Genomic DNA, 56462 nt, shown 5'->3' on the forward strand with positions numbered 1-56462 from the left:
CCTATTTCTTCCATGGCAGCCTGGAGGACAACCTGCTCTACGGCGTCAAGCATGCGCCCGTTGAGCCCGCCGCCTACAAGGGCGCGGCCTCCGACCAGCGCAAATGGGACGTGCTGGAAGCGCAGCGCTCCGGCAATCCGGATTTCGACCTCAAGGGCAACTGGATCGACCTGGAGACGCTGCATGCCAATGGCTCGGCCGGGCTGTTCGGCTCGATGATGGCGGTGCTCGATATCGTGGAACTGTCCGACGACGTGCTGCAGCTCGCGCTGCACTCGACGCTGCCGGCCGATGCCGAGGTGGCACCCGCCGTCGCCGCCGAGATCGTCGCCTTGCGCCGGGACCTGCGCGAAGAGCTCAACCGCCGCGACATGAACAACCTCGTCATCCCCTTCGAGGAGGACGCCTACAACACAGAGGCGCCGGTCGCCGAAAACCTGTTCTTCGGCATGATGCCGGACCCGAAGGCCTCGACCCGGGCGATCGTCAAGACGTCGTATTTCCGCAATATCATGCGCGAAAGCGGGCTCGGCGACGCGCTGTTCAAGATGGGCCAGGGCATTGCCGAAAGCACGGTCGAACTCTTCAAGGACTTGCCGCCCGACCATCCGTTCTTCGAGCAGCTGACCTATATGCGGGGCGACGAGATCCCGACCTATCAACACCTGCTCCAGCGCCTGCGACACAATGCCACGCCGAGCGACGAGGACCGCATCGCGCTCATCCGCCTCTCGTTCTTCTATGTCGAGCCGCGGCACCGCTTCGGCGTGCTCGACGAGGCGCTGATGCGCAAGATCGTAGAAGTGCGCCACCAGTTCCATGCAAACCTGCCGCCGGAACTTCAGGGCTATATTGAACGTTACGACCCGAATGCTTATCTGACGTCAGGAACGCTGGTCGACAATATCGTCTTCGGCAAGCTTAACCATCGTTATAGCGATGCTGTTCCGAAGTTGAGGGAGATCGGCGGAGACCTGCTCAGGAAAAGGCCCGAGCTTTACCGCGCGCTGATGGCGCTGGGGCTCGAGTCGAATGTCGGGGCAGGCGGACGGCGGTTGAACAACTTGCAGCGGCTGAAGCTCAGCCTGGCACGCGCACTCATCCGCCGGTCGGATTATTACATCTTCAACCGGCCGCTCTCGGGGTTGGACCACCACCTCCAGGAGCACATCGTGGAGGCAGCACTTGCGTTCCTGGCCAAGAGCGGTGATAATCCGGCTGTTGTCTGGGTTTTGTCAAATACCCCGCTTGCAAAACACTTTAAAAGAGTGCTTGCTTTTGATGGCGGAACATTGGTGGAAGACGGAGCCTACGACACGATTGTCGAAAGCGGTACGGTATACAAGCAACTGATAGCATGACTGGTGAGAATTGATCGAGTAGCCGAAATCGAGGCGGTTGACTATTATGATCCTGAACGACGAAGTACAGATGCTACGACGGGTTCCGCTCTTCTCGGGGATTGATGCGGCAAAGCTCAAGCTGCTCGCATTTGCCTCCAACCGCGTCTGCTACCGTGAAGGCCAAGAACTCTTCCATCAGGGCGACGAAGGCGATGCTGCCTATGTCGTGCTGTCGGGCGTCGTCGACGTTTACAAGGCAGGCCCTTCCGGAGACGAGAAAATTGCCTCCGCCGGCTGCTGTTCGGTCGTTGGCGAAATCGCCATCCTCTGCGGCACGGCGCGCAATGCCACGGTGAAGGCCTCAACGGCCGTCGAGGCCCTGCGCATCAGCAAGGACTGCTTCCTGAAGGTCCTCTCGACCTGCCCGCGCAGCATGGCCGAAACCATGCGTGTGGTCGGCCAGCGGCTTGCCCACAGCCACTGAAGGCGTCTTCAGCGCTTCCTCTACCGACGACAACCTGTCCGGTGTCGCCCGCTTTTCGGCGGGCGTTTGCGTTTCCAGTAGTCTTGCCGATCGACTGCATTCGTTCGCGAATCCGCCTGTTTGCGTGGCGAAGAAATGCCGGTGAAATGCGGCGGAAACAAGGGGATAAGGTTAACGCCAGCTCATATTTCCGTGAGCAGATCGTCAACGCCGAACCAGCCGCAATCGGCTGTCCCAGCGGTCGCCTCGAAGACCAGCGCCATCACATCCCACGCTGCTTGATCATGCACCAGATGATGGGTGAGGAGCCCGATCGGCCCCTCCTGCGCCTGTGAGACCCGCACCAGATCGGCGATCACCGCCTCCACTTCCCGCCCGCCGCGCGTGCCGCGCCAGTCGATGATGTCGACATGGGTGTTCAGCATCTGAAGCGGCGCCGGCTTTTCCGGGCCGAAGACCGAGAGCGCCCGAAAGCCGATGCCCGGCAGGCCGGCGACGACGGACGGGGCGATGCGGTTCCACGGCGGCACGAGCATCGGCGCGAATCGGCCGGCATGCAGGGCGGACAGTTTTCCAAACCCCTCGCCCAGTTCGCGAAGAACCTCTTGCGCCGGCCGATGGTCGCCCAGTTCCTGGTTCTTCTCGTGCGCTCCCGCATAACTTTTGTGCGCCCAGCCATGCACCGCCACTGAGACGCGGCTTTCGCCCGCAAGGCGATCGGCCAGCGCCTGCCCGGTGAACGCCGGAATGGTGGCGAGCAGCACCGGCACGTCATGCGCGGCCGTCAGCGTTAGCAGCCGGTCGAGCGGGGCAGTCGGCTCGATGGCATCGTCGTCGCGCAGCCACAGGCGCAACGGCTTGCCGCTATCGGCCCGGCGGGCGATTTCGTCCAGCAGGGGTTTTGCGATTGCGGGCAGCGTCATCTCTTCTCTCCGAGGGATTGGCGCAGGATGGCATCGAGCGCCGTTGCGGCGGCCGGCAGGGAATGCTCCGCGACAACACGGGCGCGCGCATTTTTCGCCATGCGGCTGCGCTCCGCCGCATCGCCAAGCAGGGCCGCAATCGCCGCCGCATAGGCGGCGGCATCGCCCGGTTCGGTCAACAGGCCCGTTTCGCCGTGTTCGACGACCTCCGGCACCCCCGCCGTCGCGAAGGCGACGACCGGCAGCCCCGCGGCCTGCGCCTCCAGATAGGCAAGTCCATAGGCCTCGCCGCAGCCCGGCCAGACATAGAGCGCGCCCTTCGACAGGATATCCGCCACCTCCGCGCGCTCCCTCTGCCCCAGCCAGTCGATCCGCCCTTCCCCAAACCCGGCAAAGAGCGCTTGCACCTCCGCGCGCAAAGGCCCATCGCCCACCACGGAAAGGTGCCAGGGCACGTCTGCGATCCGGCTCAGGCCTTCCGCGAGCGCGCGAAAACTCGCCAGCTTGTCGCCAGCGCGCATCATGGCGACCGTGACGAGGTGGTGAGGCTCCGGCTGCGCTGCCTGCGCGGTGAAAAGCCCCTCGTCGATGAAGGGTTTCAAGGCGGCGATCGCCGCATCCGGGGCGGCATCCGTAAGGCCCGCGCGGTCGCGGGCGGTGAGGCCGATATTGACGGCCGCGCCGCGCACCGTTTGCAGTACGCCGGCCTGCATCTCGCGCCAGATGCCGAGGTTGCGGCGCGGGGAATAGGAGGCCTCGGCCGTCACATAGGCGAGCCCGAACGTCTGGCAGACCGCGGGTCCGATCAGGTCCGGCGCCTTGTAATAGGGATGGTAGCAGAACCACAGGTCCGGCGCGCCCTGCCCCCGCCATAGCGCCGAAAGCCGGGCGATCTCCGCCTCGGCCTCCGCCTTGAGCCGCGCATAACCGGCCTCGTGGGCACTATCGCCGAGGAAGGCGCGCAGCCCGGAGGCGAGCGTCACCTCATGTCGGGCGCGCTTCAGGCATTCGACGATCTGGCGCGCCATCAGCCGGTCCCCCGAGGGAACCGCATGTTCCGGCGACTTCAGCGGGGCGTAGAATGCGATCTTCATGGACTCGTTGCGCTGGTTTCGGCGGTGGATGGGCGAGACTTGACAGGCCGGCCAAACTCTCCCATCTGAACACGCCGGTCTTGTATATGTGCGCGGAGTGCCGATGCCAACAGCCTTGCCTTCCCACGAGACGCTGCTTGCGCGCATCCAATCCCGCGAGGCGCGCATCGGCATCATCGGCCTCGGTTATGTCGGCCTGCCGCTCGCCATCACCGTCGCGCGCGCCGGTTTTTCCGTGCTCGGCTTCGATATCGACCCCGGCAAGATCGTCGCGATCGACGCCGGAAGAAGCTATATCGAGGCCGTTTCCAGCGAGATCCTCGCCGAGGAACACCGCGCCGGCCGCTTTGCCGCCACGAGCGATTTCGGCCGGCTCGGCGATTGCGACGTCATCGCCATCTGCGTGCCGACGCCGCTCACCCGCCACCGCGATCCCGACATGAGTTTCGTCGAAAAAACCTGCCGCGACATCGCGCGCACGCTGCGCCCCGGCCAGCTCATCGTGCTGGAATCGACCACCTATCCCGGTACCACCGACGGCCTCGTGCGCCGCACGCTGGAGGCCGGCGGGCTGAAATCGGGCCATGATTTCTTCCTGGGCTTCTCGCCGGAGCGCGAGGACCCCGGCAACCGACAGTTCCAGACCTCGACCATCCCGAAGGTCGTCGCCGGCGATGGCGCGGAGGCGCAGGCGCTGGTCGTTGCCTTCTACGGCGCGGTGGTGAAGACCGTCGTGCCGGTCTCCTCCACCGCCACGGCGGAGGCAGTGAAGCTCACGGAAAACGTCTTCCGCGCCGTCAACATCGCGCTGGTGAACGAGCTCAAGGTGATCTACGAGGCCATGGGCGTCGACATCTGGGAGGTGATCGACGCGGCAAGCTCTAAACCCTTTGGCTACATGCCCTTCTATCCCGGCCCCGGCCTCGGCGGCCATTGCATCCCGATCGATCCCTTCTACCTCACCTGGGCATCGCGCGCCTATGAACTGCCGACCCGTTTCATAGAGCTTGCCGGCGAGATCAACTCCGCCATGCCGCGCCATGTGGTGGAAAAGCTCGCCGAAGCGCTCGACCGGCGGCAGGGCAAGGCGCTGAGCCGCTCGAAGGTGCTGGTGATCGGCCTCGCCTACAAGAAGAACGTGCCGGATATCCGAGAAAGCCCCTCGCTGAAGCTGATCGAGCTGATCGAGGAGCGCGGCGGTTCGGCGAGCTACTATGACCCGCATGTGCCGGAAATCCCGCCGACCCGCGAATATGGCGCCTTCAAGGGCCGGCCCTCGGTCGCCTGGAGCGAGGCGGAAATCCGCGCCTTCGACGCCGTGCTGATCGCCACCGACCATGACGGTGTGGACTATGCGGCACTCGCCGACTGGAGCACGCTCATCGTCGACACCCGCAACGTCTTCGCCCGGCGCGGCATTGCCGCCGACACGATCATCAAGGCCTGACATCCATGAGCCGTCTGGAAAGTTTTATCCGCCGCATGTCCGCCCAGCGCGACGTCATCGATCATGTGCGCGATAGCCTGCCGCTGCCCGCCACCGGCGCCATCCTGGAAATCGGCCTCGGCAACGGCCGCACTTTCGATCACCTGCGCGAAAAATTCCCCGGCCGGCGCATCGTCGCCTTCGACCGCGCCTTTGGCGCGCATACATCCTCCGCGCCGCCGGCCGAAGACCTGGTGCTCGGCGAGATCGCCGAGACGGCGAAGGCCTTTGCCGGCACGGGCGCGGCCCTCGTCCATGCCGATATCGGCACCGGCTACGAGGACAAGGACGCCATCACGCTGACCTGGCTGCCCGGCATCGTCGCGCAGGCGCTCGGCACGGGCGGCATCGCCGTCAGCGGCCTCCCGCTCGATCATGCGGCCCTCGAACCGCTGCCGCTGCCCGCAACGGTCGATAACGACCGCTACTTCCTCTACCGCAGAAGGCCGTAACGCCATGCCGGCCGTCGCCGTCATCGCGGATGCCCATTTCCACGACATCGAGGGCGACTACGATTTCGCCGGCATTACGCTCGCCGGCCGCAAGCTGACGGTGCGCAACTGGGCCGATACCGCCGGCTCGACCCGCGTGTTCAACGAGAGTTTCGCCGCCCTGCCCGCCGCGCTCGACCGCATCGTCGCGCGCGGCATCCGCCATGTCGTGCTGCTCGGCGATTATAGCGACGACGGCCAGCGCGAGACGGTGGCAAGCCTCGTGCGGCTGCTGGAAAACTACCGCGCCCGCCACGGCCTCGCCTTCTATGCCACGCCCGGCAACCACGACGTCTTCGGCCCGCTCGGCAAGCATCGCGACACCCGCTATGTCGATGCCACGGGCGGCACGACGCTGGTGACCAGCGATGCCGAAAAGGCCGCCGACGATCCCGGCAACCCGGTCGTCACGCCAAAAATGTATTGCGAGGGTATTCCGGCAGGCCTCATGCCGATGCGCGATTTCGGCTATTTCCGCCGCCCGGAATATCTCCATTGGGAAACGCCCTTCGGCGAGAGCGACGACACGGCCGCGCGCGAACACGACCTCTTTTCCGCCGACGGAAAGACCATGCGCCGGCTGATGGACGCCTCCTATCTGGCCGAGCCGGAGGCGGGCCTCTGGCTGCTGATGATCGACGCCAATGTCTTCGAGCCGCGCAATGGCGGGCGCGATATCTCCCGGAAAAAGGCCTTCATCGACAGTTCGGACGCCGGCTGGAACGCGCTTTTGCGGGTCAAACCCTATCTCATCGACTGGATCGCCGACGTCGCGGCGCGCGCCGAGCGTGAGGGCAAGCAGCTGCTCGCCTTCTCGCATTATCCGGCGGTCGATCCGTTCGAGGACGATGCGCAAACCGAGCGCCGGCTGTTCGGCGAGACCAACGTGGCGAAACGCACGCCGCGTCCCCTTGTGGCGGAGACGCTCGACAAGGCCGGCCTGCGGCTGCATTTCAGCGGCCACCTGCATGTCGAGGCCCGTACCCGCCTCGCTGGCCTCACCAATATCGCCGTGCCCTCGCTCGTCGCCTTCCCGGCCGGCTTCGTCGTCGTGCATGCGGAAGGTGAGGCACCGATGGTGGAGAGCGTGTCGCTCGCCGAAGAGCCGCTCGATGCCGATCTCCTCGCGCTCTACCGCGCCGAACACGCCCGCGCCGGCATCGCGCCGGACCCGGCGATGGCAGCGCCAGACTACGGCACCTTCCTCCACCGCCATATGCGCCCGCTGGTGCTGGAGCGCTTCCTGCCGAAGGAATGGCCGCCGGAAATGGCGGCGCAGGCGCGGCGCATGACGCTGTGGGATCTCGGCCTGCTGATGGCAGGCACGGCGCTGGAGGCGAAGGCGGCGGAATCCGGTGTTGATGCCCCCTGGATGCAGGCTCGCCCGCTGCTGGATCTCGTGGTCGACTGGTACTCCCTGCGGCAGTCGCCAGCCCAGGCGCCCACCTACATTCCGCCCGAAAACCTGCACGCCTACCGCTTTCTCGCCAAGGCCTATGGCGACAGGCAGGCCGACCCGCACACCCCGCGCGGCTTCTTCGCGCTCTTCCTCGGCGTGCTTGCGACCAGTCTGGAGCGTATGGTGCAAAGCCTGCCGGCTTGACGCGCCCGCGGTTGGCATATACAAACTGCATATACATGGGAGCCGACGCCATGCCCATCCGATCACCCTCGTCAAAGCCCAAAGAGGCCAAGTTGTTTCGCAACAACCGCAGCCAGGCGGTGCGGATTCCCGTGGAATTCGAGTTGCCGGGGGATCGCGTGTTGATTCGTCGCGAGGGCATGAAGCTCATCATCGAGCCCGTCACCGGGCCGGCCAACATCGTGGAACTGCTGGCCCAGTGGAAGAAGGAAGCGCCGCTCGGGCCGGAGGACCAATTCCCGGATATCGAGGATATGCCCGCAAAGCCCGAGAATATCTTTTGAGCGGCTATATGCTCGACACCAACATCATCAGCGACATCATCCGCAACCCGTTCGGGCCGGCGGCGCGGCGCATCGAGGAGGTCGGGCCTCGGGACATCTGCACCAGCATCGTCGTCGCGGCCGAACTGCGCTACGGTTGCGCGAAGAAGGGTTCGGCCAGGCTGCTCGAAAAGGTCGAGGGCGTGCTCGGGACGATTCCGGTTCTGCCGCTAGATGTGCCGGTCGATGCAGGATATGGCGCCATTCGTGCGGAACTGGAGATGGCCGGGCAGATTATCGGTCTCAACGATTTGCTGATCGCCGCCCACGCCCAGGCGCTCAATCTGACATTGGTGACGGACAACACACGCGAATTCAGCCGCATCCGGGGCCTGGATGTGGAAAACTGGCTGGCAAGATAGCCGGCACCGTGCCCCGCCTTCCTATTGCAGCGCGTCCATGAGGGCCGGGACGCGCTCCTCGAAATATTTCGAGAAAGTGGCGATGCGGGGTGGCAGGGCCTGGTAGGGCGGGTAGTAGAGGGTCAGCCAGAGGTCGGGCGGCGACCATTGCGGGAAGACGTGCACCAGCCGGCCGGTTGCCAGGTGCTCGGCGATGTGAAAATGCGGCAGCAGCGCCACGCCCGCCCCTTCCGCCGCCATGTCGGCGAGCAGGTCGCCATTGTTGGCGCTGAAGGCGCGGCCGGCGGAGATTTCCACGCTGGCGCTGCCGTCCGTCAACAGCCAGGCCTCGCGCCGGCTCTCGCCGTTATAGGCGAGGCATGCATCGGGCGTCAGTTCACCCGGATGCGCCATGCCCGCGAACCGGCTGCCGGGGGCGGCGACCAGCACGCGGCGGATCAGGCAGACCTTGCGCCAGATGGTGAACTTGTCGGAGGGGGCGGCCGAGATGCGGATGGCGAGGTCGAAATCCTGGTCGAGGATGTTGACGAAACCGTCGGCCAACGAAATCTCGAAATTGATCTTCGGGTAGAGCGTGCGAAAACCCGAGAGCACGCCTGGCAGCGCGGTCTTGCCGAACCAGGTCGGCGCGCTGATCCGAAGCCGCCCCTGGTCCGCCTTGTTGGCGTTGATCACGTCCTTGCGCGCCGTCTCCAGCGCCTGCATGGCCGGTTGGACCTGGGCGGCGAAGATCGCGCCGTCCGTCGTCAGCGACACCTGCCGCGTCGTGCGCACGAAAAGCTGGATGCCGAGGTCTTCTTCGAGTGCCGCAATCGCCCGCGTGATCGCGGCGGGCGCCATGTCGAGTTCGCGCGCCACCTGGGCGAAGTTGCGCTTTTCGGCGGCGAGGAGGAAGATGCGCAGGGCCTTGGTGTCGTTCATCTCGATTATTCCATAAATCGCAATTCAATCGGAATTATTATTGTAATTCCGCGGGGCAATCAACTCCGGTAGCTTCATCTCCATAGACAGCGGCGCCACGGCGCACCAACCCGAGAGAGGAGAACACCATGTCCGGCAAACTCGAAGTCCTGACCCCGAAGAACAGCCAGCTCATCTTCATCGACCAGCAGCCGCAGATGGCCTTCGGCGTGCAGTCGATCGACCGCCAGACGCTGACGAACAATGTCGTCGGCCTTGCCAAGGCGGGCAGGATCTTCGACATTCCGACCACCATCACCACGGTCGAGACCGGCTCGTTCTCCGGCCACACCTATCCCGAATTGCTCGCCGTCTTCCCGGAAAACGACATTCTCGAACGCACCTCGATGAACTCCTGGGATGACCAGAACGTGCGCGACGCGCTGGCGAAGAACGCTGCGAACGGCCGCAAGAAGATCGTCGTCTCCGGCCTCTGGACGGAAGTCTGCAACACCACCTTCGCGCTGTCGGCCATGCATGACACCGACTACGAGATCTACATGGTGGCGGATGCCTCCGGCGGCACGTCGGTCGACGCCCACAAATATGCCATGGACCGCATGGTGCAGGCCGGCGTCGTGCCGGTGACCTGGCAGCAGGTGCTGCTGGAATGGCAGCGCGACTGGGCGCACAAGGAGACCTACGACGCCGTCACCGCGCTGGTGAAGGAACATTCCGGCGCCTATGGCATGGGCATCGATTATGCCGTGACCATGGTCCATAAGGGTGAGGAGCGCGTGCACCACGGCAAGCGCATCGGCCCGAACCCGGCGAAATAAGCCTCCCGAATGCAACGAAGCGACCGGTTCCGCGAGGGGCCGGTCGCTGCGTTTTCGGAGACCGCTTTAGCCGCGACCTAATCAGCGCTGAAGCAAACGCTCATGTCGAGCATTTCCGGCGTGCTTTACACCTGTGGTCATGCATCAGCCGCGCGGGCTGAACACCCTGGTAAAGCGAAGAGGACGCCGGCATGTCAGTGGAAAAAGTGGATACGCTCGTCATCGGCGCCGGCCAGGCCGGGGTGGCGATGAGCGAGCATCTCAGCAAACGCGGCGTCCCCCATCTCGTGCTTGAGAAGAACCGCATCGCCGAAAGCTGGCGCACCGCGCGCTGGGATTCGCTGGTGGCGAACGGCCCCGTCTGGCACGACCGTTTTCCCGGCATGAGTTTCGACGACTACCAGCCGGATGAATTCGCCCCGAAGGAAAAGGTCGCCGACTATTTCGTCGCCTATGCCGAACAGATCAAGGCGCCGATCCGCTGTGGCGTCGAGGTGAAATCGGTCGTCAAGGACGGCGACGTTTTTCGCGTGGAGACCTCCGAGGGTGCAATCGAGGCGCGGAACGTCGTCGCCGCCACCGGCGCCTTCCAGCGGCCGATCATCCCCACCGTCGTGCCGGCGGAAACGGGCATCGTGCAGATCCATTCGCATGCCTATCGCAACCCCGCGCAGCTTCCCGAGGGCGCGGTGCTGGTGGTTGGCGCCGGTTCTTCCGGCACGCAGATCGCCGACGAACTGCTGCGCTCCGGCAAGTCCGTCTATCTCTCCATCGGCCCGCATGACCGGCCGCCGCGGCGCTATCGCGGCAAGGATTTCGTCTGGTGGCTGGGCGCGCTCGGCATCTGGGACCTGAAGGTGCCCGCCCCCAACACCGAACATGTGACGATCGCCGTTTCCGGCGCCTATGGCGGCAACACCGTCGATTTCCGCCGCCTTGCCGCGCGCGGCATGACGCTGCTCGGCCGGGCGGAGACATTCGAGGACGGCAAGCTGCATTTTGCCCCCGACCTTGCAAAGAACATCGCGCTCGGCGACGCCAATTATCTCTCGCTACTCGACCAGGCCGACGCCTATGCCAAACAGCAGGGCCTCGACCTGCCGGAAGAGCCGGACGCCCGCAGGATGGAGCCGGACCCCGCTTGCGTGACCGAGCCGATCCTGACGCTCGATCTCAAGGCCGCCGGCATCACCGCGATCATCTGGGCGACCGGCTATGCGCAGGATTTCGGCTGGGCGAAACTCGACGCCTTCGACGAGAAGGGTCGGCCGGTGCACGAACGCGGCGTTTCCCGGGTGCCGGGCCTCTATTTCGTCGGCCTGCCCTGGCTGTCGCGCCGCGCCTCCTCCTTCATCTGGGGCTGCTGGCACGATGCGGATTATCTCGCGGGCTACATCGCCGAAGGGCAATCGAGCCGCTCCAGCAAGAGCGCCTGACGGCCCTCCCTATCGAGCTGCGTTCCGGGCCGCCGGGGCGCGGCGTGCCGCAAGCAGGAAGCGAGTTGACCATGATCCGCAACCCAGATCCACGCGAGGTCCCTGCCTTTCCATCCTCCTGCAGCGATGCCGCCCTTTCCCCGCGCATGAATCTGTTCCTTAATTGGCGGCTCAACAAGGATACGGACATGGTTTTGCGCTTCACGCTTCGGCAACTGGAATATCTCGTCGCGGTCGGGGAGTACGGCTCGGTCACGGAAGCCGCCGAGCGGGTGAACGTGTCCGCGCCCTCCGTCTCCGCCGCGATCTCCCAGCTCGAACGGGAATTCGGCATCACGCTCTTCGTGCGCCGCCATGCGCATGGTCTGTCGCTGACGCAGGCCGGGCGCATCTTCGTGGAGCAGGCCCGCCAGATTCTCGGCGAGGCGGCGAAACTCAACGCGCTCTCCAACGAGCTGACCGGGCAGATCCGCGGGCCGCTGCATGTCGCCTGCCTCGTCACCTTCGCGCAGGCCGTCATTCCCTCGCTGCGCCGCGCCTTTTCCGATATTTATCCGGATGTCGATTTCTTCCAGTACGAGCGCGACCATGCCCGCATCCTCGAAGGCCTGCGCATGGCGCGCTTTGACATCGCGCTCTCCTACGATCTCGACATTCCCGCCGACATGGAGTTTCACGAACTCGCCGTGCTGCCGCCCTATGCCGTGCTGCACGAGGAGCATCCGCTGGCAGGACGCGCTGACGTGACGGTGGAGGATCTGGCCCCCCACCCGATGATCCTGCTCGACCTGCCCTATAGCTCGGCCTATTTCCTCTCGCTCTTCCGCGAGGCGGGGCTGACGCCGCATATCGTCGAGCGCACGCGCGACATGTCGGTGATGCGGGCGATGGTCGCCAACCGTTTCGGCTATTCCATCGCCAATATAAGGCCCGTCTCCACCTATGCGCTGGATGGCGGCAAACTCTCCTTCGTCTCGCTCAACGGCAACCTGCGGCCCATGCGCATGGGCATCATCGCCATGCGCGGCGCAAGCCCGCCGCTGACCGTGCGGCGCTTCATCGATTTCTGCGGCGAAAAGATCCTCGGCATGGGCATGGACCTGCCGGTTTCCGCCGGCGACACCCCGGAACAGAAAGGCATTTCATGACCACGACCGATTGGCGCAGCCGCGCCGCGAGCCTCAAATTTCGCAACGGCCTCTATATCGACGGCGGCTTTCGGGATGCCGCGAAGGGCGGGCGCTTCGAGACCGTGAACCCGGCGAACGCGCAGGTGCTGACCGCCGTCGCGCGCGGCACGGCCGAGGATATCGACGCCGCCGTCGCCTCGGCACGACGCGCCTTCAACGATGGCCGCTGGTCGGGAAAATCGCCGGCCGAGCGCAAGGAGGTGCTGCTGCGGCTTGCCGCCCTCATCCGCGAGAACGTGCCGGAACTGGCGCTGCTCGACACGCTCGACATGGGCAAGCCGATCAGCGACAGCACGACGATCGATGCGCCCGGCTCCGCCCATTTCTTCCAGTGGCATGCCGAAGCGATCGACAAGCTCTATGACGAGATCGCGCCGACCGGGCGCGGCGACCTTGCGCTGATCCGCCGCGTGCCGCTCGGCGTCATCGGCGCCGTTGTGCCGTGGAATTTCCCGCTCGACATGGCGACCTGGAAGCTGGCGCCGGCGCTCGCCACCGGCGATTCCGTCGTGCTGAAGCCGGCCGAACAGTCGCCGCTTTCCGCCCTAATGCTGGCGGAACTGGCCTCCGAGGCGGGCCTGCCGGATGGCGTGCTGAACGTCGTGCCCGGTTTCGGCGAGGATGCCGGCCGCGCGCTCGGCCTGCACCCGGATGTCGATGCGCTGGTCTTCACCGGCTCGACCAAGGTCGGAAAACTCTTCATGACCTATGCGGGGGCGAGCAACATGAAGCAGGTCTGGCTGGAGACCGGCGGCAAATCGCCGAACCTGATCTTCGCCGATGCCGATCTCGACAAGGCGGCCGAGATGGCGGCCTTCGGCATCCTGTTCAATTCGGGCGAGGTCTGCTCCGCGAACTCCCGCCTGCTGGTGCACCGCTCCGTGCAGGAGGAATTCACGCAAAAGCTGATCGCCGCCACCGCCGCCTGGCCGCTCGGCGACCCGCTGGACCCGGCAACCCGCATGGGGCCGCTGGTGGAAAAGACCCATGCCGACCGCGTCGCCGGCTATATCGACATCGGCCGCACGGAAGCCCGCCTTGCCCATGGCGGCGAGCGCGAGACGCGCGACGGCTCGGACTGCTATATCCAGCCGACCATCTTTAACGACGTGCCCGCCGACGCCCGCATCGCGCGGGAGGAAATCTTCGGCCCCGTGCTCGCCATCACGCCCTTCGACCAGGACGAGGAGGCACTGCGCATCGCCAATGACAGCGAATACGGCCTCGCCGCCTCCGTCTGGACGAAGGACCTGTCGCGGGCGCTCTCCGTGTCCGACCGGCTGAATGCCGGCACGGTCTCGGTCAACACCGTCGATGCCCTCTCCGCCATGACGCCGTTCGGCGGCATGAAACAGTCCGGTTTCGGCCGCGACCTCTCGCTGCACAGCTTTGACAAGTATTGCGCGCTCAAAACTGTGTGGGTCAAATACTAGGCACCTGCCCGCCCCGCGGCGCGGCCCTGCCTATGGCGTGAGCATATGAGGCAATGGTTCCCGAAAGCGCGGTAAGATGCGATCGAGAGCCGGCATCGACCTCGCCGCAACGACTTGAAAAGACGAGAGAATTTTCCGGCCGTCTTTGCGCGGCCGGTCCTTCGCGCCAGGATTGAAATCTGGCGCATCCACACGGAAGCCCTTGATTAGTCTGAACCTAATCCCTGTTTCCGGAACGCGTCATTTACCAAGACCCCTTCGCCCAATCCAATAGGCCCTGTAAAACCCCGAGGACTGCCATGCGCGACGCCAAATACGATATCCTGTTCGAACCTCTCGCGATCGGCCCGCATGTCGCGAAGAACCGGTTCTACCAGGTGCCGCATTGCAATGGCGGCGGCTACCGCGATCCCTCCGCTGCCGCCGCCATGCGCGGCGTCAAGTCGGAAGGCGGCTGGGGCGTCATCTTCACCGAGCAGACCGAGATGCACCACACCTCGGAAATCACGCCCTTCATCGAATTACGCCTGTGGGAGGACAAGGACATTCCGGGCCTTCGCCGCATGTCCGACGCCATGAAGGTGCACGGCGCGCTCGCCGGCATCCAGCTCGCCTATTCCGGTATCAACGGCCCGAACTTTTATACCAAGGAAGTGCCGCTCGCCCCCTCCGCGCTGCCGATCCGCACCTTCACCAACGACCCGGTGCAGGCCCGCGCGCTGGACAGGACCGATATCCGCGACCTGCGCCGCTGGTTCGTCAATGCAGCGAAACGTTCCAAGATCGCGGGCTTCGACCTGATCTGTCTTTACGGCGCGCACGGCTTCGGCATCTTCCAGCACTTCCTGTCGCGCGCCACCAACCAGCGCACCGATGAATACGGCGGCAGCCTCGAAAACCGCTCGCGCTTCGCCCGCGAGGTGGTGGCCGATATCCGCGACGCGGTCGGCGATACGACGGCGATCACCATGCGCGTCAGCCTCGACGAGACGATCGGCGAACTCGGTTTCTCCAATGCCGAGGTGCGCGAATTCGTCGAGATGAACGCCGACCTGCCGGACCTCTGGGACCTCGCGCATGGCGCCTGGGAAGACTGTTCCGGCCCCTCGCGCTTCAAGGAGGAGGGCGCGCAGGAAATCCTGGTCAAGGGCATCCGCGAACTCTCGACCCGCCCCGTCGTCGGCGTCGGCCGCTTCACCTCGCCGGACGTGATGGCGCGCATGATCCGCCAGGGCATTCTGGATTTCATCGGCTGCGCCCGCCCCTCCATCGCCGATCCCTTCCTGCCGAGGAAGATCGAGGAAGGCCGCATCGAGGACATCCGCGAGTGCATCGGCTGCAACATGTGCATCACCGGCGACATGACCATGTCGATCAGCCGCTGCACCCAGAACCCCACCTTCATGGAGGAGTGGCGGAAGGGCTGGCATCCGGAGCGCATGAACGAGAAGGGCGAGAGCCAGACCGTGCTCGTCGTCGGCGCCGGCCCCGCCGGGCTGGAGGCCACCCGCGCGCTGGCGCTGCGCGGCTATGACGTGACACTCGCCGAAGCCTCCACGACGCTCGGCGGTCGTGTTGCCCGCGAGCGCCTGCTGCCCGGCCTCTCCGCCTGGGGCCGCGTCGTCGATTACCGCCAGTACCAGATTTCCCAGCGCACCAATGTCGAGACCTATTTCGACAGCCGGCTCACCGCCGAGGACGTTCTCGCCTTCGGCTTCGAACATGTCGCCATCGCCACCGGCTCGCACTGGCGCCGCGACGGCGTCGCCCGCCAGCATGTCGTGCCCATGCCGATCGATGCCGCGATGACGATCTGGACGCCGGACGACATCATGGGCAAGGTCCACCCGGAAAACCTCGCGGGAAAAACCGTCGTAGTCTATGATGACGACCACTATTACATGGGCGGCGTGATGGCCGAGGTGATGGCCAAGGCCGGCGCGACCGTCATCCTCGTGACGCCCTCCGCCTATGTCTCCGACTGGACGCGCAACACGCTGGAACAGGGCGCCATCCATGTGCGCCTCGACGATCTCGGCGTCGACATCCGCCTCAACCGCGGCGTCACCGCGATCCGCGCCGGCCAGGTCGAGACGAACTGCACCTATACCGGCCGCCGCAAGGCCATCGCCTGCGACGCCGTCCTCATGGTCGCCTCGCGGCTTTCGGAAGATGCGCTCTACAACGATCTTCTCGCCCGCCAAGGCGACTGGGCGGATGCCGGCATCAAGAGCGTAAAGATCATCGGCGATGCCGCGGCGCCCGCGCCCATCGCCTGGGCGACCTATGCCGGCCATCGTTATGCGCGCGAACTTGACACGCCCGATATCGGCGATGCCCTGCCCTTCCGCCGTGAAGTCACCCAACTCGAACCGGCATGAGGAACGGGTCATGAGCAAGGCCATCGAAGTGAAATCGGTTTCGAAAAGTTTCGGGACCTATCAGGCGCTGAATTCCGTCAGCTTCGACATTGGCGGCAACGAATTCTTCACGATGCTCGGCCCCTCCGGCTGCGGCAAGACCACGCTTCTGCGCATGCTGGCCGGCTTCGAGAGCCCGAACAGCGGCTCGATCCTGCTCAATGGCCGGGAGGTCGTCGACATCCCGCCGCACAAGCGCCGCGTCAACACGGTGTTCCAGAGCTACGCGCTCTTCCCGCACATGACGCTGGAGCAGAACGTCGCCTACGGCCTGGAAAACCTCGGCTGGGACAAGGCGCGCATCAGGAACCGCGTCGGCGAGATGCTGGAGCGCGTACACATGACGTCGATGGCGAAGCGCAAGCCCGCCCAGCTTTCCGGCGGCCAGCGCCAGCGCATCGCGCTTGCCCGCGCCTTGGCGCCCGAGCCGGAAGTGCTGCTGCTCGACGAACCGCTTTCCGCCCTCGACCTGAAGCTCCGCCAGGCGATGCGCGACGAGCTGCGCACCCTGCAACGCGACACCGGCATCACCTTCGTCTTCGTCACGCACGACCAGGAAGAGGCGCTCGACATGTCCGACCGCATCGCCGTGCTCGGCGGCGGCGAGGTGCAGCAGATCGGCACGCCGACGGAAATCTACGAGGAGCCGGTCAACCGCTTCGTCGCCGATTTCGTCGGCGAGACCAATTTCCTCGATGTCGAGGTGCTGGAAAGTGCCGCCGGCCAGGCGACCATCCGCACGCCCTTCGGCCTGTCGATCACCGTGCCATCACCCGGCCATGCCGCCAAGGGCCGCGCGACGCTGTCGGTGCGCCCGGAAAAGATCAACCTCGGCGACCAGGCCCAGGGCATCACCTTCGAGGGCCGCATCACCAACAAGAACTATATGGGCGGCTACACCCATTACACGCTCGACGTCGCCGGCACGGAGCTACGCGCCTCGCGCCGCAATGCCTCGCGCGAGGGCGACACGATCCCGCTCGGCGCCACCGTGCCGGTGGGTTTCGTCGCCGGCTCCGCCCGGGTGCTCGCGGCATGACCGACACCACCCTCCACGCCCCCGCCGAAACGGACAGCGCCCCGCGCGCCCGTTTCTGGCATGACCTTTCCTTCTGGGGCCTGCTGCCGTCCTGGCTGCTGATGGGTTTCGCGCTGATCCTGCCCATCGCCATCATCGCCGCCGTCTCCGTCGCCACGCGCGGCGCCCATGGCGGCTTCGCCTGGGACTTCAACCTCGCCGGCTACCGCCAAATCCTTTGGAACGAGGGCTGGACGGGCGAGCTGGAATTCACCCCGCAATACCTGCTGATCATCGCGCGCACCTTCCTGCTCGCCGGCGCCACCACGCTGATCTGCCTCGCCTTCGCCGTGCCGGTCGCCTATTTCATCTCGCGCCAGCCGCCGGGCCGCAAGGCCATCCTCGTCTATCTCGTGACCTTGCCCTTCTGGGTCTCGATGATCCTGCGCGTCTACGCCTGGATGATCATTCTCGGCAAGGACGGCACGCTGCCGAAAGCTCTGGAATTCCTCGATTTCCCCGCCGGTATGAGCTTCATGTTCAACGACGGCGCGACGCTGACAGCCATGGTCTACACCTACATGCCGCTGATGGTGCTGCCGGTCTTCGCCTCCATCGAGAAACTGGACGGCACGCTGATCGAGGCCTCGCACGACCTCTACGGCAACCGCTGGGTCACGTTGCGCCGGGTCATCCTGCCGCTGACCGCGCCGGGCATCATCGCCGGCGCCATCCTCGTCTTCGTGCCTTCGCTGGGCGCCGTGCTGGAGCCCTCGCTGATGGGCGGCGGCAAGGAGATGATGATGGGCACGCTGATCCAGCTGCAATTCGGCGGCGGCCGCAACTGGCCGTTCGGCGCGGCCATCGCCATGGCGCTAATGGCGCTCGTCATGCTCTTCCTGGTCTTCACGGCGCTGCGCGCCGCCCGCAGGGAGGCCGCCCAATGAGCCTCCACCACGACGTCAAGCGCTATCCCGGCCTCGGCCCCCTCACCGCGCTGTTCTTCGTCTATCTCTACGCGCCGCTCGCCGTCATCGTCGTCTATTCCTTCAACGCCAACCGGGTGGCCGGCGTCTGGACGGGTTTTTCGACGCAATGGTATGCCTCCGCGCTCAACAATGCGGCGCTGATGAACGCGCTCGAAACCTCGCTGATCGTCGCCGCTATCGCCACCACCGTCTCCACGCTGATCGCGCTTTCCGCAGCCCTTGCCATCATCCGCGGAAAGAACGTGCGCTTCCGCAAACTCTCCGAAACCGTGGTCAACCTGCCGCTGCTCCTGCCGGAAATCGTGCTGGCCGTCGCCACCCTCATCCTCTTCTCGCTGATCGACGTGCAGAACGGCATGCTGCGGCTCACCATCGCGCATTCCGCCTTCTGCACGCCCTTCGCCTTCCTGCCGATCCGCGCCCGCCTGCAAGGCATGTCGCTGGATCTCGAAGAGGCGAGCGCCGACCTCTATGCCGACCGCTGGACGACCTTCCGCCGCGTCACGCTGCCGCTGATCTTCCCGGGCGTCTTTTCCGGCGCGATGCTCGCCTTCCTGATCTCGATGGACGATTTCATCACCTCGAACCTGCTGTCGACCGGCGGCTCGACGACGCTTCCCGTCTACATCTTCTCGCTGATCCGCGCCGGCACCTCGCCGGAGCTGAACGCCATCGCGACGCTGCTGATCCTGGCGTCGCTCATCCTCGCCACCGTCGCCCTGCTGGTTGCGGCGCGGGGCGCCCGAGAGACTGCCTGAGCCATAATCCCAGAACCATAATCAAGAGAGGAACGACCATGAAAAAATACCTAGCCGCCACCGCACTCGCCCTGTGCTTCGCCACCGCCGCGCACGCGGAAGGCCAGCTCAACATCTACGCCTGGGCCGAATCCATCTCGCCTGCGCTGATCGAAAAGTTCTCCAAGGAGAACGACGTGAAGGTCAATGTCGATAGCTTCACCTCCAACGAGGACCTGCTGACCAAGCTGCAGGCCGGCGCGGCGATTTTATGTTGGAAGTTTCAGCCGGCCTTTCGGGCGTGGCTTTGGGCGAGACGATAGCTGTCGCCGTTCATCTCAAGGATGTTGACGTGGTGGGTGATGCGATCGAGCAGCGCGCCGGTCAGGCGCTCAGATCCCAGGGTTTCCGTCCATTCGTCAAACGGAAGATTGCTGGTGATCAGGGTGGCTGCGCGCTCGTAGCGTTGCGAGATCAGCTCGAACAGCAATTCCGCGCCAGTTTTGGATAGTGGCACAAACCCCAGTTCGTCGATGATCAGCAGTTTGTAGGCGGCCATCTGCTTCTGGAACCGGAGCAGACGCCGCTCGTCTCGGGCCTCCATCATCTCGCTGACCAGGGCCGCCGCTGTGGTGAAGCCGACGGACAAGCCCTTCTGGCAGGCGGCCAGGCCGAGGCCGAGCGCGACGTGCGTCTTGCCGGTTCCGCTGGGGCCGAGAGCGATGACGTTCTCACGGCGCTCGATCCATTCGCAGCGCGCCAGTTCCAGCACCTGCATCTTGTTGAGCTTGGGTATGGCGGAGAAGTCGAAGCTATCCAGGCTTTTGACGACCGGGAATTTGGCCGCCTTGATCCGGCGTTCTACCTTGCGGCGATCCCGCTCGATCGTCTCCCGCTCGGCAAGCCGGAAGAGGTATCCGACATGATCGACGCCTTCGGTGGCGCAGAGCCGGGCCAGCTTCTGGTGCTCGCGCTGGAAGGTCGGCAGCTTGAGGGTTTTGAGATAATGGGCAAGCAGGATGTCGGGTGCTTCGGTGCTCATGCCGCTTCACCCGCATCAGACGACAGGAGACGCATATACGCCTTCGCCGATGTCTTCTCGACCGTCGCTCTTGGCAGGTAGGGATAGATCGTCAGGTCCAACCGCGGTGGCCGGCGCTCGACCCGGCACAGGATCAGATGTTTGACCGCATCGAAGCCGATCGCGCCGAGCTGAATGGCCTGCTTAACGGCCGCATGCAGGTCCGCAAGGTCGAAACTCTCCAGAAGACGGAGAACTTGCACGTATTCCCGCCGCCCATGCTTGGCCATGCGGCCTTCCATCAGCCGGCGCAGCGTCGCGAACTCCTCCGGCAGATCCCAGCCCTGCAACGGAGCTGCTTGATCCAGCGAGTTGATCTTCTGCTCGATCAGCGGCAGGTAATGGACGGGATCGAAGACGACATCTTCGCGTTCCCAGCACCGCGGATGACGGGCAATGATCTCGCCGCGGCAGCCGATCACCACTTTGTCGACATAGCCCCGGACCCAGACGTCCTGATGGCCATACGCGACCGGGACGGAATAGTCGTTGGTTTTGTAGCGCACCAGCGACTGGGCAGTCACAATAGCGCTGGCCTGATCGCACGCATCGAAGGGTGACGCCGGCAAGGAGCGCATGGCCGCGAGATCCCGCTGCAATCGTTCCCCGATTGTCTCGCTCTCGCCGCGCAGCTTGTCGCTCTGGCGCTTTCGGCACTGCTCTTCCAGAAAGGCGTTGAACGCATCCCATGTTGGAAACTGCGGGATCGGCACCATGAAGTTACGTCGGGCATAGCCGACAAGCCCTTCGACATTCCCTTTGTCGTTGCCCTTCCCAGGACGGCCATAGCGATCCCGGATCAGGTAGTGGGACAGGAAGCCACTGAACAGCGCTGCCCGTTTGCGCGTGCCGTCGGGGAGGATCTTCGCGACAAGGCAGCGGTCGTTGTCGTAGACAATCGACTTCGGCACGGCCCCGAAAAAGACAAATGCATGGATGTGACCATCGACCCAGGCCTCGGCCACGGCCGCCGGATAGGCCCGCACATAGCAGCCGTCACTATGCGGTAAATCCAGCACAAAGAAGCGCGCCTTCTGTTCCACGCCGCCGATGACCACCATCGCCTCGCCAAAGTCGGCCTGCGCATGGCCCGGCGGATGCGACAGCGGCACGAACACTTCCTGGCGGCGCTGTTCACGCTCGCGCATGTAATCCTTGATGATCGTGTAGCCGCCGGTGAAGCCGCACTCGTCACGCAGCCGATCAAATACCCGCTTGGCTGTGTGGCGCTGCTTGCGCGGCACCTTCAGATCTTCGTCGAGCCAATGCTCGATCGTCGACACAAACGCATCCAGCTTCGGCCGCCGGATCGGTGATCGCCGCTGATAGCCAGGTGGCGTCGAATAGGCCAACATCTTGGCTACGCTGTCGCGCGATATGTTGAAATGTTTTGCTGCCTGACGTTGCGTCATCCCTTCGGAAACAGCCAGGCGAACTCTCAAATAAAGTTCCACGGTGTAGATCCCCTGTCCCTCCTGCATTCATGGCAGAAAGGAAATAGGTGGCCGGTTTTTACTCCGCCCGCGGCTGGACTATTCCGCCGCTACCGTGGCCGACTTTTCCACCGCCGCTCTCACAAGACTGAACTCAACGAACGGCATGGCCATGTTCTCGGCCTGAAGAACATCAACATCTCGATGCCGGGAGGAGACATCCAGGTCATCATGGGCTTGTCTGGCTCAGGCAAGTCGACGTTGATCCGCCATATCAATCGACTCATTGAGCCTAGCGCGGGGCAAATTATCGTAGGGGGTCAGGACGTTGTTAAGATGCCGCTGGATGACCTTCGGCAATTCCGACGACACAAGACCGCAATGGTCTTTCAGAAGTTTGCGCTCTTACCACATCGCAACGTCCTGGAAAATACGGTCTACGGGATGGAGATCCAAGGCGTTTCTCGCCAGAGGCAGCTGGAATCTGCAACCCACTGGCTGGAACGGGTGGGGCTCAAGAATTTCGAAACGAAGTATCCCAATCAGCTCTCAGGCGGGATGCAGCAGCGCGTGGGCCTAGCGCGCGCGTTGGCAAACGATGCACCAATCCTTCTGATGGATGAAGCCTTCTCTGCTCTAGACCCTCTTATCAGAGTCGATATGCAGTCGATCCTCCTTGAACTGCAGAAGGAGATCAAAAAAACGATCGTCTTCATCACCCATGACCTGGACGAGGCTTTGCGTCTTGGCGACCGTATCGCAGTCCTTAGAGATGGGGAGGTTATCCAGCAGGGTACCGGCCAGGAAATCGTCCTTCGGCCAGTCGATGAGTATATTGCAAGGTTCGTTAGGGAAGTTAACCGAGGAGCCGTTCTGTCCGTCTCCGCCGTTATGCAGGAATTGACCGAGCCTGTCGAAACGGGCGCTGCTCGCATTTGCGGCGATGCAAGCCTGGAGGAAGCACTCGGCTTCTTGAACCGCGAAAATGCCCAGCATGCTCTCGTCGTCGATTCAAAAAGCAGGCCCATAGGCCTGCTTTCCATGCGGTCGTTGATCTCTGCAATCGTAAACCCGTCACCGGGCAACGCTTCAAACAAGGCGTCACACGACACGAGCAACCCGCTTCCTTTGGCTCAAACAAGCCGAAACTCTTAGTAAGGTGCAAAATGACCTCAAAACACTCCGCAATCATAACCTGCGCCATAACTGGATCGATCCATACTCCCTCCATGTCTCCTTACTTGCCCATCAGCGAGGAGCAAATTATCGAGCAGGCGGTTGCGGCCGCTGAGGCAGGAGCTGCAATCCTCCATCTCCATGTTCGAAATCCAGACACAGGAGAGCCATCGAGCGACCCGGAATTGTTCGAGCGGGTGGCGAAAACCGTCAGCGCTCGCACCGACGCGATTTTAAGTATCACGACAGGCGGCAGCGCGAAAATGTCCGTGGAGGAGCGGTTAAAAGGGCCGACCCGTATTGGGCCTGAGCTCTGCTCCCTCAATCTCGGCACAATGAACTTTGCTCTTCATCCGATGGCAGACAAACCACGTGAGTGGAAGCACGACTGGGAAAAGCCTTTCTTGATGTCCACGAAAGGCGGATTTTTCAAGAATACGTTCAACGACATGGAGCAGATCATAAAGGATCTTGGTGATCGCCATGGGACGCGATTTGAGTTTGAAGCCTACGATGTTGGACACCTCTATAGTCTGGCACATCTCACAGAGCGCGGGATGGTCACCGGAAAGGTCTTTGTTCAGTTCGTGATGGGCATTCTGGGTGGAATCGGTGCTGACCATACCAGCCTCGTATTGATGAAGGAGACTGCCACTCGACTATTCGGAGATAATATCGAGTGGTCAGTTCTTCCAGGTGGCAAGGCACAAATGCCCCTCTGCACGATGGCTGCCATTATGGGCGGAAACATTCGCGTCGGTCTCGAAGACAACCTGTGGCTCGGCCCCGGCCAACTCGCGAAGAACAACGCTGAGCAGGTTGAGAAGATCACGCGTATCCTTTCGGAACTGAATATCCCGATTGCATCCCCTGCTGAGGCGAGACGGCGTCTCTGCTTGCGTGGATCAAAATGAACGCTGAAGAAAGACTGACGGCGATCACTACCGGTGAACTCGACGTTCCGGTTTATGGCTTGCTTAGTTTACGAGTCGTCGAATTCTCCGCTGAAGTAGTGAAACTGGTACTCAAACCGTTGCCAGCGCACGCCAATCCGTACGGAAAGGTTGCGGGCGGCGTGATCGCCTCCTCGCTCGACACCGCGGCCGCGTGGGCCGGGGACCTTCAGTGTTCGAATGGCTCCTTTTGTACCACGATCGACATCAAGGTCAATTTTCTACGTCCTCTCGCGATTACAGATAGCGAAGTGGAAATCATCGCCACGCCAGTTCACATCGGCGCGCGAATTATGGTTGCAGAAGCAAAAATGGTCCGTGACGACGGAAAGCTCGTGGCGGTGGCAACTGCCACGCTAGCTGTCCTCCAAGCTTAACCGGTCGCTCTGACCGCAGCACGAATATCTAGGGGTATCGCAATGACAACGCATGCAAACCTGGCAATCGACGCCGATCGACTTTGGCAATCACTAATGGATATGGCCCAGGTTGGACCAGGCATTGCTGGCGGGAACAACAGGCAGACTCTGACGGACGCCGACGCTGTGGGTCGCAAACTTTTTCAGGAATGGTGCGAACGAGCGGGCCTAGCAATGGGCGTCGATCAGATGGGCAACATGTTCATGACGCGCCCTGGCACTGAACCTCATTCCTTGCCTGTTTATGTCGGAAGCCACCTCGATACCCAGCCCACAGGCGGAAAGTTCGACGGCGTGTTGGGCGTGCTCGGAGGGCTCGAGGTCATCCGAACGCTCAACGACTTGGATATCAGGACAAAACGCCCGATCGTCGTTGTTAACTGGACAAATGAAGAGGGCGCTCGTTTCCCTCCTGCCATGCTGGCTTCGGGAGTCTTCGCTGGGAGGCATACGCTGGATTGGGCGTACAATAGCGTCGACCCCAGTGGAAAGCTTTTCGGCGAGGAATTGCGACGTATCGGCTGGTTGGGCGACGAGGAGGTGGGCAGTCGAAAAATGCATGCCTATTTCGAACTGCATATCGAACAGGGGCCCATTCTCGAAACTGACGGTGTTGATATCGGTGTCGTAACGCACGGACAAGGGCTGCGCTGGATCGAATGCACGGTTACAGGGAAGGAGAGCCATACTGGGTCCACACCCATGGCGATGAGACGCAACGCCGGCCTCGGTCTCGCGAAACTCACTGATCTTGTCCACGAGATTGCAATGAGACATCAGCCAAATGCCGTGGGCGCCATTGGACACATTGATGTTTACCCAAATTCTCGAAATATCATTCCAGGTAAGGTGGTGTTCACGATCGACTTTCGATCGCACATGATCGAGATCATCAAAGCCATGCTCGAGGAATTCTGCCAACGCGCCCCTCAAATCTGCGAGGGCCTCGGCGTAAGCCTTGAGACAAAAGAAGTAGGTTCCTTCGATCCACCAGCATTTGACGAGAGATGCGTCAAAGCAATCAGGGAAGCCGCTCAAACTCTCGGGTATACCTATCGCGATATTGTTTCAGGAGCTGGCCACGATGCCTGCTGGATAAATGATGTGGCACCTACAGGCATGATCATGTGTCCCTGTACCGATGGATTGTCTCACAACGAAGCAGAGCACATCACCAAAGAGTGGGCCAAGGCAGGCGCCGACGTGCTGCTTAGAGCTGTGGTGAAAACAGCTGAGATCGCCAACTAAACCTGCCAGTGAAGAATTGAGCTAGAGAACAATGTTTTTTAAATTGAGTCACGACGAGATCAGCGCCATACGCCAAAACAATTTAAAAAGCTGCTCACAACACAAAGCCGGTTTAAAGCGTGGCCAAAGCTCCTACTGGCGCTGACAGCATGAAATACACAAGAAGATGTGAACGGAAATGAGGTGCGGTACGGCAAGTCAGGTCTATGGTGCTGTATTCCACGTCAGCTCGGCTCCACCATCTATGATGGTGAAAACTGTGCCGCGACACTGGACTATTGGTACTGGACTCGTGAGATGACGATCGCAAGAATGGGTGCGATAATGCAAAAGAATGAGATAATCGTGCCGGAGGAGATGAAGCTGATCCCGGAACGCATGGGGTATGCTCCCGGAGTCAAGATTGGTGGTTTCTGTTTTGCTCCGGCCAGATCGGCAGAACGCCTGATCTTGAAGTCGTTATCGATCCAGAGGCGCAGTTTGTGGCCGCATGTCGGCAGTCATGTTGCAAAGCAGTCACCCGAATTTGATTCCAGAAACTACGCCTTTGCCCGTCTCAGCGAAATCGTCAAGGCGACGGGGAAATTTGACATGGACCGATCCGGCAAGACGCAGAAAGGCGTCCTCACCCATCTCAAACCGGCATCCACCGCGACCAAAAGGTGAAAGGAGTATTCCGATGGCACGCGAGAGCATCGAGGAACGCCTCTCCCCATCGAGGTCCAGCGGAAAACCCTTGGCGCCCGTCTCGTCCAGCAGGGGCATAAAGATGGTACGCGCCACAAGGTCCTGCTCGGCACCCCTGTCCCGCGCCGCCAGCTTAGGGTCAAAGACGGCGGATCGAAAGATGGTGGCTGAAAACAGATGGCGCCGCGGCGGTGCATCGGGGCGATATAATCAACTAGGAATGTATGTAAGCAGACCAGCTTTGAACGCGGCTCCTTACAGGGTGGCGAGAAAGCGGTCCACGCCTGCTTGCGCACACTCATGGTCCTGCGCAGGCGTTCCGGAACTTATTCCGATTGCACCAACGACCTCCCCGTCGACAACCACCGGAACGCCGCCTGCAACAACCATCAACCGGCCACCGATAGCCGAGTTGATCCCGTAAGCGGGCTGTCCTGGTTGGCTTGCCGTACCATAGCTCTCGGTTGTCCGTTTGGCACCTGCAGCGGTGTAAGCCTTGTCCTGGGCAATGATGCTGCTAGTGATCTTGCCACCGTCCATCCGCTCGAATGATATGAGGTGTCCTGACTCATCGCAGACTGCTATGCACATAGGCACACCGATCTCCTCAGCCTTTGCTTTTGCTCCTTCGACAAGGATTTTTGAATCCTCGAGGCTCAGTCTTTTTATCATCAGCATTTCAAGACCTTCCGTCATCTCTGCCAGCGATTGCCTTGGCGGCCCGGTAAGCAAACACAATACCAGGACCGATCGTGATACCGGCGCCGGGATAGAGACCGCGCATGAGTGACGTTGCGTCGTTGCCACACGCATAGAGCCCTTCGATCTTCTGCCCGCTTTGATCGAGGACATGTCCCCAAGTATCTGTTGCAAGCCCCGTCGCGGTACCAAGGGTTGCGGGGACGATCGGCAGTGCGATGAAGGGACCGACCGTGATCGTCCCCAAGTTGGGATTCGGCTTTCCGACAGATGGATCGCCAAGCATGCGATTGAACGCCGATTCGCCGCGCTGGAAATGCGGGTCCTTGCCTGCTCGCGCATGCGAATTGTGCTCGTCGACAGTCTTCTGAAGCTCAGTGGCGCTGACGCCGATCTTGCCGGCCAAATCGGCGATGGTTCGGCTTACCTTGATGTACTCTACCTTTTCATAGGCCTTGGTTCCCATCGTCCACGGCCATGGTAGCATGTGTCCCATGCCCCGCTTTTTCAGGAACTCTGTGTCGCAGATGAAGTAGAACCGCTTGTCCTTCGGGTAGCCGTTCCGGAACATCGCTAGGCAAATGTCGTGGTAAGAGTTGGACTCGTTGACGAAGCGTCGAGCGTCAGGGCCGATCGCAATTACCCCCGGTCGCCCTCGGTCCAGCCACCCGTACGGAACCGTCTGCTGGCCGCCGTTCTTGTCGCGAAGAATCGAAACCGGCGTCCAGAATCCGGCGCTGGCTACGTCGTTATCGATAGTACCACCGATCTGCTGCGCAATCTTGATGCCGTCACCGGTGGAATCTGGATGGGCGAGCGTTTCATCGTGTTGGTGTTCCCCGCTGAGCGCCTTGCGTAGGCCCGCATCCCGCGGGAAGCCGCCCGTGGCGAGAACCACGCCCTTCTCCGCTTTAATCCGGATATCCCGACCTCCGCGACGAACGACAGCTCCGATCACCTTCTGATCCTCGATGATCAAACGGATCAGCGGCGCTTCTGTCCAAATCGCGACGCTTTTCTGTCGAAGGCTGGTGATGAACCGGGCGATAAGTGCATTGCCCCCACTGAACTCTGTGCCACGCCGGTAGAATAGGCGGTCACGAGCGTAGCGTCCGACGCGCTTCAGAACATGCCGCATCGAATCCAAGGATTTGAGAGGGTTCAGAAATTTCATCACCTCGCCAGAGGATATCATCATTCCACCAAGGACGACACGAATGGGATCGCCAACCAGATCGAAATCTTTGCCCAGGAGCCTGCCATCGTACGGAGCCGGACTTAGCGCGCGCCCCGAATCGACGCCGCCGACCTGAGAGGAATGGTAGTCGGGCGCTGATGCCAACGTGAATTTCACCTCCGTACCGTCTGCGATTTGCGTTAGAGCTGCTGGGCCGTCCGTGAGGTATGCATCGACAAAGTCCTCCCGATAGTAGTTTCCGAGCTCGTTCCTCAGGTAGGTTCGAGCGTTGTCGATGCTATCGTTGACTTTTGCCGCTTTGGCCTGTGGGGAACATGGAACCCATATCATACCGTTCGACAGCGCAGTGGTGCCTCCCAGCTTCACCGACTTCTCACAAACGAGAACTTTCAGGCCTGATTGGGCGGCAAAAAGAGCGGCAGAAAGGCCGGCAGCGCCACTGCCGACGGCGACGACGTCATAGACCTCATCCCATTGGGAAGCGTTGGCAGGGTGAAGGGCGATTGGCGCGGATGAAACGGTCATAGTCAGTCTCGCTGGCTAGTGGATAATCGAAGGGTTCAGGAGCGCGGAACGGGCACAGACTTGAATGCCTTCGCAACGGCCATGACGGCTCGTTCGATGGGAATTCGTTCAATCGATGAGGCGCCAACGAAGCCGACACAGCCAGTGTGGCGATAGACCTCTGCCGTGTCCTCCGGCTCGGCAACGGCGCCGCCATGGGCGAGAAGGATGACATCGGAACGAACAGCTCTGGCCGCGTCATTGATCTTGTTGATCTTTAGGATCGCTTCCTGGATCGCCTGGCCCTCGTCGTGGCCGACCAATCCTCCGCGCGTCGCTCCTACGTGGGGGACGATGCAGTCGGCGCCCGCGTCGGTCATAGCCGCCGCGTCGTCGGCGGAGGCGACGTAGGCCATCGTGAAGATGTTCTTCTGCCTGGCCAACCTGATCATCTCGACCTCTCGCTCGAAGCCGAGTCCGACGCGCCCTCTTCGGTCGCGCCACTTGTCGCCCATGGTCGAGATGGTCGGATAGTTGATAACCCCGGAGTAGCCGGCAGCCCAGAACTTATCGAGCAGTCGGTCGAGGTCGAGGCGCACAGGATCCCAGGCTTCGATCCCTCCGATAACCGGAATATCCGAGACGACGTTGCGGATTTCCTCCGCCATCTCGATCGTTCGAGCGTTGGAGTCACCGATGCGGCTCGTTGGAAGGCCCATCAAACGTGAAAGACCCGTGCTGTAGACGACCAGCATGTCGGCGCCGCCAAGTGCCGCACATTTGGCGACCAGTCCACAGCTGCTTCCCGCAGCGAGAATGGCGTTTCCCTTCGCCGTCTGCTGCGCGATGGCCGCCAGGATTTCCGTCCGTTCAAACATTCTCATTTGAAACCACCTCGCTTTTCAGATTTTTGACAAGCCAATCGACCGCTGCATCGGCAAAGCCTGGCTCATTGATATGGAAGGGAACTTCCAGAAGGGTGGCATTATCTGGGAGCGTGCTCTTCAGACCTTCGAGCCAAGCCTTGTTCGCTTCTGGATCGTGAAAGGCGCCACCTTCCCGGTCGTAATCAGAGACGCCTCGGGCTGGCCACAGCACGCACACAGGTCCAAGCGCTTCACCCAACTTGGTGCCAGTGCAGCGACCAATCTCTCGCGTCTCATCGGGCGTGGTCCGCATGAGAGTTGTGTAGGGTGTGTGTGAGTAGAACTTTCGGCCGGCATATTTCCCAGGCACGCTCGAGGGTACCCCGAAATTGACCATGTCGACGGCGCCTGGCGCGATGAGCTGGGGGATACCCTTCAGGCCAGCCGCAGTCAGTCTCTTCGCACCGGCGCTGGCTTTCCCGCCCAAAAGTTCGTCTGCAAGTTCAGTGGTGGTCAGATCGAGAACGGCGTCGAATTCGCCGTCTTCGATAAGCGCTTCCAACTTGCGCCCTCCGGCGCCGTTTGCAGGAAATACGATGGCTTCGACATTCTGATCTGCGAGGAGGCGGACGCACCGGTCTACCGCGGGCGTTGTCACGCCGAATGCCGAAATCGCGACGATCGAGCGCCGGGCCTCTTGTCGCGGCGAATAGCGCATCGCGGCAATGGCGTGCGCTGCATTGGTGAGAATTCGTGACGTGAATCCGTTTATACCAAACAAGTCCACAAGGGTCGGATAAAGGAGGATGTCGTTTGTTTTGGCCAGTTCCGCGAGAAGTGCCGGTCGCGCGCTCGATACGAGGAGTTTGGGAAAACCGTACGGAAGATCCGCTACGACTTCTCCGAACACTCCACTGCCTTTGCCTCCCGCTATACCAATCACTGCGCTGATGCGCCCGGCCTCGTACATTCCGCGTACCGAAACACGGGCACTTTGTGCAATCGCAGTGAGAAGGCTTGCCGGATCGTTCGATCGATCTGGGGCGGATGCCGTCGTCCCGACGTCGACAAGCACGATTTCTCTACCGGACTTTGCGATCATGTCCGAAACGAAGGACACCTCCGCATTCTTTGTATCCATCGTGGCTACAATGGCGATCGCGTCCGTAGGTGATACAGAGCTGCTCATTGGGAAAGGATCCCGGCGCGGCTCGACGACCACCTCCGAGAGCGGGGTAACTCTGACATTTGATCCTCCCTTGTATCCGCTCGCTTCCTGAGCAATCTTGAGAACGAATAGCCGGTGCTCCTGACATGAAGAACCGCGGGCAACACGGGAGATGGGTAAAGTTGGGTACATGGGCGATCGTTGGGCGAGCGAAACATTGGGAGCGCATTGATCACGATGGCACTCCCAGCGACGGTATAATTTTTGCGCCAGCGCTCGGCGTCCTTCAGAGCGGGGATCCTTTAGTACTGGCGACACTCCCTGTCGTCGACTGGAACGCCGAGCTTGTGAAAGCGCTGACCGAGCTTAAGCGCCCGGTAGGCCCCAACTGCTACGCGGCCGTCATGATGATTGATCCGTTCACCCTGTGGGAAGACCTGGGCGATCTGCTCGCGGAGCGAGGCTTCGCCGGAGTTGTCAATTTTCCTCCAGCCTCCCTGTTGGAAGTGAAGCAGGTTCAGACATCGACAGATGAAGGCAACACGATCGAGATAGATCGGATGAAGTGGTTCCACGACGTCGGATTTGGGCTGGTGTATGCCGCGCCGCGCATGGAAGAAATAAGGAACGTGGAGCAGCGGCTGTCGGGTTTGCTCAATGCGATCTTCAACGTGCCTGTGTCATCTCTCAGGCAACCTGTCAGCAACAAACTGGAACTCGACCTCGAGCCGGCGCTTAATGTTGATCGTCAAGGGCTGCCCCCGATCCTTTCGTTCAACTCCGCAGTCTGCGCTACTCCAGAATCCGTAGCTTCCTGATCTTGTTGTAGAGCGTCTTTCTCGAGAGCCCGAGAGCCCGCGCCGTCTTGCCTCGATGCAGTTTGTTGCGCCGCAAGGCGTCGATGATCCACTCGCGCTCGGAAAGATTTGTCGGTTCCTGGATCGCAGGCTCGACGCCGAGAACCGATCGGATGTGATCCGCAGCGATCAAGACGTCGGCAGGCAGGATGGCCAATTGTTCAACCACATGGCGGAGTTCTCGAACATTGCCGGGCCATGAATGGCTCGCGAGAGCGAGAAATGCAGAATTCTCGATCGCTAGCGCGCCTGCCGACGCATTTCCTTTCGTCTCGATCGTAAAATGATGGATCAGCGCCGGAAGGTCCTCCAGGCGATCCCGCATTGGTGGAAGCACGATCGCAAGCCCAGCAAAAGCCTCCCGCAGGCGCGCGGTGATGGGCCAGTCCGAGGGACGGCTTCGAGCAGGGATCGTACAGGTCGCAATGATCTTGGCCTCGGCCCGGTTCGTGGTCGCGCCGTTCTGGGCGGTATAGGTTCCAGTTTCCAGGAGATCCGCGAGCTTGTCCTGCTCTCCTGGCGAAAGGTCATGAACATGGAGAATGACGAGTGATGTTTCCGCGGCTGTCTCAAGCACAGAAATCCTGCGTCGCGTATCCTTGTCGGCTTCCAATCCGAAAAGCGCGACCGCATTCTGACTTCCGGGCGTCGGGCGGCAGGGGAACATGACGGGTTTCCGATGTTTGCGACTACCGAAAGAGTGAACGAGGGAAGCGACCCTTCGTTTGCCAGCGCCGGTTTCTCCGACGATCAGAACGGGATTGCTTCCGGCTGCCAGTCTTTTCGCTGCGTCGAGCGCCTTGTTCATGGTGGCCGACCGCGCGATGACGCCGTGCCTGTAGCCGTTGAGCTGAAGCTGGCGCTCAAGAAGATCGACCTTTTCGCGTAGGACGTTGATGGTCTTAAAGCCGGACGTCATTTCCAGAACGGACGTTTCGAGTGGCACCCGGTCGAGCGAAGACCCGCCGATGAAGCCCTGCGTTCCGGTTTCCCTGCAGACATCCATCAGTTCTTCGGGCTTGGTGATCGGACCGCCTCCAAGCAGGCAGACGACATTACGGTCGATACTATGGACGGTCCTTGCGATATCCCTTGTTCTTGTAGCCAGTTCAGCAAGACCTATCGATGACGCCGACTGGGCGGTCTCTGCAGGATTGAGGTTGAAGTTCATGGCAATCGCTTCGACGCCCGCCTCGACCATGCGCCTTGCCTCGCTCTGCGTGCGTGTGTAGGCGATGGTCATCATCCCCCGTTGCTGAGCCTTCATGAGAAGCTCGACCTCGCGCTGATAACCGAGCTGGTTGTCTTCCAGGATCGCACGCCTCGGTTCATCGAGATGTATCACGGACGGAAAGTTCGTGACGCCGGCAAAACCCCATCTCTTGAGCCGATCGAGAAATGCATCGAGGTCCAACGCAGGATTGAACGTGCAGGCGCCGAAGAAGACAGGGAGGCGTGTGCTGCGGAGGATTTCGGAGCGGCCAAAACCCTCCACGAACGCGTTGCTCTCCCGCAAGGGAAGGATAGACGCCGGCGACGATCCGCCCATCGCTCTAAAGCGGCCGGCGTTGAGGGCCAGGACAAAGTCGGCTCCGGCCCGCTCGGCGGCGCGCGCCGTCATGCCGGAGCCAATTGCGGCCCCAAGCAAGAACGACCTTGAATCATTCAAAAACTGTCTGAGCCCGGATATGGCAAAAAATCCTGTGTTTCGACGTCAGCAGGATCGGCTATCCAGCACGAAGTTTCAACTCCAGCTTTTCGGGGCCTGAAGTCTCGGAAGCGCCTTGCCGTCGTCTCCGAAGACATGACAATCCGATGCGGCAACGGCCAATGAAACCTGCCCCTGCCTTCCGACATGGAAATGGTCTCCAGGGGATCGGGCGACGACGCTTTCTCCCAGAGCAGTGCCGTATAGGTAGGTCGCGCTGCCAAGGTGTTCGACGAAGTCGACATCGATGTCGAGGATCAGTTCGCCAGCATTTCCTGACGGCGAGATGAAGTCGTCGGGCCGGACGCCGAGCGTGACTTTTGCCCCGGGATCCACAGCGGTGTCATCAACGGGCAGCCAGTGACCGTTGGAAGCGACTGCAACCTCCACCTGACCGTCATTCCTGGAAAGAACCTGGCTCGGAAGGAAGTTCATGCGGGGGGAACCAATGAAGCCTGCGACGAATTCAGTAGCCGGTCGATGATAGAGATCGTGCGGGCTGCCGACCTGCTCAATGCGGCCATCCTTCAGCACGACTATCTTGTCCGCCATGGTCATCGCCTCGACCTGGTCGTGCGTCACATAGATCATCGTGTTGCCGAGCTGGCGATGGAGTTTGGCAATCTGGACCCGCATTTGCACGCGCAGTTCGGTGTCGAGGTTGGAGAGCGGCTCGTCGAAGAGGAAGACTTTTGGCTCCCTGACGATCGCTCGGCCAATAGCGACCCGCTGACGTTGGCCGCCTGATAGCTGCTTGGGCTTTCGGTCCAGCAGATGTTCGATCTGCAGGAGCTTTGCGGCGTCGTTGACCTTCGCGGCGATCTCCGCTTTCTTCACTTTCGCCATCCGCAGAGGAAACGCCAGATTGTCGCGGACAGTGAGGTGCGGATAAAGCGCGTAGCTTTGGAAGACCATCCCCAGGTTCCGGTCTGCGGCGTCGACGCGGTTCACGACCTTGCTATCGATCTTCAGCGTGCCGCCTGAGATCTGCTCGAGCCCACCGATCATCCTCAGCAGCGTCGACTTGCCGGATCCGGACGGACCTACGAAGACCACGAACTCGCCATGCTCGATCTCGAGATCGATGTCACGAAGGATCTCGAGACTGCCATATTTCTTTCGAATGCCCTCGAGTTGGACGTCGGCCATGTGTTCCTCCTTTTAGATGGGTCGTACGCCTCCTCAGCGCGTGACCGGTATTTCCTTAAGCGTTGCGATGGTGAAGTCGGGTGGCAGCAGGCTCGCGTCTTCCACCGGCGGCACTCCCGTCGTGACGAGCACGGAGCAGAGCCCAGCCTTCTTTCCCGCCTGGATGTCCGTCGGTATCTGATCGCCGATCATCAGGGTCGAAGAGCGATGGGTCCCAAGCCGCTTGAGCGCCGCCTCGATCATATGAACTTCCGGCTTGCCAACGATGATTGGGCGGACACGCGCCGCTGTTGCAACGGCGGTCAGGATTGCGCCGGCGCCCGGCTCGAAACCCGTCGGCGTCGGCAACAGAAGATCGGGATTTGTCCCGATCAGCACCGCACCCTTCAAAATAGCGTCGACCGCAATCCGAAGCTTTTCATGGCTGATTTCGCGGTCGAGACCCATGACGACGACGGACGGATCCTTGTCGGTGATTTCAAGATCGGCTTCGGAGATGGCCTTCTTTAAAGACGGCGCGCCGATAACATAGACTCGTGTTCCATCGGGAAACCTCTGCCGGACGATCTGGGCAGCCGTCACCGCCGAGGTGACGACGTCGTCCAGAGTGGCATCGAGGCCGAACGAAACGAGCTTGGCCACGACGTCCTCTGCCGTGTGCGTCGAGTTGTTAGTCACGAAGCAGTACGGGATCCCGTCCGCTTTCCAACGCTTGAAGACCTCGACCGCGTCTTCGATCGGGGTCTTGCCACGGTAGACCACGCCATCGAGGTCCGACACGACGCCCCGGATAACCGGCCAGGCAGATTGCAGCTTATCCATTCATCAACATCCCGCCGTTCACATGCACGATCTGTCCCGTGATGTATGTCGCTGCGGGCGTCGACAGAAAGACGGCCAGACCTGCCACGTCCTCGGGCGTACCCACTCGGCCGAGCGGAATTCTCCCAGCGTGACGCGCTTCCGTCTCCTCGCGAGGACGACCGTGCATAGGTGTGTCGATAATGCCAGGTGCGACGCCGTTCACGTTGATCCCGAATGGTGCGCACTCGTAGGCCAGGAGCTTGGTCAGGTCATGGACAACGGCTTTCGAGAAGCAGTAGTCGGCGCCGCCTGCCTGGTAGTTGAACACGGCGCCTTGGGAGGAAAGCGAAGATCCGATGTTGACGATGCGCCCGCCGCCATCCTTCATGAAACGGTTGACCACCAGCTTCGAGCACAACAGAACTGCCCCCGAGTTGATTTCCATGGTCCGGTCGATCTTTGCCTTGTCGCCAGACAAAAGCGTTTCACCGGATTTTATGCCCGCATTGTTCACAAGCACGTCGATACGGCCAAACCGCTCGGCAACCGTGTCCATCACCCGGCCGATGTCCGGCTCGCTTGTAACGTCCATCGCCAGCGCTACGACGCGATCTCCACCCTCAACCGTAGCAAGCGTTTTGTCGAGCGCATCCTTATTCGCATCGGTCGCGATGACCGTCGCGCCGCTCTCCAGGAACGCAGCCGTGATCGCGGCGCCGATACCGCCGCCTGCACCGGTGACGAGGACCGTTTTGCCCGACATCGTGAAAAGGGAATTGGTCATTATATCTCCATGAGAGTTTTGTGATTGAGAAATTCGTCCACTTCGGCGACCGATGGCATGGCCTGCTGGGCGCCCCTGCGGGTGACACAAAGGGCCGCAACTGCCATGGCTTGCCGAACTGCGTCGCGGATTGGGGTGCCGGACGCAAGTGCTGCGGCAAATCCACCGTTGAAGGCGTCTCCCGCTGCAGTCGTGACGACGACGACCGGGAAAGCCGGCACGAGGAACGTCTGATTGCCGTCAGAGAAGTAGGCCCCGCGTTCGCCAAGCGTTATAAGAGCGGCCTTGGGGCCGAGCGCCAGCAAGGCGTTCGCAGCCTCGGCTGCTGCCTCCATCGACACAATTTCAATGCCGGTCAGCTCATATGCCTCGGACTCGTTCGGCGTGACAAAGTCCACCTTTGACCACGCGTCCTGTGTCAAGCCGTGCCGGACGGGCGCGGGGTTGAAGATCAAGGTGAACCCGCGTTCTTCCTTCATGGCAAACAACCGCTCAAGGGCAGCCGTGGGGAGACCCATTTCGGCGACGACGATCGCGTCATTCTGGATGTAGTGCGCGGCGCCCTCGATCATGTCAGGCGTTAAATTCGCGTTCGCGCCGGGATCGATGACGATCATGTTTCCGCCGTCGTCGCCAACCATGACGAGGGCTGACCCAGAAACTTCGCCCGAGGCGGTCTGGACAGCTTGCGTATCGACGCCTGCATTGACCAGCGAACGCAGAAGTTCGACGCCGGCTTCGTCATCACCGAGCCTTGTGAAAAGCCGTGGTTTGAGGCCGAGCTTGGCGGCAGCAACGGCCTGATTGGCGCCTTTGCCGCCTGCGTTTCGAACCAGAGATCCGATGAGGCTCTCGCCCGGCGTGGGCAGACGCTCGACGTTGAAGCAGAAGTCCAGGTTGGTTGTGCCAAAGAATATCAGAGGGCGCGTACTCATTTGACCGCTCCGAAGGTGAGGCCGCGTTCGAGATGACGTTGACCGAACACGATCAGGATAACCGGCACGATCATCGTGACCACAAGTCCTGCTGCCATCACCGGGTAGAATTGAACGCCCGGATTGAGCAGTTTGAGAAGAGCTACGGTTACGGGCGCCTTGGTCGAGCTCAACATCAAGCCGAGCGCGAAGTTGTGCCAGGCAAGCAGGAACACGAGCAGCGATGCGCCGATCAGACCGGGCTTCAGCAGCGGAAGCACGATATGAAAAACGACGCGGACAGGCTTTGCGCCGTCGATGGCGGCCGCTTCCTCAATATCCTTCGGAATGTCCTCGACATAGGAGCGGCTCAGCCAGACGATCATTGGAAGGGTGATCACCTGGTAGACCCAGATCATCCCGAAATAGGTGTCATACAGGCCCATCGACTGGAAGAGATTGAAGAGCGGGATGACGACGAGAAGAACGGGTGCGAACCGGAACCCAAGAATGAAAAACGCGATGTCTTCCTTGAAGGGTACCTCGCGGCGGGCGAGGACGTATCCTGCGGGAACACCGACGATAAGCGAGACGACGACCGATCCAAGCGAGACGACCACGCTGTTGATGATCGGCGTCAGGAAGTCGACCTTGATGGTTCCGTAGCTGGTCGCACCGGCCTGGGCGACATCGAATAGCACCCGGAAGTTTTCCAGCGTCGGAGTGAACAAGAACGTCGGCGGCCAGGCCATCACCTCGTTCTGGTCCTTGAGCGACATCATGACGATCCAGAGCAGCGGGAAAGCGAGGACCAGGGCACAGATCGCCACCAGGACGTTCAGCACGAGGGTTGTGATTGGTTTGCGTGTAAAGTCCATGAGTTTATCCCTCAGTTCACCCGGCGGCGGACCGCCTGCCAGGCTCTGACCATCAGTGTTGCTCCGATCAGGACGATCAGCCAGTTCACGACCATCATCGCCGCCCCCCGACCGAACGTCAGGTTTTGAAACGCCGAGATGTAGGCTTGAACTGAAAGTGCGGAGGTCGAATTGCCAGGGCCTCCCTGGGTCGTTCCGAAGATGATGTCGAATTGGTTGAAGGATTCGATGAGGCGGAAGACGGCCGCAATGAGGATATAGGGTGCTACAAGCGGCAGCTCGATATTGATGAAGGTTGCCCAGGATCTCGCACCGTTGATGCGCGCGGCCTCTCGCAAGTCATCGGTAATCCCCTGAAGCCCGGCGAAAATGATCAGGGCAAAAAATGGCGTGTAGGTCCAGACATCGATCAGAATGATGGAGATCAAGGCGGTGGTGGGACTGGAAATCCATGAGAAGGGTCCCATTCCGACAAGCGAGAAAAAGTAGTTCAGGATGCCACTCTGAGGGTTCATCATGGTCGTCCACATCAAGGCCACGCTCATCGGCGGAAGAACCAGTGGAAGGAGGATGAACGGCCGCAGCCAGCGCGCCAGCGTTACGCCGGTTGCAAAGAGCTTCGCGATCGCCAAACCGATCAGTGCCTCGATGAACACCGTGGACAAGGCATAGACGACGGTCACCCGCACGGAATTCCAGAAGTCGCTCGTCTTCATGAGCGCGATGTAATTGGCAAAGCCAACGAAACGGACCACCGGTCGGCCAAGGCGCATGTCGGTGAGAGACTGATAGACGCCGTAGAAAAAAAGAGCGAGAAAACCTAGCAGGATCAGTATCGCAGGAGCGATGACAAGCAGGCTTACCCAATCGACCTTGCGTTCCGCGTTTTCCGTCTCCGCTGCCTGGAAAGTTGGGGCCGACGGTGCTTCGGATCGCAGCGATACCACCTTCGAAACGTGAGATGTCATGGCATTCTCCATTCGTCCTGGAGGAGGGGTGGCGGCCGCGCCGCCACCCCGTCCGTTCTCAGAGGCCCGCGCGGACTTCTTCCGCCAGCGCATGGAGGGTGGTTTCGACATCGTCACCGTTGACCATCTTCTGCATGGCGACGGCCCAGGCGTTCATCGCTTCGCCGAAACCTACTCGTGGCGTGAATGCCAGGGCCGCTTGGTCCTGAGTGGTTTTGAAGCTTTCGACGAAGTTGTTGAACTCTGGCTGGGACGCGTAATCGATCCAAGCCTTGTCAGCCCAGGTTGACGTACGCGGAGGGTTGACGAGTTTGCCAGTGACGGCGCCCGCCAGTGTTACCTTCTTCGACGTCGCCCACTGCATGAAGAGCCAGGCAGCGCCCTTTTTCTCGGACGCAGCGTTCATGGCGAGCGACCAGATCCAAATGTTGGAGTTGAAGGACTTGGCATTCGGAGCATGGAGCGGCGGAGCGAATGCGATCTTCCCCGAAGCGGGCTGACCCTTCACGTCGTTCCAGAAGCCGAACATGTTGGAGTCGATCGCCATCGCTGTGCGTCCAGAAGAAATCCCGTCGACGACCTGGTACCAGTTATCATTGGCGAAGGACGGCGCTGCGCACTTCTTGATCATATCAACGTAGTCTTTGTGGAACGCGATGGACTCTGGCGAGTCGAGACCGGTGTCCAGCTTGCCATCCTTCATGACCCAATCCTTCACACCATAGGACTGCGCGATGGAAACGGCGGCGGTGTGGATGCTGCTCCAGAAGCGAACCCCGCGAACGCCAAGGGGGGTGATCTTTGGATCGGCTGCCTTCAGCTTTTCGCAGGCAGCTGCCATCTCCGGAGGAGTGGTTGGTACCGCGATCTGGTAATTGTCGAGGATGTCCTTGCGATAGAACAGCTGGATGTTCTCGAACGCGTGTGGAATTGCCCAGACTTCGCCGCCTTCTCCTGGCGCGATCTGACCATCTTCCATCTTCCAGGTCAGCGCGGAACGCAGTGCCGGGAAGAAGTCATTGTAGTCGTAGGACGCATCGGTGAGTGTCGGATCGTTGAGATACTTGTTCAGCGGCTCGATAGCACCGCTCGGTGCGAGATCCCATGCCGGCTGGATGCCCGTACCGAAGACGTCCCACGCAGGAGATTTCGTCGTGAGCTGGATCGTCATTTTACTCCAGTAGGAGTCGTCCGGATAGAGTTCGGGCGTTACCTTGATCCCGGTCAGCTTCTCGAATTCCGGAAGTTCCGCGCTGAGGGCGTCAGCATACGGATGAATGTCGTAGGCCCATGTGATCGTGGTGCCCTCGAACTGTCGCCAGTTCATTTCGGCCGCGGCGGCAGAGTTTGCTACCGCAACAGACGTCGCAAGCAGCGCAGTGCCCATGAAACAGCCTTTGGCTGCATGGCGCGCGCTTCTGTAAAAAGTGCCTATCGTCGAATGCATGCTTTTCCTCCCTTGGAAATACCGATGGTTCCAGATCCACCACTCCGTATCCCTGGTGAACCACAAGAAAGGAAATACGCGATGATCGACAAAGGCGGCGGCAAAGCAGAGGGCATTGTGGGTAAAATTGAGTAAGGCGAGCTGGAGTCTCATAAGCTTGTGATGTCGAAACCTTGCTGCACAGGGCGGCGGGTTCTACCAGTGCAGCATCTGGCGGGGATAGATCGCGCCCCGTCCTGGGCCAGGAGGCACGATCATGATCGTCGGCATTGCAACGCTCCTCACCTTCCAGCTCGTCGGTGAAATCCTGGCCTATGAGACGGGTGGTCTCGTACCCGGTCCGGTCTTGGGGATGGCACTGATAGCTATTGCGCTTTTGACGATGGCGAAGTGGCAACGCGTACAGAGCACTCAAAGCCAGACGATCGCCACCTCGAAAGCGATTTTGGCAAACCTCGGGATTTTATTCATTCCCGCTGGCGTTGGCATCGTGAAGCATATCGACGTTTTGGTCGCGCACGGGCTCGCCCTGCTCGCGCTCATTGTCGTGTCGACGGTAATCACCCTTGCCGTCACGGTGTGGTCGTTCGTCCTTGCGAAGCGGATCTTTGGAGGTGCGTCTGATGAGTGACGGTTTGTGGGTCTACCTCGCAACCTCGCCGCTGCTTTGGCTAAGCGGTACCTTGGTGATATGGATCTTCGCAACGTTCCTTGCCGGACTGAGGCCCGGCAATCCGCTGTTCAATCCGACGCTTATGTCGATCGTAACTATAGCGGCCATCCTCTACCTGACCGGCATCGACTACCAACGATATTTCGAAGGTGCGCAGTTCATTCACTTTCTCCTTGGGCCAGCGACGGTCGCTCTGGGGATCCCGCTCTACGAAAAATTGGCACTCGTGAGGCGGAATCTGTTGCCGATGATCGTCGCCTTAACGGTCGGAAGCCTGACGGCGGTAGGATCCACGATCCTCCTGAGCGAGGCGTTTGGATTTCCTCAGTTGATTACGGCTTCGCTCGCGCCGAAATCCACGACCGCCGCAGTCGCCATGGCGATATCCGAAAGTTTGGCCGGCGATCCGTCTTTGACTGCTACGGTGGTCGTTCTCACCGGAATCTGCGGAGCGATCGTTGTCACCCCGATGATGAATGCACTGGGTGTGCGTGATTACGGCGCCCGGGGTTTCGCGGTCGGATTAGCATCCCACGGGATAGGTACTGCGCGAGCCTTCGCGGTGAACCCGGTTGCAGGGTTGTTTTCGGGCATCGCAATGGGCTTGAATGCTATAGTGACCTCTATAGTCGTACACCTCTTCCTTTAAGGTGTCTCTAATGGTCTGATGTCCACAGAAACCACACGCGCCTGCGACTGGCCCCAGCGCCTTGCAGTTGCCAACAGCGGAGGGCTGCCGGAGGCCGGTCAACACATGCCAAACCCGCGCTCATCTGACCTGCTCGGCATTCCTCAGGCCCCGCCGCCTTGAAAGGACTCGAACCGCCGACCCCGTCGTTTGGCCGATAAGTTCGCGCCGAATTTCCGTGGACGGGCATCTACTTGCCCTCGCAATGGCTGATTTGGGGCCGAAAGCTGTCTGACTACTTCTGGCGCGCAATAAACGAAAGCGGTCACGCAACGTACAGATAGATCAAGTGACTTGCGCATAAGCATCGGGAGATCCCGCGGCTCTCGGGCGCCGGCTTCTTTACAAGACGATCACGCTAGGACACTCAGCGAACTGAATGCGGAGGGGGCGAGAGCACTCTTCGATGATACATCGTGGTCCCCTTGCCCCCTACCTTGTCATCCGCGCAACTTCGTCCAGATCCGATTGTAGGCCTTGATGGCCGCGTCGGAACACAGCTTTCCGAAGTAGATTTTCGTATCCTTCGGAGGATTGAGTTCAGGTGCCTCGGCCAAGACCTTTGTCATATAGTTCGCGCTGCCCGTGACACCATTCTGTGAGCCCGTGAAATCCGACAGGATCGCAGCATTTTCGGGATTCATCAGGAAGTTGACAAAAAGCTTGGCGTTTTCCGGATGCTCCGCCGTCTTCGGAATGACGACGCTGTCCGCCCATCCGTAGACACCTTCCTTCGGATAGATGTAGGTCAGCGACGGTCGCTGCTGACGTGCCTGATAGGCCGCACCGCTCCATGCCTGTGATGCGACGAGCTCACCCGAACCGAGCCGCTCGGCGATACCTGAAGCGTCATATGTCTTGACGGCGGGCTTCTGGTTTTCCAGCAGTGTCGAGAGCGCCTTGAGATCGTCCAGTTCCGCCGTGCACTGCGGCTTTCCCAGATAGACTAGAGCCAGCGAAATGACTTCGCTCATTGCGCCAGACATGCCAATTTTTCCTTGCAGCTCCGCGGGAGGTTCGAAGATCGTGCCCAGCGAAACTACCTGCTCCTTGTACGCTTCCGAATCCACAACGGCCGACGTCGTTCCCCAGTTCCAAACGACTGAATAGACGTTGCCCGGATCCCATTCGCGGGACTTCCACTCGGGCGCAAGATTAGCATAGTTCTGCATGCCGGTAGCGTCGATAGGCTGCACCAGTGCTTGAGAAATCAGGATCGGGATGAAGTCCGCCGAAGCCACAGCGATGTCGTAGCCGGCCGAACCGGCAGAGAGCTTCGCAAGGAGCGTTTCATTACTGTCATAAGTGTCGATGGACACCTTGATACCGGTTTCTTTCTCGAACTTGGCCGCAAGGTCGGGAGCGGTGTAGCCGCCCCAGTTAAACATGCGCAGAACCTTTTCTTCGGCATGCGCCTGTGTTGCTATTCCAAGCAACAGCGCCACCGTCATCACGCTAGCCCCGATCGTAAATTCTGTGTTTTCCATTACATTCCCCTTTTTGTTGATTGGACATGTTTCAGAACGCATCGATCCCGGCTTTCTATGACGATGGGGATCGCTACGACTTCGATATTGCCTGACGGTTCAGGTACTGCCCGACGGCCGCCAGCACGATCGAGATAACCAGAAGGATGGTGGAGGCGGCATTCACTTCCGGCGTGATGCCGCGCCGAATCATGCCGTAGACATAGACCGGAAGGGTCGTAGTCCCTGCGTCTCCGACCATCGCGCTGATCACGAAGTCGTCGAGCGAGACCACAAAGGAAAGGATGGCGCCGCTGAAGATGGCAGGGCGGAGCAGCGGGATCGTCACGCGGGTCAACACCTTAAAGGGCGGCGCGTAAAGATCTCTTGCTGCATTTTCCCAGAGATCGCCGAGACCCTTCATTCTGGCTCGCACCGGCATCATGGCAAACGGAATGCAGAATACGGTGTGGGCGACGATCAGATTCATGAGGCCGAGGCGCAAATTGAGGCTTGAAAAGAAGATCAAGGTCGTGACGGCCGTGACGATCTCGGGCACGAGCAGTGGGAGCGCGAACAGGGACGACATCACACCGGAAGACCGCTGCGCAGACCTCTCCATTCCCACCGCCGCCAATGTTCCGAGCGATGTCGCGGCGAACGTGGCAGCGGCCGCGATGATGACGCTATTGAGGGCCGCGGCCTGTATATCGCGGTTGACGGCGACGGCGGCAAACCACTTCAAACTCGCGCCGCCCCACACCGTCACGAGCGACCCGCCGTTGAAGGAATATGCAACCAGAACGACGAGTGGCGCATAGAGAAAAAAGAAGATGCAGGCGGTATAGGTACCGAAACCTGGCGTTCTGCGCCAGTCGAAGCCGTGTCTCATGTGGCGTTCCTCTTCTTGCCACGAAGGGCGCTGACGACGATGAAGGCCATGACACCGGCGGTGACGACCGTGGAGAGGGCCGATCCGAAAGGCCAATCGCGACTGCTCGTAAAGGCCATCTGGATGAGGTTTCCAATCATGAGGCTCTTGCCGCCGCCTAGCAGATCCGGAACGAGGAAGTAGCCAAGCGCTGGTGCGAATACCATCAGGCTTCCCGCCATCATGCCCGGCGCGGCGAGCGGCACGATTATCCTCCTGAACACCGACACCCGGCTTGCATAGAGATCGTGCGCGGCCTCGATCAGACGGGGATCAAGCCGTTCGAGGGCGGCGTAGACCGGCAAAATCATGAAAGGCAGGAAATTGTAGACGAGGCCCAGCAGGGTAGCTCCGTCGTTGTACATCAGCCCTAACGGGGCGGATGTTAGGCCCAGTTCTTGAAGTCCGTTGTTGATCAGCCCCTGGTCCCGCAGGAGAAGAACCCAGCAATAGGTTCGAACTAGACTGTTTACCCAGAAAGGGAGCGTGACAACGAAGATCAGGATGCCCTGCCACTTCGGCGAACGGCAGGTGATGAACCAGGCGACGGGAAAGCCAAGGACGGCGCACAGGAGCGCCGCAGCCCCTGCAAGAATTACCGATCGCGCGATAATCGAGATGTAGGTGGTCGTGAAATAGAGACTTTCGTCAAAGTCCCGTTCGAAAAGGATCTTCCGGTAAGGCTCGAGCGTGAGCGGCAGCTCTGCGCCTCCATAGGGGCCTGCGGTCAGGAACGAATAGGCTACTCCAAATCCGAGTGGAACCAGCATGAATACGGTGAGGACGATCAGCGCGGGGACGGTCAGGAGGAACGGCGAATGTGTTCTCATCATTCAGCCCCCCAGTGTCTGCTGCGCGGATTCGGGCCATGTGAGCCGGACATCCGCTCCGATCAAACTTCTGAACTCGGGCAATCTGCCTGCGCCGGCCGACCGCGCCCTCAGCAGTTCTCCGTCTGCGGTGCGGACGACAAACTCAATCCCACTGCCTAAGAAGCGAACGTCGGCGACGATACCCGAAATCCGGCCGCTCTCGCCTGCGTTCGCGAGAGAAATGTCTTCCGGCCGAACCATCACCATCCCGTCACCCGACACTCCTAGCAATTGCGTCCTGATCAGATTTGCCTCGCCGATGAAGTCGGCGACATAGGAATTAGCCGGCGAACAGTAGATCTCCTCCGGAGACCCGACCTGCTTGATCTCGCCCCAGCGGAGAACCGCAATCCGGTCCGAAAGCGTCAGTGCCTCCTCCTGGTCGTGGGTAACCAGGATGAACGTGATGCCAGCTTCGCGATGAAGGCGTTTCAGCTCGTTTTGCGTCTCCTTTCGAAGCTTCAGGTCGAGGGCGGACATCGGCTCGTCTAGCAGGAGAACACGAGGTTTGGGCGCCAACGCCCTTGCAAGGGCTACCCGCTGCTGCTGTCCACCCGAAAGGGCGTCCGGACGGCGAGTGGCGAAGCCATTCATTCCTACGAGGGACAGAACCTCGGGTACCCTCGCGTCCGCCGCCCCGCCGTCCCAGCCCAGCATTTCGAGACCGAAACGAACGTTCTGGGCAACCGTCATGTGGGGAAAAAGGGCGTAGTTCTGGAATACGGTGTTGATCGGCCGACGGTGTGGCGGGACCGCGGTGACGTCCTTCCCGTCGAGTTCGATATTGCCGGAGGTTGGGGACTGGAACCCCGCTATAAGCCTAAGCAAACTTGTCTTACCGCAGCCGGAGGGCCCGAGCAAAGTAAAGAACTCACCGGGATTGATCGCAAGATTCACGCCTTGCAACGCTTTGAATTCGCCGAATTGAAGCGTGACATCTGATAGCTGGATGATGGGATCTGCGATCGAAGGTTCGGCCCCCGGAGCATTCTGCAGACCCACCACCTTGGAAGACGCGCGGGTTGCGGGGTTGGTATTAGGGCTCATAGGTGTCCGTGTCCCCGAAGTTTGGCAGCCGATCTCGTGGTTTGGGCTTTAGGCATCGTGTTTCTTTCCAACGAAGGTAATTTGGCGAATGTCAACAATCGAGACGTTTTTCGGAGCTTTCCTATAATTTGGCCTTATAAGCTACCTTGCATCTCGGCGGGGAATTCGGCGCAGGCGTGGGGCTGCGCCAAAACGTTCTTATGAGCCTTTCGCAGGTTCGGCCAGCGCAGAAAACCTCTTGCAAACCTGTAGGAATTCCTTAACGAGCGCCGAAGTGTCGCAGGAAACTGCGCAAAGGGTGTTTTCGGACCCCCGCTCCAGCCTGGTTCTTCCGATTGACGGCCCATCCGTGTCGACCAGGACCTTTCCCCTCGTAAACGTGAAAAGCTCGGGGTGCAGAAGGGATATCAGCGCCGCAGGGTCGTGCAACGCCGCCCCCTGAACCCCTCGGTCCCTGCGGTAGAAATCCACGTAGAAGGACGCAATCGTGTTGAAGAACGGCCCAAGCGGGCCCAGCGATGTCGCCAGGCCAATGATCTGCCCGGACGTGACCAGAATACTGTCGGTCACGTCGAGCCCGACCGACCGTATCGGCCAATGCGCTGCATATACCGCTGCCGCCGCGTGTGGATCGCCGAAAATGTTTGCTTCCGCGAGGCTCGTGACGTTGCCAGGACAGAATAGTGCCCCGCCCATGATGCATACCTCCCGTACTGAGGCTGCGAATCCGGCATCGCGCTTAAGCGCAGTAGCCAAGTTCGTCAGGGGTCCGAGGGCGAGGATCGTGATCTCGCCAGGTGCGGCGCCACACGATTCAATTAGGAAATCGGCCGCATCAAGGGCGCCAGCCGCGGCCTTCGGCGTTCGCATCGGTAGCGGCCCGAAACCGCAGGCTCCGTGTATAGCTTCAGGGCTGGGAGCCTTTTCGATCGCGAGCGGCTTTGCGGCGCCGCGCGAGACGGGCACATCAAGCCCGAGTTGCTCGGCAAGCCATAGCGCGTTGCGAGTGGCGACGTCCACTTCCACGTTTCCGTATATCGTGGTGATCCCATTAACCTCCACGTCCGGATGGGAATGAGCGTAAAGGAGGGCAAAGGCGTCGTCGATGCCCGGATCGGTATCGATAATGAGCTTCATGACGTGCGCGCCTTCAGGAACTCCATAACATCCGCTCGGGCGGGTATCGCGGGGGCCGATCCGATGAGCGTGACTTGCAGCGCTGCTGCGGCTGAAGCCATGCGTAATGCATCCACCGGAGGAGCGCCGAGATGCATTTCCGCAAGGAAATACCCGAGGAACGTATCTCCGGCGCCGGTCGTGTCTACGACTTCGACGTCGAAGGCCCCTATGCTGAATTCTTCGTCTCCCGAACGATAGGTCGCGCCGTCCCTGCCTCCGGTAACGAGAAGCGCCATGCCTGACGGCAATGAGCGTATCGATCCGACTTCGCCGAGAAGCTGGTCGAACTCGATCCGATTCAACGCAAGAAGATCGACCTTCCCGAGAAGCGGGATTACGTCGTCCCGCACATAGGGTGCAGCGGAATAGGCCACCTTTAGCCCGCGCGACTTGGCAGCCTCCATGGCAAAGGGCGCTGCATTTGTCTCGTTTTGCAGAAGCACCCAATCGCCGGCCAAAAGTTGGCCGACGGCATCCTCGACTTCTTCGCGGGTGAGGCCGAAGTTTGCTCCGCGCTCCAGCACGATCGAGTTCTCCCCATCGGCAGCGAGGAACACGTGGGCTTGGCCGGTGGTATCATCGGCTCTCAGGCGGATCGACGACGCATCCAAGCCCAGATCAACCACCGCGTCGACAAGCCAGCGATCCTGATCGCCGACGGCGCCGAAGTGCTTGATCGGCGCGCCGGCCCTTGCGATCGCCACGGATTGATTGAGGCCCTTGCCGCCAGGCCCTGACGTCTTCTTGCCCGCTGTCATGGTCTCTCCGGGCATGGGGAGACTTCGAACGTGATAGACGGTATCGACGTTTATCGAGCCGATGTTGAGAATAGTCACTGCGTCAACCTCCGTGCGCACGGGATTGTTCCGGAAACCCGGCACCCGTACTCAGTCTCTTTGGATTCAGATCAGGTTTCGCTGGAGCGATGCCAGAGATTAATGTCCAGATCGATCGCATAGGTGTCGATCAGAGCAAGCTCCTCGGCGTCGAAATCGAGGCGATCGGCCGCCGCTAAGTTTTCCTCGAGCTGTTTCGTGCTGGACGCGCCGATAAGGGCGGAGGTGACGGCCGGCCGGCGCAGGGTCCAGGACAGCGCGAGCTGCGCCAGCGTCTGGCCGCGGCCGGCGGCAATCCGATTTAGTTCCCGGATGCAGCCCATCGTCTTCTCATTGAAGAATTCCGGGCGAAGCGAGCCCTGGCGGGCACCCCTTGAACCTTCCGGCACTCCGTTGAGGTAGCGGCCGGTGAGAAGGCCCTGCGCCAGCGGCGAAAAGGCGATCACGCCGGCCCCCGTCTCCTGGGTTGCATCCAAAAGGCCGTCGCTCTCGATCCAGCGGTTGAACATGGAATAGGACGGCTGATGGATGAGAAGCGGCGTTCCGAGCGACTTCAGGATGGCGGCTGCCTCTCGTGTGCGCTCTGCCGAATAGCTAGAAATGCCGGCATAGAGCGCCTTGCCCGACACCACCGCCTGGTGGAGCGCACCCATGGTTTCCTCGAGCGGGGTCGATGGATCGAACCGATGCGAATAGAAGATGTCAACATAGTCGAGTCCCATCCGCTTAAGGGACTGGTCGAGGCTGGCTAGGAGATACTTGCGCGCGCCCCATTCTCCGTAGGGACCCGGCCACATGTCATAACCGGCCTTAGTCGCGACGACCAGCTCGTCGCGATACGCCCGCAGGTCGTTGTTCAGAATGCGGCCGAAATTGGTTTCCGCGCTGCCGTTCGGCGGACCGTAGTTGTTCGCCAGGTCGAAATGGGTGACGCCGAGGTCGAACGCCCGGAGGATGATCGAACGCTGGGTTCCGAAGGCTACGTCGTTTCCGAAATTCTGCCAAAGGCCGAGTGAAATGGGCGGCAGTTTGAGACCACTTCGCCCGACGCGGCGGTAGTTTTGGTTGTCATAGCGGGTTGCAGCGGCTTGGTGCGGGTCTGTCAATTGATCTTCCTCTGATCCGGTCCGTCGATATGTCTGGCAAAATGGGCGAGCGCGTTCGCTCCCGGAACGGCGTCAGCCGTCCGCGCTCGAAACTTGGAGCTGGCGAAACGTTGAGCCGTAGAACACCAGCGGGGGCAGCTCGGGATCGGCCCCGCCGCGATGCACTTCAAGAAGCGCGATCGTATGGTCACCCGCCGGGAGTTCGTCGGCGAAGCTGCATTCGAACCACACGGGTGCCTGGGCGATGAAAAGGGCAGAAGAATCCGCGTGGCGCAGTGGGATCTTCTCGAACCGAGAAGCGATGGACTTCGACGAAATTTGTCTTGCCATCTCGCCTTGGTCCTCCCCGAAGACGGAGATGCCAATCCTGTGCGCGCCTTTCAGTTCGGGCCACGTAGAGGACTGGCGGCGGATGGCGCAGGACACCAAAGGCGGCTCCATGGAAACTCCAACAGTGAACGACGAGGCAACCATTCCCTTTGGCGTTCCGCCAACGTTGGCCAAGAGCGCGACGACGCCCGACGGAAAGTAGGAGAACATCTTACGAAGATGCGCGGTGTCGCCTTCGTAGGGGGGAAGTTCGGCCCTGATCATACTGCCTTCCTCGCATCCTTGACGTCGCCGTCCCTACGGTATTTCGCGGCGGGATGGCTTGCGGGAAGCCTGCTTTGTCCCGTTCCGAACAGGCGTTCGCGAAATGTGCCTCGACTGCGCTCGCTACGGACGATCCCGATCCTCTGAAGCTCTGGCACAACCATTTGTCCCAGTTCCTCATAGGAGCCTGGAGAAACGAACGGCGTGTAGTTGAACCCGTCGAGATCAGTCGTTTCCAGGATCGCGACAATCTGGTCGGCGACGTCTTTTGGCTTGCCCACGAGAATCAATTCGCGCATCCCGCGGCGCAGGAAGTCCAGCACAGCCTCCTTGACGGAAATGTCCTTATAACGTTCCACTTGGGTGCGGCTGCCCTCCGTCGTGACGTTCGAGAACGAGGACGCCGGATCAAGCGATGACAGGTCGACCCCCGTCATCATGGCATAGTAGGCGCGCGCCGCCTCGGGATTGATCCAAGAAAGGTATTCCTCGAGTTTCTCTTCGGCTTCTGCCTGCGTGGGAGCGGTCACCACCGAGAGCCCGGATATGGCCTTGATCGACGAAGCGTCGCGCCCGGCATCGACCGCAAGTCGGCGCAGATCTTGAATCTGATCGCGGAGCATCTTGTCGTCCTTGCCCTGAACGAAGGCGATCTCCGCATTCGCTGCCGCGAAGGCGCGGCCTGTGGACGAGGCCCCCGCCTGTACTAGGACCGGCGTTCTCTGCGGTGATGGCTCAGAGTTGAAGTATCCGTCGGATTTGAAGAATGGCCCGTCATGCGCGACTGTATGGACGAACTGCGGATCCGCGTAGATTCGCTTGGCCTTGTCAATGAGAACGGCCCTGTCCTCCCATGAACCTTCGAAGAGGCGGTAGCTCAGATCGAGGAAATCCTGGGCCATCGCATATCGCTGATCGTGCGGCAGTTGCGTGGTGCCGAACAGCTTGGATACGACGGCGCTACTTGTGGTGACAACATTCCACGCGACCCGTCCCGCCGTGAGGTGGTCCAACGTCGCGAAACGACGGGCATTGGCGTAGGGATGCTCCCAGGACGTCGATGTCGTGACGATAAAGTTGAGGTCTTCGGTGGCGGCCGCAAGCGCCGGTATCAAGGGCATGGGATCGTTCTTCGGAACCTCGACCGCCTGCTCGAACGTGACCGCCGGCACTTCGCCGTTCAGTAATGGGTATCCGTATGAATCGGCGAGGAACAAGAAGTCGAAATATCCGCGCTCCAGCGTCCTGGCGAGTTCTATCCAGTAATTCAATTCCTTGTATCGATACGTGTTCTGTTGCGGGTGTGCCCAGAGCCCTTGGCTCGTGAGGTTGACCTGATTGATCTCGAATGCACCGAGAATGATCTGCTTCATGGACTGTTCTCCTCCTTCAACCACGCTGCCACGCCCTCCAGGAGGCGCTGCCTTGTTCCGCTGCTCATGCCGGTGGCAAGCGCGCCGGCGCGCGCGAACGACGCGATCTCAGGGTCCGAAAGCCCCCAGCTTTTTCTCGCGATTTCGTATTGATCAGTAATACCGGCTTTGAACCAAAGAGGGTCGTCGGCATTCAGTGTGATCTGGATTCCGGCCCGCAGCAGGCGGGGCGCCGGATGGTCTTCCACTTTTGAGATGATACCCAGCCGATGATTAGAGACCGGACACATGTCGCATACGATCTTTTCATCAGCGAGCCGATGAACCAGTTCGGTGCATTCAATGGCGCGGAATCCGTGTGAAATCCGGGTCGCGCCCAGTTCGTCTAGCGCCTCCGTAATGCTTTCCGGCCCTCCCGTCTGGCCTGCATGGCTTACAATGGGAAGCCCGGACGCCTGCGCAATGCTGGCGGACGAACGGTATCGCCGCAAGTTGCCCGGCTCAACAAAACCCGCAGTCCCGAGCCCGGTCACGCCCCGCCCAGCATGACGAGCGGCCACGTAAGCCAGGTCTTCCGCGATCTCCAAATTTTCGTCCGTATTGATCGTCAGGAGGGCGCCGACTTCGACCCCTGTGTCCTTGCCGGCCTCGCCGAACGCGGCCAGCATCGTTTTCGTCACCTGTTCCAAGCTTCCAAGCCGAGGCGAATAAAGCTGTGGTTCGATCGCGGGTTCAGCATACACCACACCCTCCGCTGCTTCCGAATGAACGAGCGCCCTGCAAAGTCCTGCAAGATCCTCATGGGTCTCCGCGAGTTTCGGGACCGTCCCGTAAGCATCGAAAAACGACCATACATCCGGAAAATTGTCCGGGACAGAGAAATGGACCCCGCGGCGGCGGGCAAGAGCTTCGACGGCATAGCCAGGATAAGATCCGTCGAGGTGCAAGTGCAAATGAGCTTTGGGTAAGTTTCGAAGATTTCGTGTCTTTTGCTTCCACATGTCCAACTTTCTTGCTTAGACCCCGCTTTCATTCGGATAGTGGTTGACACAACGCGTTAAAGCGAGCTCTGTTTGCGAGTTGGCATATAAGGCATGATTATAAGAGGAACTCCTATAGACCGATGGCTGATCTCGATCTACGCCTTCTCAGATACTTCGTGGCAATTGCGGAGCAAGCCAGCTTCAGCGCAGCAGCAGAACGCCTCGGTGTTTCCCAGCCGGCACTCAGCCAGGGCTTACGGCGACTAGAGGACGTTCTCGGCGTCGAGCTAGTGGGGCGTGCGCCAAGGGGATCAACAAGATCATTGGTGCTGACTGAGATAGGCGCCGTTTTTCTTGAGGATTCGCGCGAACTTCTACAGCATGCCAATCGCGTTGTAAGGAAGGCGAGCGAGCACTCCGTACGGACTTATTTGAGGGTGGGGTTCGGTTCGAGCACACCCAATCATCTGCTGAGAGCGCTCTTGAAGGCGTCCGAAGAACTTCCACGTGTGGAAGTGTCTCTGGAATTCGTGGGCTGGGGAGGCGAGATGGCCGCGCTCGAACGCGGAGACGTATCCATGGTGTTTCTTCAAACCCGCAGCGAGATCGAAAGCGGCGCCGTGGAAGGCGTGCGGCTACTCTCGATGGAACGCCTGGCGGTCTTTAACGCGGATCACCACCTGTCGTCCTACCCCTCGATAAGCATTTACGATATGGACCGGGAGCCGATCATCGACGCTGCATTCGATAGAGACTACTGGCTTGCCATGCCAAGGCCCTCCGGCCGTCTGCCAAATGTCGTAGGGCCGGCAGCACGCACCGTAGATGAAATGTTGACACTTGTAGCAGCGGGCAAAGGAATGGCGATTACCAGTTCCACAGTTGCAGAGAAGCATCGTTGGCCGGAGCTAAGATTCGTGCCAATCATCGACCTTCCGCCGGCCCACGTGTTTTTTGCGACGCTGAAATCCGAAAAGCGCAAGGAGGTGCGCCAGTTGCTACAGACGCTAGCGAAGAATGCCGGCCCTCCGGGCTAACAGTAGGTCAACGAGCGGGAGAATGCGGGAATCATGCTTGGCGGGTGCGGCTGAGCAGGAAGTCCCCTTAGGACCGCGCCGTGGCGCTAGCATCTGGGTAGGCTCTCGTAGGGTGTCCGACAGCCGTGCTGTCAAGTGCGCCGCTGATTGTTCGAAAAGTTGACGCACAGGGCACCGCAGATGACGCAAGCTTGCAGAAAAAATTTCGCCGCTCGTCATGAGATGCGAACCAACGCCCTTTTGTTTTGGTTTTCTTGGCGCCCCTTACCTGGGAGAAGCACCCGTGGGCAAGCGAGGGCGGCTGGTTGGGGCCGCTAAGCTGATCGGCAGCTTCAGCCGCCCCTTGTTCGAGCGAACTGCGAACCGGGTTACCTTGACTCCGGATGGAAATGACTTTCTTCCGACTGTGCAGGTCTCACTTGGATCGATCGAGAGCAAGGCTCAGTCGATGTTCGGGCGCCAGCGGGTCGAGCAGGTCACGCTGCTGGCGAGTCAGTTGATGTCGATGAGCTGGCTCCCGCAGGTTCTGGCTGCCTTCGAGATCGAAAATCCATCCATCCGAGTCAACCTTCTGATGGAGGGGGCGCAGCGAAACGCGGATCCGGATCTCATGATTAGATTCGGCGAGGAGCCCCATCTCGTCCGCCACCCGATGTGGCTCATGGGACTTTCGCATGTCGTAGTGTGCCGTCACGAAGACCTTGAGACATTGCAGACCATGGAAGATTTGCTGACCTTCCGTCTCTTCGACGTCGCCTCTCATGCCATGGGATGGACAGCACTCCTGAACCACAACTTCGGTCCGGTGAGTGGACGGAGCACCAAACTGGAGGTGGTCGACACGACTCCTTTGGCGCTCATAATGGTGAGTCAGGGACTGGGACTGGCGATCGGTCATCTTCCAGTCTGCGGTCCCCTCGCCGCATCGTTAGGACTCAGGATATGTCCACTGGTCGCGAAGACGCCCGGCCCAGGAAACTACTATTTGGAACAGCCGGTCGGACGTCCGCAGCGGCCGGCCGTTCTCCGATTGGAACGTGCTCTTCAGGAGGCGGCACAGGCAGCCATGCGTGCAGCATGACAACTGGCGGAACCGAACCCACGCTGCCGCCCTGGTCCGGGGAAGGCGTCGCCCGGCTGTAGTACTTTCTGAGCGGATGATCGCTGCGGTAGGAACGAATACCAATGGATTGAAGATCAAGGAAGTCGTCCGGATCATCAACGATATCGCTAGTCGGTTGCAGGTTATCGGTCACTAACCCGTCTCGTGTCCGTGCTCCGTTTTCTCGACCGGGCCGACGATGCCGCCTCCTGCCCGTATCGTCCTTTCCATCGCGTGGCATATCAGTCTCACAATTTCGACAGGCCGGGTTGCCGTCGTTATCCATTCTGCACTGACACCGTCCCCGATCGATCACCGACGGACGGGTCCGCTGCTGCTTAATCCGTAAGCGCGCGCCCCGCAGGTGACGACGACACGTTTGGGAAGGGTGGAGAGCAAGAGGGCGCGCATTCCGGACGTAACCACACTAGCGAAGTGGAGGGACGGCGGTTAGAAGCTCAGCGGGTGGCGGCACGAACGACCGAATTGAAGGCGCATTCCGGTGTCGGCCACTCGAATAGCAGACTGACCGCTCCCAGGAACCAAAGCCGGTGGTGTGAATGACCGATATGAAGGCGCAAAGCAGTCGTTCTGCGCTTTGCTGCGAAGCTGTCTTTTAAAGATCGACACCACACTCAAGGCCAAGATCAGATCTTATGATGTGATAGGATATGAACCTTCGACCCCGTCATTCAGTCGTTATGTTTGCGCCGAATTTCCCTGTGAGGGCAACTACCTGCTCTGGGGAATGGCCGAAAGGGGCCGAAAGCACCCGTTGTTTTCCGTTTCATCAGTTGGAAAAGCTACTGTTCGGACAAGCGCATACGCTACCTTCTTGAAGGAGGTGCCGTTCGGGATCGCGATGGAGTGCCTGGGATTGCTTTCCTTGCGCTGTCATAAGTAGCCCCATCGCCGATCATTCAGCTTTCGCCATGGATGCCTCTAAGATGCCACTGGTTGCGCCTCTGCCTCCACGATAAACCGTGCCCGCTCGTACGGCTCGAAGCTCCGGAAACGGCGCGCGTTGACGCCGTGCTCAAGCCATTCGATCCAATCGGCTTCCGCAAATTGTTTTAGATCAGATCTGTCGTTCCATACCTCTGTCCCGCCGCGCGAAGTGTCGTTACGGCCGCCCAAAGCTGGAGGTTTGGCGGTAACCGGCTTCAGCAACCGGACCGCATTCAGTTAGAAGAGCCGGCCCTTGCGGATCACAGCTTTCAGGCGTCCGGGATACGAAGCGGCTTAACGTATTTGGCGACATCGGCCGGGCGAGGAAACTTCTGACTTAAAAAGCCAAGGACGGTCGCGCAAAGTCCCAGCGACCAAGCGCACCGCGCGGGCGTAAAGGCTACCGCCTCATCGCACGGAACATCCTGGTTATCATCCTGAATATGGACCTTGTTGCGGAACTTGCGCAAGGCGTGCAGCTCGTCATAGATCCCTCCCTCAAGCTCGTCGAGCAGACCGTACTTGCGCATCACATCGATGATGTTGTTGAGCTTGTCGATCTTTTTGCCTTCGATTTCCTGCCGGTCGGCTTCGGCAATGTTTGGCACACCTTCCCGATTGAAATTCTGTGCACGATAGATGATTTGCCCCAGCGCTGCTTCGAGAATGGCCCCGACTTGCACCACCACGAGCTTATTCAAGCCGCCGTCGCCATTATGGTCACAGAGCGAGCGCAGAACGCCAGCGTTGTAAACGAGGTTGTCCCCTACCTTGAAATCGCCAATGAAATTTGAAGGTATTTCGACCATAATGTCTCTTCTCCCCAATTATGGAGCGGCTCGTTGCGCCGGTCGCGGTTGAACGCGATTTCTCACCTGATCGTAAATTCTGAGCTCGCCAGGCATTTCGAGTGTGACGGCCAAACCGAAAGGAACCAATTCGTCAACGGCGCCGGCCGGATCGGGTTCCCTTTGAATTTTCAATCGCAAGCTCATACCGTCGGCGACGACCGCGGCTTGTTGCCCGCTCCACACCCGCATAAAGACGGTCCCGCGATTGGTCTGGTTCCCATCCGGTTGCAATTGATCAGCGGAAACACCAAGACCCGCGATCTCGGCCGGATCGAGGATCTTCATCCTCACAGCACGGTAGGATTTCCGACCGGGCACGACCGGTGTAAACCAGGCCAATGTGGCAGACACCGAGTGGGCACGTGCCTGTCCGCCGATGGCCGCCGGTATCGGTACCAGTACATCGACGCTCCGCTCCCGCCCGAGCGAACCAACACACCAGAAGGTGGCGCGGTCCGCGGCACAGGCGACGGCATCGTCGCTGTCAAATACACCATATCCCAGGAAGCGGCGAATGTTGTCCTTTTGACGCGGAGCCTGACCCTGGCCGAATGGCCCCAGTAGCTCTTTGACCAAGCCGGCCGCCGCATTCGGCCAGCGCGCTGGGTGCACAAGCAGAGCCTTGATGAGGACGGCTCGCTGGGTATTGGTCAGCTGCAGAAATTCCTGACCGTAGGCCATTTCCAAAGCATCGTGGATGCGGTGCGCCGTTCGGGAAGCAAGTG

Annotated in this window: 55 protein-coding genes (2 of these 55 cut by a window edge); 26 read left to right on the plus strand and 29 right to left on the minus strand. The window is 60.7% G+C overall.

All coding sequences use genetic code 11. The annotated features are described in order from the left end of the window. Window positions 1-1361, plus strand: the 3' portion of a protein-coding gene (locus GB927_RS21370) for an ABC transporter transmembrane domain-containing protein (protein WP_256119232.1). It extends 1357 nt beyond the left edge of the window; the window shows 1361 of its 2718 coding nt (coding positions 1358-2718); its start codon lies beyond the left edge, outside the window; its stop codon occupies window positions 1359-1361. Window positions 1362-1407: 46 nt separating this feature from the next. Further along, window positions 1408-1827 (plus strand): cyclic nucleotide-binding domain-containing protein, encoded by a 420-nt coding sequence (locus GB927_RS21375; protein WP_256119233.1) that lies wholly within the window; start codon window positions 1408-1410, stop codon window positions 1825-1827. 182 nt (window positions 1828-2009) lie between these two features. Here the strand turns inward: GB927_RS21375 and GB927_RS21380 are convergent, their stop codons facing one another. Both GB927_RS21380 and GB927_RS21385 read right to left on the minus strand, forming a co-directional pair. Then, window positions 2010-2750, minus strand: coding sequence for a polysaccharide deacetylase family protein (locus GB927_RS21380; RefSeq protein WP_256119234.1), 741 nt, complete (start codon window positions 2748-2750; stop codon window positions 2010-2012). Continuing rightward, a complete protein-coding gene (locus tag GB927_RS21385; protein ID WP_256119235.1) occupies window positions 2747-3844 on the minus strand; it encodes a glycosyltransferase family 4 protein in 1098 nt (365 codons plus the stop codon). Before GB927_RS21385 ends, GB927_RS21380 begins: the two co-directional genes overlap by 4 nt. A 103-nt stretch (window positions 3845-3947) precedes the next feature. Here GB927_RS21385 and GB927_RS21390 point away from each other — a divergent pair, with 103 nt between their 5' ends. From GB927_RS21390 to GB927_RS21410, 5 genes are read left to right on the plus strand one after another with little or no spacing between them, the layout of a single operon-like run. Next, entirely contained in the window at window positions 3948-5291 is a 1344-nt protein-coding gene (locus tag GB927_RS21390; RefSeq protein WP_256119236.1) for a nucleotide sugar dehydrogenase, read from the plus strand. 5 nt (window positions 5292-5296) lie between these two features. After that, window positions 5297-5782: a class I SAM-dependent methyltransferase gene (locus tag GB927_RS21395; RefSeq protein WP_256119237.1), complete on the plus strand. Its 486-nt coding sequence runs from the start codon at window positions 5297-5299 to the stop codon at window positions 5780-5782. Window positions 5783-5786: 4 nt separating this feature from the next. After that, a complete protein-coding gene (locus GB927_RS21400; RefSeq protein WP_256119238.1) occupies window positions 5787-7424 on the plus strand; it encodes a metallophosphoesterase family protein in 1638 nt (545 codons plus the stop codon). A 50-nt stretch (window positions 7425-7474) separates the two neighbouring features. Continuing rightward, window positions 7475-7747, plus strand: coding sequence for an antitoxin (locus tag GB927_RS21405; RefSeq protein WP_256119239.1), 273 nt, complete (start codon window positions 7475-7477; stop codon window positions 7745-7747). After that, window positions 7744-8148: a type II toxin-antitoxin system VapC family toxin gene (locus GB927_RS21410; protein ID WP_256119240.1), complete on the plus strand. Its 405-nt coding sequence runs from the start codon at window positions 7744-7746 to the stop codon at window positions 8146-8148. The genes GB927_RS21405 and GB927_RS21410 overlap by 4 nt, the downstream gene beginning before the upstream one ends. A 21-nt stretch (window positions 8149-8169) precedes the next feature. Here GB927_RS21410 and GB927_RS21415 read toward each other — a convergent pair whose 3' ends face one another. After that, window positions 8170-9069, minus strand: coding sequence for a LysR family transcriptional regulator (locus tag GB927_RS21415; RefSeq protein ID WP_256119241.1), 900 nt, complete (start codon window positions 9067-9069; stop codon window positions 8170-8172). A 128-nt stretch (window positions 9070-9197) separates the two neighbouring features. Between GB927_RS21415 and GB927_RS21420 the strand changes: the two genes are divergently transcribed. The 9 genes from GB927_RS21420 to GB927_RS21460 all read left to right on the plus strand — a co-directional run bounded on the left by GB927_RS21420 (window position 9198) and on the right by GB927_RS21460 (window position 19433). Continuing rightward, window positions 9198-9887 (plus strand): hydrolase, encoded by a 690-nt coding sequence (locus GB927_RS21420; protein WP_256119242.1) that lies wholly within the window; start codon window positions 9198-9200, stop codon window positions 9885-9887. A gap of 191 nt (window positions 9888-10078) precedes the next feature. Further along, complete coding sequence (locus GB927_RS21425; RefSeq protein WP_256119243.1) at window positions 10079-11323, plus strand: flavin-containing monooxygenase; 1245 nt, start codon at window positions 10079-10081, stop codon at window positions 11321-11323. Between the two features lie 188 nt (window positions 11324-11511). Further along, a complete protein-coding gene (locus tag GB927_RS21430) occupies window positions 11512-12471 on the plus strand; it encodes a LysR family transcriptional regulator (RefSeq protein WP_256119244.1) in 960 nt (319 codons plus the stop codon). Then, entirely contained in the window at window positions 12468-13946 is a 1479-nt protein-coding gene (locus GB927_RS21435) for an aldehyde dehydrogenase (protein ID WP_256119245.1), read from the plus strand. The genes GB927_RS21430 and GB927_RS21435 overlap by 4 nt, the downstream gene beginning before the upstream one ends. Window positions 13947-14245: 299 nt before the next feature. Beyond that, on the plus strand, window positions 14246-16327 hold the full coding sequence (locus GB927_RS21440; protein WP_256119246.1) for an oxidoreductase: 2082 nt from the start codon (window positions 14246-14248) through the stop codon (window positions 16325-16327). Window positions 16328-16337: 10 nt separating this feature from the next. Continuing rightward, the gene (locus tag GB927_RS21445) at window positions 16338-17405 is read left to right on the plus strand and encodes an ABC transporter ATP-binding protein (protein ID WP_256119247.1); all 1068 of its coding nucleotides are present in this window, start codon (window positions 16338-16340) and stop codon (window positions 17403-17405) included. Continuing rightward, window positions 17402-18331 (plus strand): ABC transporter permease, encoded by a 930-nt coding sequence (locus tag GB927_RS21450; protein WP_256119248.1) that lies wholly within the window; start codon window positions 17402-17404, stop codon window positions 18329-18331. Before GB927_RS21445 ends, GB927_RS21450 begins: the two co-directional genes overlap by 4 nt. After that, entirely contained in the window at window positions 18328-19131 is an 804-nt protein-coding gene (locus tag GB927_RS21455) for an ABC transporter permease (RefSeq protein WP_256119249.1), read from the plus strand. Before GB927_RS21450 ends, GB927_RS21455 begins: the two co-directional genes overlap by 4 nt. A gap of 38 nt (window positions 19132-19169) precedes the next feature. Then, the gene (locus tag GB927_RS21460; protein ID WP_256119250.1) at window positions 19170-19433 is read left to right on the plus strand and encodes a hypothetical protein; all 264 of its coding nucleotides are present in this window, start codon (window positions 19170-19172) and stop codon (window positions 19431-19433) included. Here the strand turns inward: GB927_RS21460 and istB are convergent. Both istB and istA read right to left on the minus strand, forming a co-directional pair. Next, window positions 19394-20152, minus strand: a complete 759-nt coding sequence (gene istB, locus GB927_RS21465) for an IS21-like element helper ATPase IstB (protein ID WP_256119251.1) — start codon at window positions 20150-20152, stop codon at window positions 19394-19396. The genes GB927_RS21460 and istB overlap by 40 nt on opposite strands. Further along, window positions 20149-21645 carry an IS21 family transposase gene (gene istA / locus GB927_RS21470; protein WP_256119252.1) on the minus strand — a complete coding sequence of 499 codons (1497 nt, stop codon included), beginning with the start codon at window positions 21643-21645 and terminating at the stop codon, window positions 20149-20151. The genes istB and istA overlap by 4 nt, the downstream gene beginning before the upstream one ends. Window positions 21646-21657: 12 nt before the next feature. Here istA and GB927_RS21475 point away from each other — a divergent pair, with 12 nt between their 5' ends. The 5 genes from GB927_RS21475 to GB927_RS21495 all read left to right on the plus strand — a co-directional run bounded on the left by GB927_RS21475 (window position 21658) and on the right by GB927_RS21495 (window position 26086). Then, the gene (locus GB927_RS21475; protein ID WP_439655521.1) at window positions 21658-22779 is read left to right on the plus strand and encodes a quaternary amine ABC transporter ATP-binding protein; all 1122 of its coding nucleotides are present in this window, start codon (window positions 21658-21660) and stop codon (window positions 22777-22779) included. Between the two features lie 11 nt (window positions 22780-22790). Further along, entirely contained in the window at window positions 22791-23714 is a 924-nt protein-coding gene (gene kce, locus GB927_RS21480; RefSeq protein ID WP_256119253.1) for a 3,5-dioxohexanoate:acetyl-CoA acetone transferase, read from the plus strand. Next, on the plus strand, window positions 23711-24130 hold the full coding sequence (locus GB927_RS21485) for a PaaI family thioesterase (RefSeq protein WP_256119254.1): 420 nt from the start codon (window positions 23711-23713) through the stop codon (window positions 24128-24130). The genes kce and GB927_RS21485 overlap by 4 nt, the downstream gene beginning before the upstream one ends. Window positions 24131-24172: 42 nt before the next feature. After that, entirely contained in the window at window positions 24173-25420 is a 1248-nt protein-coding gene (locus GB927_RS21490; RefSeq protein WP_256119255.1) for a Zn-dependent hydrolase, read from the plus strand. A gap of 297 nt (window positions 25421-25717) precedes the next feature. Beyond that, a complete protein-coding gene (locus tag GB927_RS21495) occupies window positions 25718-26086 on the plus strand; it encodes an OST-HTH/LOTUS domain-containing protein (RefSeq protein WP_256119256.1) in 369 nt (122 codons plus the stop codon). Between the two features lie 276 nt (window positions 26087-26362). On the opposite strand, the gene GB927_RS21500 is transcribed toward GB927_RS21495, so the two are convergent. The 4 genes from GB927_RS21500 to GB927_RS21515 are packed head-to-tail and all read right to left on the minus strand — an operon-like array spanning window position 26363 to window position 30563. Continuing rightward, the gene (locus tag GB927_RS21500; RefSeq protein WP_369431695.1) at window positions 26363-26803 is read right to left on the minus strand and encodes a GlcG/HbpS family heme-binding protein; all 441 of its coding nucleotides are present in this window, start codon (window positions 26801-26803) and stop codon (window positions 26363-26365) included. Continuing rightward, window positions 26787-28529 (minus strand): FAD-dependent oxidoreductase, encoded by a 1743-nt coding sequence (locus GB927_RS21505; RefSeq protein WP_256119257.1) that lies wholly within the window; start codon window positions 28527-28529, stop codon window positions 26787-26789. Before GB927_RS21505 ends, GB927_RS21500 begins: the two co-directional genes overlap by 17 nt. A 35-nt stretch (window positions 28530-28564) precedes the next feature. Beyond that, on the minus strand, window positions 28565-29392 hold the full coding sequence (locus tag GB927_RS21510; protein WP_256119258.1) for a phosphoenolpyruvate hydrolase family protein: 828 nt from the start codon (window positions 29390-29392) through the stop codon (window positions 28565-28567). Beyond that, window positions 29379-30563, minus strand: a complete 1185-nt coding sequence (locus GB927_RS21515) for a Tm-1-like ATP-binding domain-containing protein (RefSeq protein ID WP_256119259.1) — start codon at window positions 30561-30563, stop codon at window positions 29379-29381. The genes GB927_RS21510 and GB927_RS21515 overlap by 14 nt, the downstream gene beginning before the upstream one ends. A gap of 125 nt (window positions 30564-30688) precedes the next feature. On the opposite strand from GB927_RS21515, the gene GB927_RS21520 reads away from it, so the two are divergent. Then, window positions 30689-31360 carry a hypothetical protein gene (locus GB927_RS21520; protein ID WP_256119260.1) on the plus strand — a complete coding sequence of 224 codons (672 nt, stop codon included), beginning with the start codon at window positions 30689-30691 and terminating at the stop codon, window positions 31358-31360. Here GB927_RS21520 and GB927_RS21525 read toward each other — a convergent pair. From GB927_RS21525 to GB927_RS21560, 8 genes are all read right to left on the minus strand, one after another. Further along, the gene (locus GB927_RS21525; protein ID WP_256119261.1) at window positions 31335-33068 is read right to left on the minus strand and encodes a phosphoenolpyruvate hydrolase family protein; all 1734 of its coding nucleotides are present in this window, start codon (window positions 33066-33068) and stop codon (window positions 31335-31337) included. The genes GB927_RS21520 and GB927_RS21525 overlap by 26 nt on opposite strands. A gap of 75 nt (window positions 33069-33143) precedes the next feature. Next, complete coding sequence (locus tag GB927_RS21530) at window positions 33144-34256, minus strand: ABC transporter ATP-binding protein (RefSeq protein ID WP_256119262.1); 1113 nt, start codon at window positions 34254-34256, stop codon at window positions 33144-33146. Window positions 34257-34289: 33 nt separating this feature from the next. Then, on the minus strand, window positions 34290-35078 hold the full coding sequence (locus GB927_RS21535; protein ID WP_256119263.1) for an HAD-IIA family hydrolase: 789 nt from the start codon (window positions 35076-35078) through the stop codon (window positions 34290-34292). After that, window positions 35071-35844: an SDR family NAD(P)-dependent oxidoreductase gene (locus tag GB927_RS21540; RefSeq protein ID WP_111161110.1), complete on the minus strand. Its 774-nt coding sequence runs from the start codon at window positions 35842-35844 to the stop codon at window positions 35071-35073. Before GB927_RS21540 ends, GB927_RS21535 begins: the two co-directional genes overlap by 8 nt. Continuing rightward, complete coding sequence (locus GB927_RS21545; protein WP_256119264.1) at window positions 35844-36779, minus strand: ribokinase; 936 nt, start codon at window positions 36777-36779, stop codon at window positions 35844-35846. Before GB927_RS21545 ends, GB927_RS21540 begins: the two co-directional genes overlap by 1 nt. Beyond that, the gene (locus GB927_RS21550; RefSeq protein WP_256119265.1) at window positions 36776-37537 is read right to left on the minus strand and encodes a carbohydrate ABC transporter permease; all 762 of its coding nucleotides are present in this window, start codon (window positions 37535-37537) and stop codon (window positions 36776-36778) included. The genes GB927_RS21545 and GB927_RS21550 overlap by 4 nt, the downstream gene beginning before the upstream one ends. Window positions 37538-37647: 110 nt before the next feature. Continuing rightward, complete coding sequence (locus tag GB927_RS21555) at window positions 37648-38604, minus strand: carbohydrate ABC transporter permease (protein ID WP_256119266.1); 957 nt, start codon at window positions 38602-38604, stop codon at window positions 37648-37650. Window positions 38605-38662: 58 nt separating this feature from the next. After that, window positions 38663-40051, minus strand: coding sequence for an extracellular solute-binding protein (locus tag GB927_RS21560; protein WP_256119267.1), 1389 nt, complete (start codon window positions 40049-40051; stop codon window positions 38663-38665). 256 nt (window positions 40052-40307) lie between these two features. On the opposite strand from GB927_RS21560, the gene GB927_RS21565 reads away from it, so the two are divergent. Together GB927_RS21565 and GB927_RS21570 are read left to right on the plus strand one after the other, a co-directional pair. After that, window positions 40308-40682: a CidA/LrgA family protein gene (locus tag GB927_RS21565; protein ID WP_256119268.1), complete on the plus strand. Its 375-nt coding sequence runs from the start codon at window positions 40308-40310 to the stop codon at window positions 40680-40682. Beyond that, window positions 40675-41373, plus strand: a complete 699-nt coding sequence (locus tag GB927_RS21570; RefSeq protein WP_256119269.1) for an LrgB family protein — start codon at window positions 40675-40677, stop codon at window positions 41371-41373. The genes GB927_RS21565 and GB927_RS21570 overlap by 8 nt, the downstream gene beginning before the upstream one ends. A 479-nt stretch (window positions 41374-41852) precedes the next feature. Here the strand turns inward: GB927_RS21570 and GB927_RS21575 are convergent, their stop codons facing one another. From GB927_RS21575 to add, 10 genes are all read right to left on the minus strand, one after another. Continuing rightward, a complete protein-coding gene (locus tag GB927_RS21575) occupies window positions 41853-42899 on the minus strand; it encodes an extracellular solute-binding protein (protein ID WP_256119270.1) in 1047 nt (348 codons plus the stop codon). 73 nt (window positions 42900-42972) lie between these two features. Then, window positions 42973-43770 carry an ABC transporter permease gene (locus tag GB927_RS21580; protein WP_256119271.1) on the minus strand — a complete coding sequence of 266 codons (798 nt, stop codon included), beginning with the start codon at window positions 43768-43770 and terminating at the stop codon, window positions 42973-42975. Then, complete coding sequence (locus GB927_RS21585) at window positions 43767-44642, minus strand: ABC transporter permease (protein WP_256119272.1); 876 nt, start codon at window positions 44640-44642, stop codon at window positions 43767-43769. The genes GB927_RS21580 and GB927_RS21585 overlap by 4 nt, the downstream gene beginning before the upstream one ends. Next, window positions 44643-45728 carry an ABC transporter ATP-binding protein gene (locus GB927_RS21590; protein ID WP_256119273.1) on the minus strand — a complete coding sequence of 362 codons (1086 nt, stop codon included), beginning with the start codon at window positions 45726-45728 and terminating at the stop codon, window positions 44643-44645. It lies immediately after the preceding gene. A gap of 198 nt (window positions 45729-45926) precedes the next feature. Further along, window positions 45927-46865: a nucleoside hydrolase gene (locus tag GB927_RS21595; RefSeq protein WP_256119274.1), complete on the minus strand. Its 939-nt coding sequence runs from the start codon at window positions 46863-46865 to the stop codon at window positions 45927-45929. Further along, window positions 46862-47743 (minus strand): ribokinase, encoded by an 882-nt coding sequence (locus GB927_RS21600; protein WP_256119275.1) that lies wholly within the window; start codon window positions 47741-47743, stop codon window positions 46862-46864. The genes GB927_RS21595 and GB927_RS21600 overlap by 4 nt, the downstream gene beginning before the upstream one ends. Before the next feature lie 71 nt (window positions 47744-47814). Further along, entirely contained in the window at window positions 47815-48849 is a 1035-nt protein-coding gene (gene mgrA / locus GB927_RS21605; RefSeq protein ID WP_256119276.1) for an L-glyceraldehyde 3-phosphate reductase, read from the minus strand. 72 nt (window positions 48850-48921) lie between these two features. After that, window positions 48922-49443, minus strand: a complete 522-nt coding sequence (locus GB927_RS21610) for a flavin reductase family protein (protein WP_256119277.1) — start codon at window positions 49441-49443, stop codon at window positions 48922-48924. Next, window positions 49440-50816, minus strand: coding sequence for an NtaA/DmoA family FMN-dependent monooxygenase (locus tag GB927_RS21615; RefSeq protein WP_256119278.1), 1377 nt, complete (start codon window positions 50814-50816; stop codon window positions 49440-49442). The genes GB927_RS21610 and GB927_RS21615 overlap by 4 nt, the downstream gene beginning before the upstream one ends. Continuing rightward, the gene (add, locus tag GB927_RS21620) at window positions 50813-51817 is read right to left on the minus strand and encodes an adenosine deaminase (protein ID WP_256119279.1); all 1005 of its coding nucleotides are present in this window, start codon (window positions 51815-51817) and stop codon (window positions 50813-50815) included. The genes GB927_RS21615 and add overlap by 4 nt, the downstream gene beginning before the upstream one ends. Before the next feature lie 122 nt (window positions 51818-51939). Here add and GB927_RS21625 point away from each other — a divergent pair, with 122 nt between their 5' ends. Continuing rightward, a complete protein-coding gene (locus GB927_RS21625; protein WP_256119280.1) occupies window positions 51940-52836 on the plus strand; it encodes a LysR family transcriptional regulator in 897 nt (298 codons plus the stop codon). Window positions 52837-53119: 283 nt separating this feature from the next. After that, window positions 53120-53917, plus strand: a complete 798-nt coding sequence (locus tag GB927_RS21630) for a LysR substrate-binding domain-containing protein (protein ID WP_256119281.1) — start codon at window positions 53120-53122, stop codon at window positions 53915-53917. Window positions 53918-55155: 1238 nt separating this feature from the next. Here the strand turns inward: GB927_RS21630 and GB927_RS21635 are convergent. Together GB927_RS21635 and GB927_RS21640 are read right to left on the minus strand one after the other, a co-directional pair. Then, entirely contained in the window at window positions 55156-55695 is a 540-nt protein-coding gene (locus GB927_RS21635) for a hypothetical protein (RefSeq protein ID WP_256119282.1), read from the minus strand. Window positions 55696-55713: 18 nt separating this feature from the next. Further along, a protein-coding gene (locus tag GB927_RS21640) for a S8 family peptidase (RefSeq protein WP_256119283.1) crosses the window boundary here: on the minus strand, window positions 55714-56462 show its 3' portion. The gene runs 1636 nt beyond the window's last position; 749 of the gene's 2385 nt are visible here — the last part of the coding sequence; the start codon falls outside the window, past its right edge; it ends in the stop codon at window positions 55714-55716.

The organism is Shinella lacus (genome assembly GCF_010994755.1).
In the GTDB taxonomy this organism is placed as follows: domain Bacteria; phylum Pseudomonadota; class Alphaproteobacteria; order Rhizobiales; family Rhizobiaceae; genus Shinella; species Shinella lacus.

Excerpts from the sequence above, each read along its gene's own strand:
- GB927_RS21375 (WP_256119233.1), top strand. The coding sequence starts at position 1,408 with ATGATCCTGAACGACGAAGTACAGATGCTACGACGGGTTCCGCTCTTC.
- GB927_RS21380 (WP_256119234.1), bottom strand. The coding sequence starts at position 2,750 with ATGACGCTGCCCGCAATCGCAAAACCCCTGCTGGACGAAATCGCCCGC.
- GB927_RS21385 (WP_256119235.1), bottom strand. The coding sequence starts at position 3,844 with ATGAAGATCGCATTCTACGCCCCGCTGAAGTCGCCGGAACATGCGGTT.
- GB927_RS21390 (WP_256119236.1), top strand. The coding sequence starts at position 3,948 with ATGCCAACAGCCTTGCCTTCCCACGAGACGCTGCTTGCGCGCATCCAA.
- GB927_RS21395 (WP_256119237.1), top strand. The coding sequence starts at position 5,297 with ATGAGCCGTCTGGAAAGTTTTATCCGCCGCATGTCCGCCCAGCGCGAC.
- GB927_RS21400 (WP_256119238.1), top strand. The coding sequence starts at position 5,787 with ATGCCGGCCGTCGCCGTCATCGCGGATGCCCATTTCCACGACATCGAG.
- GB927_RS21405 (WP_256119239.1), top strand. The coding sequence starts at position 7,475 with ATGCCCATCCGATCACCCTCGTCAAAGCCCAAAGAGGCCAAGTTGTTT.
- GB927_RS21415 (WP_256119241.1), bottom strand. The coding sequence starts at position 9,069 with ATGAACGACACCAAGGCCCTGCGCATCTTCCTCCTCGCCGCCGAAAAG.
- GB927_RS21420 (WP_256119242.1), top strand. The coding sequence starts at position 9,198 with ATGTCCGGCAAACTCGAAGTCCTGACCCCGAAGAACAGCCAGCTCATC.
- GB927_RS21425 (WP_256119243.1), top strand. The coding sequence starts at position 10,079 with ATGTCAGTGGAAAAAGTGGATACGCTCGTCATCGGCGCCGGCCAGGCC.
- GB927_RS21430 (WP_256119244.1), top strand. The coding sequence starts at position 11,512 with ATGGTTTTGCGCTTCACGCTTCGGCAACTGGAATATCTCGTCGCGGTC.
- GB927_RS21435 (WP_256119245.1), top strand. The coding sequence starts at position 12,468 with ATGACCACGACCGATTGGCGCAGCCGCGCCGCGAGCCTCAAATTTCGC.
- GB927_RS21440 (WP_256119246.1), top strand. The coding sequence starts at position 14,246 with ATGCGCGACGCCAAATACGATATCCTGTTCGAACCTCTCGCGATCGGC.
- GB927_RS21445 (WP_256119247.1), top strand. The coding sequence starts at position 16,338 with ATGAGCAAGGCCATCGAAGTGAAATCGGTTTCGAAAAGTTTCGGGACC.
- GB927_RS21450 (WP_256119248.1), top strand. The coding sequence starts at position 17,402 with ATGACCGACACCACCCTCCACGCCCCCGCCGAAACGGACAGCGCCCCG.
- GB927_RS21455 (WP_256119249.1), top strand. The coding sequence starts at position 18,328 with ATGAGCCTCCACCACGACGTCAAGCGCTATCCCGGCCTCGGCCCCCTC.
- GB927_RS21460 (WP_256119250.1), top strand. The coding sequence starts at position 19,170 with ATGAAAAAATACCTAGCCGCCACCGCACTCGCCCTGTGCTTCGCCACC.
- istB (WP_256119251.1), bottom strand. The coding sequence starts at position 20,152 with ATGAGCACCGAAGCACCCGACATCCTGCTTGCCCATTATCTCAAAACC.
- kce (WP_256119253.1), top strand. The coding sequence starts at position 22,791 with ATGACCTCAAAACACTCCGCAATCATAACCTGCGCCATAACTGGATCG.
- GB927_RS21485 (WP_256119254.1), top strand. The coding sequence starts at position 23,711 with ATGAACGCTGAAGAAAGACTGACGGCGATCACTACCGGTGAACTCGAC.
- GB927_RS21490 (WP_256119255.1), top strand. The coding sequence starts at position 24,173 with ATGACAACGCATGCAAACCTGGCAATCGACGCCGATCGACTTTGGCAA.
- GB927_RS21495 (WP_256119256.1), top strand. The coding sequence starts at position 25,718 with ATGACGATCGCAAGAATGGGTGCGATAATGCAAAAGAATGAGATAATC.
- GB927_RS21500 (WP_369431695.1), bottom strand. The coding sequence starts at position 26,803 with ATGACGGAAGGTCTTGAAATGCTGATGATAAAAAGACTGAGCCTCGAG.
- GB927_RS21505 (WP_256119257.1), bottom strand. The coding sequence starts at position 28,529 with ATGACCGTTTCATCCGCGCCAATCGCCCTTCACCCTGCCAACGCTTCC.
- GB927_RS21510 (WP_256119258.1), bottom strand. The coding sequence starts at position 29,392 with ATGAGAATGTTTGAACGGACGGAAATCCTGGCGGCCATCGCGCAGCAG.
- GB927_RS21515 (WP_256119259.1), bottom strand. The coding sequence starts at position 30,563 with ATGAGCAGCTCTGTATCACCTACGGACGCGATCGCCATTGTAGCCACG.
- GB927_RS21520 (WP_256119260.1), top strand. The coding sequence starts at position 30,689 with ATGAAGAACCGCGGGCAACACGGGAGATGGGTAAAGTTGGGTACATGG.
- GB927_RS21530 (WP_256119262.1), bottom strand. The coding sequence starts at position 34,256 with ATGGCCGACGTCCAACTCGAGGGCATTCGAAAGAAATATGGCAGTCTC.
- GB927_RS21535 (WP_256119263.1), bottom strand. The coding sequence starts at position 35,078 with ATGGATAAGCTGCAATCTGCCTGGCCGGTTATCCGGGGCGTCGTGTCG.
- GB927_RS21540 (WP_111161110.1), bottom strand. The coding sequence starts at position 35,844 with ATGACCAATTCCCTTTTCACGATGTCGGGCAAAACGGTCCTCGTCACC.
- GB927_RS21545 (WP_256119264.1), bottom strand. The coding sequence starts at position 36,779 with ATGAGTACGCGCCCTCTGATATTCTTTGGCACAACCAACCTGGACTTC.
- GB927_RS21550 (WP_256119265.1), bottom strand. The coding sequence starts at position 37,537 with ATGTCGCTCAAGGACCAGAACGAGGTGATGGCCTGGCCGCCGACGTTC.
- GB927_RS21555 (WP_256119266.1), bottom strand. The coding sequence starts at position 38,604 with ATGACATCTCACGTTTCGAAGGTGGTATCGCTGCGATCCGAAGCACCG.
- GB927_RS21560 (WP_256119267.1), bottom strand. The coding sequence starts at position 40,051 with ATGCATTCGACGATAGGCACTTTTTACAGAAGCGCGCGCCATGCAGCC.
- GB927_RS21565 (WP_256119268.1), top strand. The coding sequence starts at position 40,308 with ATGATCGTCGGCATTGCAACGCTCCTCACCTTCCAGCTCGTCGGTGAA.
- GB927_RS21570 (WP_256119269.1), top strand. The coding sequence starts at position 40,675 with ATGAGTGACGGTTTGTGGGTCTACCTCGCAACCTCGCCGCTGCTTTGG.
- GB927_RS21575 (WP_256119270.1), bottom strand. The coding sequence starts at position 42,899 with ATGGAAAACACAGAATTTACGATCGGGGCTAGCGTGATGACGGTGGCG.
- GB927_RS21580 (WP_256119271.1), bottom strand. The coding sequence starts at position 43,770 with ATGAGACACGGCTTCGACTGGCGCAGAACGCCAGGTTTCGGTACCTAT.
- GB927_RS21585 (WP_256119272.1), bottom strand. The coding sequence starts at position 44,642 with ATGATGAGAACACATTCGCCGTTCCTCCTGACCGTCCCCGCGCTGATC.
- GB927_RS21590 (WP_256119273.1), bottom strand. The coding sequence starts at position 45,728 with ATGAGCCCTAATACCAACCCCGCAACCCGCGCGTCTTCCAAGGTGGTG.
- GB927_RS21595 (WP_256119274.1), bottom strand. The coding sequence starts at position 46,865 with ATGAAGCTCATTATCGATACCGATCCGGGCATCGACGACGCCTTTGCC.
- GB927_RS21610 (WP_256119277.1), bottom strand. The coding sequence starts at position 49,443 with ATGATCAGGGCCGAACTTCCCCCCTACGAAGGCGACACCGCGCATCTT.
- GB927_RS21615 (WP_256119278.1), bottom strand. The coding sequence starts at position 50,816 with ATGAAGCAGATCATTCTCGGTGCATTCGAGATCAATCAGGTCAACCTC.
- add (WP_256119279.1), bottom strand. The coding sequence starts at position 51,817 with ATGTGGAAGCAAAAGACACGAAATCTTCGAAACTTACCCAAAGCTCAT.
- GB927_RS21625 (WP_256119280.1), top strand. The coding sequence starts at position 51,940 with ATGGCTGATCTCGATCTACGCCTTCTCAGATACTTCGTGGCAATTGCG.
- GB927_RS21635 (WP_256119282.1), bottom strand. The coding sequence starts at position 55,695 with ATGGTCGAAATACCTTCAAATTTCATTGGCGATTTCAAGGTAGGGGAC.